General features: G+C 53.1%; 47 protein-coding genes and 1 pseudogene (1 of these 48 running past the window's edge). 33 read left to right on the forward strand and 15 right to left on the reverse strand.

Features of this window, described 5'->3' with window-relative positions; genetic code table 11:
• Positions 1-7: 7 nt before the first annotated feature.
• From OQ371_RS11640 to OQ371_RS11680, 9 genes are all read left to right on the forward strand, one after another.
• Positions 8-652, forward strand: a complete 645-nt coding sequence (locus OQ371_RS11640; protein WP_265993939.1) for a hypothetical protein — start codon at positions 8-10, stop codon at positions 650-652.
• Between the two features lie 18 nt (positions 653-670).
• A complete protein-coding gene (locus OQ371_RS11645; protein ID WP_265993940.1) occupies positions 671-1,798 on the forward strand; it encodes a sensor histidine kinase in 1,128 nt (375 codons plus the stop codon).
• Positions 1,795-2,061 (forward strand): hypothetical protein, encoded by a 267-nt coding sequence (locus tag OQ371_RS11650; protein ID WP_265993941.1) that lies wholly within the window; start codon positions 1,795-1,797, stop codon positions 2,059-2,061. Before OQ371_RS11645 ends, OQ371_RS11650 begins: the two co-directional genes overlap by 4 nt.
• A gap of 3 nt (positions 2,062-2,064) precedes the next feature.
• Positions 2,065-2,832 (forward strand): LytR/AlgR family response regulator transcription factor, encoded by a 768-nt coding sequence (locus OQ371_RS11655; RefSeq protein ID WP_265993942.1) that lies wholly within the window; start codon positions 2,065-2,067, stop codon positions 2,830-2,832.
• Positions 2,833-3,055: 223 nt separating this feature from the next.
• On the forward strand, positions 3,056-3,796 hold the full coding sequence (gene uppS, locus OQ371_RS11660) for an undecaprenyl pyrophosphate synthase (RefSeq protein WP_265993943.1): 741 nt from the start codon (positions 3,056-3,058) through the stop codon (positions 3,794-3,796).
• 3 nt (positions 3,797-3,799) lie between these two features.
• Complete coding sequence (gene bamA, locus OQ371_RS11665; protein ID WP_265993944.1) at positions 3,800-6,439, forward strand: outer membrane protein assembly factor BamA; 2,640 nt, start codon at positions 3,800-3,802, stop codon at positions 6,437-6,439.
• 116 nt (positions 6,440-6,555) lie between these two features.
• Positions 6,556-7,206: an OmpH/Skp family outer membrane protein gene (locus OQ371_RS11670; RefSeq protein ID WP_265993945.1), complete on the forward strand. Its 651-nt coding sequence runs from the start codon at positions 6,556-6,558 to the stop codon at positions 7,204-7,206.
• A gap of 10 nt (positions 7,207-7,216) precedes the next feature.
• Positions 7,217-7,864, forward strand: coding sequence for an OmpH/Skp family outer membrane protein (locus tag OQ371_RS11675; protein ID WP_265993946.1), 648 nt, complete (start codon positions 7,217-7,219; stop codon positions 7,862-7,864).
• Positions 7,865-8,092: 228 nt separating this feature from the next.
• On the forward strand, positions 8,093-9,727 hold the full coding sequence (locus tag OQ371_RS11680) for a hypothetical protein (RefSeq protein ID WP_265993947.1): 1,635 nt from the start codon (positions 8,093-8,095) through the stop codon (positions 9,725-9,727).
• 107 nt (positions 9,728-9,834) lie between these two features.
• On the opposite strand, the gene OQ371_RS11685 is transcribed toward OQ371_RS11680, so the two are convergent.
• Together OQ371_RS11685 and OQ371_RS11690 are read right to left on the reverse strand one after the other, a co-directional pair.
• Complete coding sequence (locus tag OQ371_RS11685; RefSeq protein ID WP_265993948.1) at positions 9,835-10,596, reverse strand: lipoprotein signal peptidase; 762 nt, start codon at positions 10,594-10,596, stop codon at positions 9,835-9,837.
• Positions 10,597-10,686: 90 nt separating this feature from the next.
• A complete protein-coding gene (locus tag OQ371_RS11690) occupies positions 10,687-11,898 on the reverse strand; it encodes a proline dehydrogenase family protein (protein WP_265993949.1) in 1,212 nt (403 codons plus the stop codon).
• Between the two features lie 245 nt (positions 11,899-12,143).
• Here OQ371_RS11690 and OQ371_RS11695 point away from each other — a divergent pair, with 245 nt between their 5' ends.
• The gene (locus tag OQ371_RS11695; RefSeq protein ID WP_265993950.1) at positions 12,144-13,247 is read left to right on the forward strand and encodes a chorismate mutase; all 1,104 of its coding nucleotides are present in this window, start codon (positions 12,144-12,146) and stop codon (positions 13,245-13,247) included.
• 66 nt (positions 13,248-13,313) lie between these two features.
• Here OQ371_RS11695 and OQ371_RS11700 read toward each other — a convergent pair whose 3' ends face one another.
• From OQ371_RS11700 to OQ371_RS11730, 7 genes and pseudogenes are all read right to left on the reverse strand, one after another.
• The gene (locus OQ371_RS11700; protein WP_265993951.1) at positions 13,314-14,291 is read right to left on the reverse strand and encodes a DUF4249 domain-containing protein; all 978 of its coding nucleotides are present in this window, start codon (positions 14,289-14,291) and stop codon (positions 13,314-13,316) included.
• A 5-nt stretch (positions 14,292-14,296) separates the two neighbouring features.
• Positions 14,297-16,723, reverse strand: a complete 2,427-nt coding sequence (locus OQ371_RS11705; protein WP_265993952.1) for a TonB-dependent receptor — start codon at positions 16,721-16,723, stop codon at positions 14,297-14,299.
• A gap of 101 nt (positions 16,724-16,824) precedes the next feature.
• On the reverse strand, positions 16,825-17,730 hold the full coding sequence (locus OQ371_RS11710) for a DUF4249 domain-containing protein (RefSeq protein ID WP_265993953.1): 906 nt from the start codon (positions 17,728-17,730) through the stop codon (positions 16,825-16,827).
• 10 nt (positions 17,731-17,740) lie between these two features.
• Positions 17,741-20,236: a TonB-dependent receptor gene (locus OQ371_RS11715; protein WP_265993954.1), complete on the reverse strand. Its 2,496-nt coding sequence runs from the start codon at positions 20,234-20,236 to the stop codon at positions 17,741-17,743.
• A 146-nt stretch (positions 20,237-20,382) separates the two neighbouring features.
• Positions 20,383-21,189, reverse strand: a pseudogene (locus OQ371_RS11720) (aminoglycoside phosphotransferase family protein).
• 15 nt (positions 21,190-21,204) lie between these two features.
• Positions 21,205-22,170 carry a DUF4249 domain-containing protein gene (locus tag OQ371_RS11725; RefSeq protein ID WP_265993955.1) on the reverse strand — a complete coding sequence of 322 codons (966 nt, stop codon included), beginning with the start codon at positions 22,168-22,170 and terminating at the stop codon, positions 21,205-21,207.
• Between the two features lie 6 nt (positions 22,171-22,176).
• The gene (locus tag OQ371_RS11730) at positions 22,177-24,624 is read right to left on the reverse strand and encodes a TonB-dependent receptor (RefSeq protein ID WP_265993956.1); all 2,448 of its coding nucleotides are present in this window, start codon (positions 24,622-24,624) and stop codon (positions 22,177-22,179) included.
• Positions 24,625-24,753: 129 nt separating this feature from the next.
• Here OQ371_RS11730 and OQ371_RS11735 point away from each other — a divergent pair, with 129 nt between their 5' ends.
• From OQ371_RS11735 to OQ371_RS11790, 12 genes are all read left to right on the forward strand, one after another.
• Complete coding sequence (locus OQ371_RS11735; RefSeq protein WP_265993957.1) at positions 24,754-26,100, forward strand: NAD(P)/FAD-dependent oxidoreductase; 1,347 nt, start codon at positions 24,754-24,756, stop codon at positions 26,098-26,100.
• A 143-nt stretch (positions 26,101-26,243) separates the two neighbouring features.
• Positions 26,244-28,406, forward strand: a complete 2,163-nt coding sequence (locus OQ371_RS11740) for a S46 family peptidase (RefSeq protein ID WP_265993958.1) — start codon at positions 26,244-26,246, stop codon at positions 28,404-28,406.
• Positions 28,403-29,089, forward strand: a complete 687-nt coding sequence (locus OQ371_RS11745) for a cytochrome b/b6 domain-containing protein (RefSeq protein ID WP_265993959.1) — start codon at positions 28,403-28,405, stop codon at positions 29,087-29,089. The genes OQ371_RS11740 and OQ371_RS11745 overlap by 4 nt, the downstream gene beginning before the upstream one ends.
• Before the next feature lie 83 nt (positions 29,090-29,172).
• Positions 29,173-29,979, forward strand: coding sequence for a molybdopterin-dependent oxidoreductase (locus OQ371_RS11750; protein WP_265993960.1), 807 nt, complete (start codon positions 29,173-29,175; stop codon positions 29,977-29,979).
• Between the two features lie 73 nt (positions 29,980-30,052).
• Entirely contained in the window at positions 30,053-32,308 is a 2,256-nt protein-coding gene (locus OQ371_RS11755) for a S9 family peptidase (protein WP_265993961.1), read from the forward strand.
• Between the two features lie 482 nt (positions 32,309-32,790).
• Entirely contained in the window at positions 32,791-33,009 is a 219-nt protein-coding gene (locus tag OQ371_RS11760) for a hypothetical protein (protein WP_265993962.1), read from the forward strand.
• A 13-nt stretch (positions 33,010-33,022) separates the two neighbouring features.
• Positions 33,023-36,196: a SusC/RagA family TonB-linked outer membrane protein gene (locus OQ371_RS11765; protein WP_265993963.1), complete on the forward strand. Its 3,174-nt coding sequence runs from the start codon at positions 33,023-33,025 to the stop codon at positions 36,194-36,196.
• A 21-nt stretch (positions 36,197-36,217) separates the two neighbouring features.
• A complete protein-coding gene (locus OQ371_RS11770) occupies positions 36,218-37,684 on the forward strand; it encodes a SusD/RagB family nutrient-binding outer membrane lipoprotein (protein WP_265993964.1) in 1,467 nt (488 codons plus the stop codon).
• A gap of 24 nt (positions 37,685-37,708) precedes the next feature.
• A complete protein-coding gene (locus tag OQ371_RS11775) occupies positions 37,709-38,188 on the forward strand; it encodes a hypothetical protein (protein ID WP_265993965.1) in 480 nt (159 codons plus the stop codon).
• Between the two features lie 140 nt (positions 38,189-38,328).
• Complete coding sequence (locus OQ371_RS11780) at positions 38,329-39,477, forward strand: pyridoxal phosphate-dependent aminotransferase (protein WP_265993966.1); 1,149 nt, start codon at positions 38,329-38,331, stop codon at positions 39,475-39,477.
• A gap of 149 nt (positions 39,478-39,626) precedes the next feature.
• On the forward strand, positions 39,627-40,652 hold the full coding sequence (gene aroB / locus OQ371_RS11785; RefSeq protein ID WP_265993967.1) for a 3-dehydroquinate synthase: 1,026 nt from the start codon (positions 39,627-39,629) through the stop codon (positions 40,650-40,652).
• Between the two features lie 127 nt (positions 40,653-40,779).
• Positions 40,780-41,316 (forward strand): DUF4136 domain-containing protein, encoded by a 537-nt coding sequence (locus OQ371_RS11790; RefSeq protein WP_265993968.1) that lies wholly within the window; start codon positions 40,780-40,782, stop codon positions 41,314-41,316.
• 48 nt (positions 41,317-41,364) lie between these two features.
• Here OQ371_RS11790 and gldA read toward each other — a convergent pair whose 3' ends face one another.
• Complete coding sequence (gene gldA, locus OQ371_RS11795) at positions 41,365-42,309, reverse strand: gliding motility-associated ABC transporter ATP-binding subunit GldA (RefSeq protein WP_265993969.1); 945 nt, start codon at positions 42,307-42,309, stop codon at positions 41,365-41,367.
• 272 nt (positions 42,310-42,581) lie between these two features.
• Here gldA and OQ371_RS11800 point away from each other — a divergent pair, with 272 nt between their 5' ends.
• Together OQ371_RS11800 and OQ371_RS11805 are read left to right on the forward strand one after the other, a co-directional pair.
• Entirely contained in the window at positions 42,582-43,016 is a 435-nt protein-coding gene (locus OQ371_RS11800) for a lysozyme inhibitor LprI family protein (protein WP_265993970.1), read from the forward strand.
• An 11-nt stretch (positions 43,017-43,027) separates the two neighbouring features.
• Positions 43,028-44,695: an amino acid permease gene (locus OQ371_RS11805; protein ID WP_265993971.1), complete on the forward strand. Its 1,668-nt coding sequence runs from the start codon at positions 43,028-43,030 to the stop codon at positions 44,693-44,695.
• A gap of 267 nt (positions 44,696-44,962) precedes the next feature.
• Here OQ371_RS11805 and OQ371_RS11810 read toward each other — a convergent pair whose 3' ends face one another.
• The 5 genes from OQ371_RS11810 to panC form a co-directional block, all read right to left on the reverse strand.
• Positions 44,963-45,649, reverse strand: coding sequence for a zinc metallopeptidase (locus tag OQ371_RS11810; RefSeq protein ID WP_265993972.1), 687 nt, complete (start codon positions 45,647-45,649; stop codon positions 44,963-44,965).
• A gap of 148 nt (positions 45,650-45,797) precedes the next feature.
• Positions 45,798-46,283: a D-glycero-beta-D-manno-heptose 1-phosphate adenylyltransferase gene (rfaE2, locus tag OQ371_RS11815; protein WP_265993973.1), complete on the reverse strand. Its 486-nt coding sequence runs from the start codon at positions 46,281-46,283 to the stop codon at positions 45,798-45,800.
• 76 nt (positions 46,284-46,359) lie between these two features.
• Positions 46,360-47,403 carry a lysylphosphatidylglycerol synthase transmembrane domain-containing protein gene (locus OQ371_RS11820; protein WP_265993974.1) on the reverse strand — a complete coding sequence of 348 codons (1,044 nt, stop codon included), beginning with the start codon at positions 47,401-47,403 and terminating at the stop codon, positions 46,360-46,362.
• Positions 47,404-47,572: 169 nt separating this feature from the next.
• Positions 47,573-47,920, reverse strand: coding sequence for an aspartate 1-decarboxylase (gene panD / locus OQ371_RS11825; protein WP_265993975.1), 348 nt, complete (start codon positions 47,918-47,920; stop codon positions 47,573-47,575).
• A 114-nt stretch (positions 47,921-48,034) separates the two neighbouring features.
• A complete protein-coding gene (gene panC / locus OQ371_RS11830) occupies positions 48,035-48,877 on the reverse strand; it encodes a pantoate--beta-alanine ligase (protein WP_265993976.1) in 843 nt (280 codons plus the stop codon).
• 200 nt (positions 48,878-49,077) lie between these two features.
• Between panC and OQ371_RS11835 the strand changes: the two genes are divergently transcribed.
• The 9 genes from OQ371_RS11835 to gldD form a co-directional block, all read left to right on the forward strand.
• Positions 49,078-49,887, forward strand: coding sequence for a glycogen/starch synthase (locus OQ371_RS11835; protein ID WP_265993977.1), 810 nt, complete (start codon positions 49,078-49,080; stop codon positions 49,885-49,887).
• Positions 49,844-51,277: a DUF4270 family protein gene (locus OQ371_RS11840; protein ID WP_265993978.1), complete on the forward strand. Its 1,434-nt coding sequence runs from the start codon at positions 49,844-49,846 to the stop codon at positions 51,275-51,277. The genes OQ371_RS11835 and OQ371_RS11840 overlap by 44 nt, the downstream gene beginning before the upstream one ends.
• A 209-nt stretch (positions 51,278-51,486) precedes the next feature.
• Positions 51,487-53,337: a glutamine--fructose-6-phosphate transaminase (isomerizing) gene (glmS, locus tag OQ371_RS11845; protein WP_265993979.1), complete on the forward strand. Its 1,851-nt coding sequence runs from the start codon at positions 51,487-51,489 to the stop codon at positions 53,335-53,337.
• Positions 53,338-53,460: 123 nt separating this feature from the next.
• Positions 53,461-53,832, forward strand: a complete 372-nt coding sequence (locus OQ371_RS11850) for a RidA family protein (RefSeq protein WP_265993980.1) — start codon at positions 53,461-53,463, stop codon at positions 53,830-53,832.
• Positions 53,833-53,925: 93 nt separating this feature from the next.
• Positions 53,926-55,461: a glutamate--tRNA ligase gene (gene gltX / locus OQ371_RS11855; protein ID WP_265993981.1), complete on the forward strand. Its 1,536-nt coding sequence runs from the start codon at positions 53,926-53,928 to the stop codon at positions 55,459-55,461.
• An 86-nt stretch (positions 55,462-55,547) separates the two neighbouring features.
• Positions 55,548-55,811: a hypothetical protein gene (locus tag OQ371_RS11860; RefSeq protein ID WP_265993982.1), complete on the forward strand. Its 264-nt coding sequence runs from the start codon at positions 55,548-55,550 to the stop codon at positions 55,809-55,811.
• Between the two features lie 28 nt (positions 55,812-55,839).
• Positions 55,840-56,619, forward strand: coding sequence for a TIGR00266 family protein (locus OQ371_RS11865; protein WP_265993983.1), 780 nt, complete (start codon positions 55,840-55,842; stop codon positions 56,617-56,619).
• 96 nt (positions 56,620-56,715) lie between these two features.
• The gene (locus tag OQ371_RS11870; RefSeq protein WP_265993984.1) at positions 56,716-57,006 is read left to right on the forward strand and encodes a hypothetical protein; all 291 of its coding nucleotides are present in this window, start codon (positions 56,716-56,718) and stop codon (positions 57,004-57,006) included.
• 101 nt (positions 57,007-57,107) lie between these two features.
• Positions 57,108-57,671, forward strand: partial view of a gliding motility lipoprotein GldD gene (gene gldD, locus OQ371_RS11875; RefSeq protein ID WP_265993985.1) — the 5' portion only. It continues 18 nt past the right edge of the window; 564 of the gene's 582 nt are visible here — the first part of the coding sequence; it begins with the start codon at positions 57,108-57,110; its stop codon lies beyond the right edge, outside the window.

A 57,671-nucleotide genomic window follows, 5' to 3' on the forward strand; every position in this document is an offset into this window, starting at 1 on the left:
CAAAACCATGAAAAAGCTACTCGTTTCGCTGGTCTTGCTGCTGGCGGTTGTGTCCACTACCTCCGCGCAAAACGATAAATATACCAAGGCGATGGAAAGCGCCATTGCGCGGGTGAAATACACGGCGCCCACGCCGGAGTTACAGCAGGCAGCCGGGCAGTTTGAGCAGATCGCCAGCGCCGAAACCGCCGAATGGTTGTCCACCTATTGGGCTTCGTATACGTATATTTTGCTGGCCTTTAAAGAATCGGACGTTGCCCGGAAAGATGCGATGCTCGACAAAGCCGTCGATTTTTACAAGAAAGTGGCCCAGCAACAGCCCGATAACGACGAGACAATGGTGTTGGCCGCTCAACTGGCCGCGGCCCGGCTGTCGATTGATCCCGAAAACCGTTGGCAGCAGTATGTGCCAGAATTTGAAGAGGCCATCGCAAAAGCCAAGCAGAAAAATCCCGAAAATCCGCGGGTCTACGCGCTGCAGGGTCAGTCGCTGTTTTACACGCCCGAGCAATACGGGGGCGGGAAAGCCGTGGCCTGTCCGGTGCTGAAACAAGCCGCAGAAAAATTTGCTACCTTCAAACCCGCATCGACCATTCACCCCAGTTGGGGCCAGGATACCAATCAATACCTGCTCAACCAGTGCGGGCAGTAAAACCGGTTTTTCCAACGTATGAACATCATTCGTCAGATATCGCAACGAAGCTCCGTTGGTATTCTGCTCTCTGTGCTGGTCTGTATTATGGGTGTTTACGGCGGCAGTGCCATTATTTACTTTACCAATGAATTGCTGCTGGGAGGGGTAAATGTTGCTGCGCCGGCGTTGTTTGTGGTCGTCAATAACCTGTTTAATGCGCTGGTAGCCGTGTTGGTGAGTCAGCTGTTTCTCCGGGTTGGCGAACGGATTCCGCCGGTCTGGTTGCGGCACGTCCTGCTGACGGTCTCCATCATGGTGCTAGGTATGACAGAGAGTATCTTTTTATTTCGGGTGGTTGGCGGTCCGTCGGTGAGTCCTACGGAATTACCCAAGTGGGTTAATGTTTTTTACATTATTCCAGCTCCGCTGATCGGAAATCTGCTCTATTATTTTCAGCGCCAGGCCCGCAACGTAACGCGCAAAATTACCGAGCAGGAATACCAGTTGCTGCACCTGGAGCAGTTGAAGGCCCGGGCTGAGCTGGAAGCCCTACAGGCCAAGATCAACCCGCACTTCCTGTACAACGCCCTGAATTCCATTGCCAGTCTGGTGCACGATGACCCCGACCGGGCCGAACGCATGGTGTTGCTGTTATCGAAACTGTTTCGCTATACGACGGGTATGAAGAACCGGTATTTCAATACCGTTGCGGATGAGCTGGAGATGGTGCGCACCTACCTGGACGTGGAGCAGGTTCGCTTCGGCGACCGGCTGAGCTACCGCATCGATCTGGCCGACTCCGCTTTGAATGAGGTTCAGATTCCGCAGTTTCTCCTGCAGCCGCTGGTGGAGAACGCCATCAAACACGGTATTTCGAAAGTGGCCGGGCCGGGAGGCATTGTTCTCCGGATTGCGGAAGAAAACGGCTGGCTGACCGGGCGGATTCACGACAACGGGCCGGCTTTTCCGGAAGAACTGGTGGCCGGATACGGCCTGCAAAGCATTCAGGATAAGTTGAAACTGTTGTACGGCAACGACGCGCGTCTGCTGGTTGAAAATAAGCCGCTGAAAGAAGTGGTTGTTCAGATCAAGATAGACCGATTGAATGCCGCACCGGACGTTATGAGGACGGTTTCAGGCCAAACCAAACCCATTGCGCAATGAAAGCTGCAACCGAACGCCTGCTGATCCGTTGGTTTCACATCCTGGCCAGCGTTCCTATTCTGGGGTATATTTACGGACCGGTGGCCCAAATTCCCGCAGCCGCTGCGATGGTTAAAACCGTTATTCTGCCGCTGGTTGTCTTGTCGGGCTTCTGGCTCTGGAAAGGGCACGTGGTCAAAAAACGGATTGCTGCCCGCCCGCAGAAAAGCACCCCGGTGGGGCCGCGCAAACCCGGCCCTGGGCCGTTAAAACTGAAAGCCTGAACCATGCCTAGTCAATTGCCGCTTCGAACCTTGCTGGTGGACGATGAGCCGCTAGCCCTTAACCGGCTTCGCCGATTGCTGAAACCGTATGAAGCCACTTTCGAGATTGTGGGCGAAGCCGCCAACGGACTGGAGGGGCTCAAAGCCGTTGAATCGCTGGAACCCGATCTGGTTTTTCTGGACATCGAGATGCCGGGTCTGAACGGGTTTGAGATGCTGGCGAAACTGCCGTACCTGCCCATCGTGGTTTTTGCCACGGCCTACGATGCCTACGCCGTGCGGGCATTCGAGGAAAACTCTATTGACTACCTGCTCAAACCGATTGAACCCGAGCGGCTGGAGAAAACCGTTGAGCGCATCCGGAAGTCGCAGGCGGCACCGGCGGGGGCCAATCCGGATTTGCGGCACGTCCTGGAGTTGCTGAAGCCCAAAAAAGAACTGCATTCCATCTCCGTTAAAACCGGCGACCGAATCCTGCTGATTCCGCTGAGTAACATCGCTTACTTTGAAGCGGAAGACAAGTATGTTTTTCTGCATACGCTGGACGGACAGCAGTTTCTGACCAATCATACGATTACGACGCTGGAAGACAAACTGCCCGACACCTTCACCCGGATCAGCCGCTCGACGCTCCTCAATACCCGTCACATTCGGGAAATTCAGCGGCACTTCAACGGGAAATTTGTGGTGGTGATGCAGGATAAAAAGGCGACGCAGCTCTTGACCGGCAGCAGTTTTACGGATAATCTGAAAAATTTGATGGAGATCTAAGGGGAAACAGGGCGCTTGAACGGGATTTCTCCCTTTCTGGGTTTTCGTCTTTCTTCTCGTTTCCAATTCGTTCTTTCCCGATTTTCTTTTCCCGTTCTTCTTTTTATACCATTTTTTATTCTTTCAAAAAACCGTCCCTTTTAGTAACTTGCAACCTAATTTTCATCGGCCCACTTCGTCGGGCCGTCTTTATGTTAAAGTTTGTTAAAACGGATCTGGCTGAATGAAAGAACTCATTGACCTGAGCAATCTGCCGCGACATGTGGCCGTTATTATGGACGGAAACGGACGTTGGGCCAAAAAGCAGGGAGCTGCACGGGTGTTCGGCCATCGGAATGCAATCAAAGCCGTCAGGGAGGTGACCGAGGGATGTGCGGAGCTGGGCGTAAAATACCTGACGCTTTACACGTTCTCAACGGAAAACTGGAACCGTCCAAAACTGGAGATCGATGCACTGATGCATCTGCTGGTGCACACCATCCGGGCGGAGGTGCCAACACTGATGGAAAACAACGTTCGGCTGACGACCATCGGCAGCGTTGATACGTTGCCCGGTGACTGCCGTTCGGAGCTGACGGAAGCCATGCGCCTGACCGAAAACAATACCGGCCTGAACCTGATTCTGGCCCTGAGTTACAGCGGTAAATGGGATATTCTGGAGGCCACGAAAAAATTGGCCCGACAAGTGCAGGAAGGAACGCTGGCGCCCGACCAAATCGATAACGAGGTGTTTACCCGTGCACTGGCTACGGAGGGAATTGATGAGGTTGATTTAATGATTCGGACGGGTGGCGATCACCGCATCAGCAACTTTATGCTTTGGCAACTGGCTTATGCAGAACTTTATATTATGAATGACGTGTTGTGGCCCGATTTTCGTAAACCGCATTTGTGGGAAGCAATTCTAACCTATCAGAATCGCGAACGGCGTTTTGGCAAAATCAGTGAACAGCTTGTCAAATAATCTATGAAATCAACTCCTACCACGTTGGTATCTCTTAAACATAAAATTTTACTGGCGGCCGTCGGTTCGCTTATGCTGCTGGCTGGGTTGCCCGCGCAGGCACAAATTCGGCCCGGTTTTGGGGGCGGACGGATAACGACGAGCCCATCGACGGAAACGGCATCACCCATCAACCTGAACTATGCCGATCCAAAAGAGTATGAGATCGCCGGCTTGACCGTAACGGGTAATAAGTATCTGGATCCGAACTCGCTGCTGTCGTTGACGGGACTGAAAGTAGGGGATAAAATCCGGGTTCCGGGTGAAAGCATCAACAGCGCCATCAAACGGCTGATGGGGCAGGGCCTGCTGGAAGATGTTGAGATTCTGGCAACGAAAGTAGAAGGGGACCAGATTTCCCTTAACGTTTCCATTAAAGAGCAGCCCCGTCTTTACAAAGTAACGTTTGTTGGTATCAAGAAGTCGGAGCAGGACGCGCTGAAGGATAAAGTGAAGCTAAACCTGGGTCGTCTGATTTCCAACACGCTGATCAAAAACACGCAACTGAGCGTTAAAAAGTATTTCGTTGAGAAAGGCTTTCTGAACACGAAAGTTAAAATCATCTCGGTGCCGACCGACAGTACCCGCAACCAGGCCACCATGCGGGTGTCCATCGACAAGGGCAGCAAGGTGAAAATTAATAATATCGAGATTCGCGGGCGGGAGCTGGTGGAAGAGTCGAAGATTCGCCTGAAGATGAAAGGCACCAAGCAGATGCGCTTTGGCCGTTTGTTTACGCCTTCCAAGTTTGTGCCCAAGAAGTTCGAAGAAGATAAGCAAAAGGTAGTCGAGTATTATAATAAGGAAGGATACCGCGATGCCACCATCACGTTTGACTCGGTGTATGCCCACGATGGACGGACGGTAAACATCGTGATGAACATCGACGAAGGTCAGAAATATTACGTTCGTAACGTCAGCTGGGAGGGAAATTACCTGTATACGGACGAACAGTTGACGCAGGTCCTTGGCCTGAAAAAAGGTGATCTCTACAGTAAGGAAGACATCGAGAAAAGGAAGAACGGTATTCCGGGCAGTGACCTGAGCTCGGCGTACATGGACCGTGGTTACCTGTATTTCAATGCCGAAGACGTTATCAAAAGTGTCGAAGGTGATTCCCTCGACCTCGAATTCCGGATTTTTGAAGGCAAGCAGGCGACCATTAACCGGATCATTCTAAACGGAAATACCAAAACCAGCGACCACGTGGTGTTGCGGGAAATCCGGACCCTGCCTGGCCAGAAGTTCAGCAAAACCGACATCATCCGGACGCAGCGCGAGTTGGCCACGCTGGGTTACTTCGACCCCGAAAAAATCGGGATCAATCCCGTCCCCCAACCAGATGGAACCGTAGATATTGAGTATACCGTAGAAGAAAAACCGAGCGACCAGATCGAATTGTCGGGCGGTTGGGGTGGTTACGTCGGGTTTGTTGGTACGCTAGGTCTGGTTTTTAACAACTTCTCGGCGCGCAACATCACCAACATGAAAGCCTGGCGTCCCTTGCCCGCGGGCGACGGTCAGAAAGTGGCGCTGCGCTTTCAGGCCAACGGGCGGCAGTTCCAGACGTACTCGCTGACTTTTACCGAGCCGTGGTTAGGTGGGCGCAAGCCGAATGCGTTATCTGTTAGCTTATCGCGGACAATCTACCGGCTTTCAGATTACAGTCTGCTTTATTCAAATCCGACTGCTTACGGCAAGAACTTCTACGGTTCTTACGGAAACACCATGATTTCATTAGGATTGGGCAAGCGGTTGCGGTTCCCGGATGACTTCTTCCAATTGAGCAACTCGCTGACCTATCAGCGATATGAGCTGAATAACTACGATATTTTCCAGATTGGTCTGCGGGACGGAACGTCAAACAGTATTACGTTTAATACAACGCTGGCTCGGAACAGCATCGATAACCCGCAGTTCCCACGCTCGGGTTCGTCAATCTCGTTGCTGGCCACGCTGACTCCGCCTTATTCAGCGTTCTCTAACAAGACGACAAATACAAACGTTGATGTGAGAGATCGGTACAAGTGGGTTGAATACCATAAATGGATGTTCGATGCGAGCTGGTTTGCAACGGTTACGGGCAAGCTGGTCCTCAACGCGCGGGCGCACATGGGCTTCCTGGGCCGGTACAATTCCCGGACGGAGTTTAGCCCTTTTGAACGGTTTGTATTGGGTGGTTCGGGTCTGGCGGGAACGGGTCAGTTTGCGCTTGCCCAGGACATCATCGGTTTGCGGGGTTACAACGACCGGGATGTTTACACGGGCATCAACGGTATTTCGCCGACGCAGCAGGAACGAGCTCGGGGTGGTTTAGCGTTTAGTAAGTATATCATGGAGCTGCGTTATCCGGTATCTCTGAACCCGTCGGCGACGATTTTCGTGCTGGGCTTCCTGGAAGCCGGTAACAACTGGGGGAACTTCAAGAACTACAATCCGTTTGATCTGAAACGGTCGGCGGGATTTGGGGCGCGGATCTTTATGCCCGCCTTTGGTTTGATCGGGATTGACTACGGATACGGTTTTGACCGGATGCCGGGTTCCCCGACTCGTCCAGGACCGGGGGGGCAGTTCCACTTTACAATTGGTCAGCAGATCAGATAACAAACCGTTGGTCGCGACGTTATGAATAGATACAAAACAAGCAACAATTTGGCGGTAATTGCTTCATGCAGAATAAAATAATGTCGGAGCGTTTCGGTTTTGTCTCAAAAAATGTCATGATAAAAAGACTAATTTTTGTAACTTTGCTCTCCTTTTCGGCCTTCGGGTCGGTGCAGGCGCAGAAATTGGGGTATGTTGACTCGGAATTTATCACCAGCAAGATGCCCGCTTACCAGAAGGCGCTGACGGAGATTGACAGGTTCGCCGAAAAGTGGTCGAAGGATATTCAGGATAAGTATTCAGAGATCGACAAATTGCAAAAGACCTACCAGGCTGAGGAAATCCTGCTGACGGAAGACATGAAGCGGGAGCGGTTGCGAATCATCAGTGAGAAGGAGCGCGAGGCCCGGGAGTACAACAACAAGGTGTTTGGCTACGAAGGGTTGCTGTTTGAAAAGAAGAAAGAGTTGATGAAACCCGTAACCGAAACGGTGATGCGGGCCATTGACAAAGTGGCGGCTCAAAAACGGCTGGACATGGTGTTGGATAAGGCCAGCGAAGGCGTCGTGATGCTGTATACGAATCCAAAACATGATTATACGGATTATGTCATGGAAGAACTGGGGTTGACGGCTGACCCGAAAGCGAAAAATGCAACCGCTGCGGCCGAAACTCCCAGTACTACGAATTCTCCGGAGGAGAAATTAAACCCTGCGGGTAATTCCAAATCTAATGCAACAAGTAAACCATCAAAACAACCAAAATAATACGATTAGAATGAAAAACAAACTCATTGCACTGGCAGTAGCCCTGCTGTTAGGAGGAAGCCAGGTGTGGGCGCAGGCGCAACAACCGGCCACGACAGCGGCTCCGGTGGCATCTGTGAAGATCGGTTATACGAACATGGAATATATCCTGCAGAACATGCCGGAATTCAAGGATATTCAAAACCAGCTTACCATCCAACGGACGCAACTGGAGAAGAACTATGGTGATATGACCAAGGAGTTTCAAGACAAGCTGGGGGCTTACGAAAAAGGCCAGGCGCAGATGTCTGATGTAATCAAAGCAGATAAAGAGAAAGAACTGCAGGGGTTACAACAACGGATTCAAGAATTTCAGTCTAATTCATCAGCCCAGTTGCAGAACAAATACAACCAGCTGGTGAATCCGGTAATGCAGAAAATCCAGACGAACATCGACGCCGTAGCGAAAGAAAGCGGTTTCAACTTCGTTTTTAACCTGGATGCCGGTTCGGGTACCATTCCGGTCCTGTTGTACGCTCCGGAAGAAAATGACGTTACCAACTTGGTATTCAAGAAAATGGGTGTAGCGATTCCGGCAAAGCAACCGGCGGCTCAAACTACACAACAGCCCACAAACACGAATGCTGCCAAGCCAGCTACGACTCCGAAGAAAAATTAAGAAACGGATAGACGAACAGAGAGCCGCTCATGCTTGAGCGGCTTTTTGTCTTTTTACGGGTTATGACCTCATTTGTACCTTTCATAAGTCGTAAACTTTTTCTGATTTAAATACAATTTTAGATCATATTATAACAAGTTAGATTAATAAAATGACCTCTTTAGGGCTTACATAAAATCTATCTAGTATTTTTGCGTTACACTTAGAAACCATCAGTAACGATTCCTCATGTTGTACAAAATAGGGAGTATAGTTGCTATATTTATACTATTTGCCAGACTGAGTAGCTTTGCGCAAGACAGCAAGCCTCTTCAAATAATCCTACCAAACCAGGCTGATCGACAGAATACCACCTGGAATTCGGTGGCGGAAGGCCAGACGGTCGAGTTTACGCTAAAGGCGACAGGCGGCAAATCCGATACGCTGACGTATGCCATCAAACAAGGGCAAATGGAAGGCATGACGTTGGATTCATTGGGCCATTTCCGGTGGACCCCCGGCTTTGATATTGCCGATCGAATCAACACTACCAAATCCATTCCGGTTATTTTTGAGATTCGCAATAGCCACGGAGAAACAGCAACCCAATCGGTAGATTTTAAAGTACAGCACGTCAATCGGGCGCCCATCGTGGGTGATTTACGACCTTTCTACGTTCGGAATAAAACACAGAACGTCTACAAAATCGACGCGTCGGCTATTCGCGATGAAGACAATGATCCGCTGGTGTTTATTCCCCTGCCGGACCAGATGCCGGAAGGCGCCAAGATGACCGCGCAGGGAGAGATAACCTGGCATCCTTCTCTGAATCAGTTCAATCAGCTCAAGCACAATAAGGGGCACTATATAGAATTTTATGTGGAAGATCAGCCCGCTAAATCTCGTACGAAAGGCCGGTTAAAGCTGGAAGTTACGCAGATGGATATACCCCCCGAGATTACGATGGTTCCCGACGAATCGCGGATTCGAATCAAGGAAAACGCAACGGTAAACCTGAAGTTTTACCTAGCTGATCCTAACGGCGACGACGACATCAAGACGTTTGATTTTCTATCAAGTAGCCAGGATGTACCCAAAGGAGCATTGCGGAAAAATACGGAAACCAATTATGAGTTTATCTGGACTCCGGGCTACAACTTTGTAAAGGACCCCTACGATTCACTGTCGTTCCAGATTGTGTTCTTCGTACTTGATCAGGGACAGAACCGGGCCGAGCGTAAAATCAATTTCACGGTATACAACGCCGAAAATGAGGATGAAAAAGACCGTTACTTTTACGCGCAATACCGCCAGTCGCTGGTAACGGCCTGGAACCTGCTGACGCAATTGGGCGAGAAGGAAGAAGAATTAAAGAAAAGTTACCGGAAAGCGAAAACCGGAAAGCGAAACCGATCGGTAGCCAACGCCGGATTGGGGGCAGTGACCGGCGTCACTCCGGCCATTGTAGCCAATAACCAGAACACCAAAGTGCAAACCAACATGCGGTACGTATCGGCGGTGGGAGGAACGGCCGTTCTGACGATGGGAACGCTCGAAGCCACCGAAGTTATTGGAAAATCGATGAAAGATCTGCTCGACCGTTTCAATTACGTTATGAGCAAGAAAAGCGAGTTGCAAAACAAAGGTGATGTGTTTGCGCGTGAGTTTGCTTTGAAGGCTACCCGGCGAAATCCGGATTTTGTCAAGAAGCTTGACGACTTCCGGGCGGCAATGAGTCTTTCAGGTCTGGTAGCTTTGGAACTGGACGCTGCCTGGCAGAGCAAGACGGAGGCAACGGATAAAGCCCTCAAGCGTATGTTCAAGGATTTTTCACCTATGGAAGAGGAGCAAACCAGCAACCGTTTACCAATAAACCGTCAATAACCGAAACTGATAGGTCTCGGTAGAATCTGACTAGTTTTCAAAACCATAAGAAAGCCCTGCCAGCGATTTGCTGGCAGGGCTTTTTGTTAAGTTGTATGACGTGAAAATCAGTGAATACGTTCATCGTCTGCCGCGTGGCGTTGCGGATTGGTTGGCGGATCGTCAGTTGGTACGGGATCGGAGTCTTTCTCGGAATTCACTGCGGTTGTACCCTCAAACTCATCGGCGGGCAGAACAGAAGCGTTCTCCGGCGACGGATCATCGGGTAGTAAGCCTTCCTCTTCCTGCTGATCGTGGAAAAACCGACGCTGGAAAAACAGAATGATACAAACGCCAACAAAGATGCAGGAGTCGGCAATGTTGAAGATTGGTGTGGAATAATACTGACCACCCCAAACCGGTACCCAGTCAGGCAAAAAACCTTCCCAGATATCAACAAAAATCATATCGATAACCTGACCATGAAACCAGGGCGTTGTGGAGCCGTAAGGAGCATTATCCAGAAAAACGCCGTAAAAAGTGCTGTCAATGACGTTGCCGACTGCTCCGGCCAGAATCATGGCCATAGCCCAGAGCAAGCCGTTGGGAGCACCCCGATGAGCCAGATGAACCAGATACCAGCCAATACCGCCCATGGCAACCAGACGAAATAAACTGAGCAGTAATTTGCCGTATTCGTGGCCTAACTGCATACCGAAAGCCATGCCCGGATTCAACACGTAGTGTAACTTAAACCAGTCGCCGACCAACCGGATCTGACCAGCAAATCCGGGTTCCATATTGAAATGCACCAGCAATTTAACCGCCTGATCCAGCGCGATCAAGAACAGACTCAACACAAAGAACTTCAGCGGACTTTTCTTTACCATGATTTATAACGTAAATCACCCGGTTGGTCAGACTTGATAGCAGCCAGCCGGGTGAAGGTTTTCGGAGTAAAACTCCTAAGATCGGCGAATCTACTTATTTTGGCAGTTTTTCCGGCGTTTCAACTCCTTTTTCACCAGGAGGAACTCGCGGCTGCTCTGGCCAGCAATCGATTTGTTTTCGGCGGCCCGGCGGAACAGGTAAGGCATAACGGCTTCCACCGGCCCATACGGAACATACTTAGCTACGTTATAACCGGCATTGGCCAGGTTATAGGAGATGTTATCGCTCATACCCAGCAACTGGGCAAACCAGATGTGCGGATCATTGGGCGCAATCCGTAATTCCTGCATGTGGCTGATGCAATACTGACAACTGTATTCGTTGTGCGTACCCAGGCAAATCGATACAATATCCCGGTTGGTCATGCAGAAATCAACGGCTTCGTTAAAGTCGCGGTCAGTTTCTTCCTTGGTATGATGAATCGGATCCAGGTACTCACCTTCGTGGGCCCGGATGCGTTCTTTCTCGATGTAAGCTCCCCGAACTAGTTTGGCACCCAGCAAATAGCTTTTGCTGCGGGCCGTCTGAATGCTTTTCTTGAGGTTGTCTAGACTATCGGACCGGTACAACTGGTAGGTATTGTAAACAATACACTGCTGGTGGTTGTAGCGATCCATCATGTCGTAAGCGAGCTTGTCGATGGTGTCCTGAATCCAGCTTTCTTCCGCATCAATAAAGATTCGGATGTTGCGTTCGCTGGCCCGGCGACAAAGCGTATCAACCCGCTGCTGAACCCGGTCGTAAGCGTCCTGTTCTTCAAGGGTCAGGGAGTCGCCCGACTGTACTTTTTCCAATAGTTCGGTCGAAGCAACGCCGGTAACTTTGAAAACGCAGAACGGAATATCATTGGACTCGCTAGCCCGTTCGATGGTCCGCAGAATTTCCAGCACGGTTTCGTTGTAGGATGTTTCATTGCCTTCTCCTTCAACGGAATAATCCAAAATGGTGCCAACGTGACCGCTGTGCAGTTTTTGGATTGTTTTTTCGCAATCACGGATGGTCTCTCCCCCACAAAACTGCTCGAAAATGGTACTCTTTATGAGTTTTTTTACGGGAAGTTTGAGGTTCAATGCCAGTTTGATAAAAAAAGTGCCTAAATTTACCAGCCAACCCCGGTTCATCAACGCAAATAACCAATACGTTTTGAGGAGTTTCGCGTTGGACTGGGAAGAAAAGGCAATCGACGTGTCTTCAAACGATACGGACTTGGATGTAGTAGCCCGTTGAATGACCGTTGGCATAGAAGATGGACTTCGGTTTGACATAATCACTGTCTGATGCACCAACTTGAGGTCCGAAAGTTAAAATTTGTTTTCGGTAATCCTAACACTGATTTGTAAACTTGTTTTAACCTCGTTTTGTTGTCAGCGCAAAAGGGATGTAAAGTTAACGGAAAAACGGTTGTATCTACAGTTAGTATACTAAAAAAATTTAATAAAAGTTTCCGATAGAGTAATAGAAGTAATCACAAGCATAGAGTACCAGTATGAAGCCAAGTTTAGAAGTCCTGCCGCTCAATAGCTGGGTAGAGACGAACGGAAAACCGCTCATCATTTCAGGCCCATGCAGCGCCGAAACCGAAGAGCAATTAGTGGAAACGGCCCGCCAATTGAGCCAGTTGGGCGCCGTTCATGTCATCCGGGCTGGCGTATGGAAACCCCGTACGCGCCCAGGCAGCTTTGAAGGCATGGGAAAAGCGGCTCTGCCGTGGATTCAGCGCGCCAAAGCCGAAACGGGGCTGCCGTTTGCGGTGGAAGTAGCGACTCCCGAGCACATCGAACTGGCATTGAAATACGGAGTTGACATTCTGTGGGTAGGAGCCCGCACGACGGTAAACCCGTTTAATGTACAGGAGATTGCCGACGCACTGCGCGGAGTTGACGTACCGGTTCTGGTGAAAAACCCGGTTAATCCGGATCTGGCCCTTTGGATCGGCGCGTTCGAGCGGATCGCGGGTGCTGGCATCACGAAGCTGGGAGCCATCCACCGCGGTTTTTCAACGGGCGAGGCTTCTAAATACCGTAACGTACCGCTGTGGCAAATGGCCATCGAACTGAAATCGACGTTCCCGAACCTGCCCATCATTGGCGACCCGAGCCACATGGCCGGCAAGCGGGCATATTTGCAGGAACTGGCGCAGATGCAGATGGACCTCAACTACGACGGTCTGATCGTGGAATCACACATCGATCCGGACAACGCCTGGAGTGATGCGGCTCAGCAACTGACTCCGGCGGCTTTCGGCGAAATGCTGGAACACCTGCACATCCGGAAGGCCGATTCGCAAAACCTGGAATTCCAGAACGCCCTAGAGCAGATTCGTAATAAAATTGACAACGTTGACCGGCAACTGGTAGAAACACTGGCCGCCCGGATGGCGTTGGTCGAGAAACTGGCCGAATACAAGCGGGATAACAACGTGACCGTCTTCCAACCCGAACGTTGGAAGGAAGTGCACGAAACCCGGGCTAAACAAGGCAAGAAAATGGGCCTCTATCCGGAATTGGTGGAAGAAATCTTTAAAATCATCCACATGGAATCCATCCGGAAGCAAACGGAAGTAATGAACAGCAACGAGCAAAGCGCGTAATTGCTGAAATCCACTGTGTGAAAAGAGGAAAGATGTCGTCAGGATGTCTTTCCTCTTTTTTTGTCCTTACTTCAGCGTAGCCGTCAGGGCTGAACGGTTGTAGGCGCCAAAACAACCCAGCCCGCCCTGGATGTTGGTTGAAATCAGGACCGGCTCGGCAAAGGGATTTTCATCAACATCCCCCTGCTGCTGGAGCGTGCGGTGGTAGTCATAATAATTTTTGTCGACGTGCAGCAGCATGAGGTTGATCGTAACCGGACGTTGGGAAATGGGAGCATTTCCGCCGTAATTTGCTTTGGTTACGCTATCCAGATAGGAATAGTTCAGATAGTCCGGTATTGTGCCTTTGGGTGACGTAATGGACTGACCCTCCTGATTGAGATCTGAAACGTACTGGGTTCGGTTATCAAAGTAGACGACCGATTGCATAGGCACGTACCTTCGAATGGTATCGCTGGTGGTTTGGCCGGGCCTATACAACGGAAGTGTAATCCATTGCATGGATGAAACTTCGCCCGCTACCCGGTAATAATTGGCTTGATTGGCTGGATCTGGCCAGCTCATCCGGGAGGTATATACCCAGCGTAACGGACCTCCCGACCAGGATCGCTCCTGCGTTGAATCCAAGTGAACGGAAGAAACCGGCACCGGTTCCGGGACCGTACAGGAAGCCGACACCGACTCGTTACCCAACTCGACACGCAGCTGATAGGTCTTACCGGCTTCAATCGGAAACGCGCGCGCGGGAGCGGTGTAAGCCAACATTTTCTGATCGAACCGGAGTTCAATCGACCGGCTTCCTTCCGACAGAATTACCTTCACGTTCCCAATCACAACGGGGTTGGTAGGGCTAGCGCCCAAAACCGTCCGGGACCGGCCAACCGTGGCCAGCAGCAGCGTATCCTGCGGAGAAAGGTAACATTGTACCACTATTTTGCCATCCACTTTGGGCAAACGATTCGGATCGACGTCGTTAATCAGGCTATCGCAAGCGGTCATTAATCCCAGCAGACCGGCAAAAAGTACCCATAAAGAAAACCGCATAAGACTTAAAACTTAAAGTTGTAGCTAAACGACGGAACAATCGGAAAAACGGAGTATCGTTTCAGCACCACCTGGCCCTGGTCGTTGTTCTGCAAAGAGTAAAAGAACGGATTCCGGCGGTTGTACAGATTATACACGCTGAATTCCCAGGTGCGTTCGTGGTGGCGTTTTTTCTTGTGAAACTGAATGCCAAAATCCATCCGGTGATACGCTTCGGCCCGGAAGCTGTTTTTCTCGCCGTAATCATTGGCAGGCCGGGAAAAGGGGTAAAAGCCCCCCGGATAATAACTGTTGAACAGATTGTTGACCGGCTGGTGCGGTCGGGATGGGTAATCGGCCAGTGGCACCGTCAGGGCATTTCCGGTGCCGTACACCCACGTACCGGACAAGGTAATGCGCGGGCTGAGCTCGTAAATGCCCACCAGCGAAATGTCGTGCCGCCGGTCGTAGCGCGGGAAAAATTTCTTGCCAAAATTCAGCTCCGGGAACTGCCACTGCGTCCAGGAAAGCGTATAGCCTATCCAACCCGAAAACCGCCCGGCTTTTTTCTGCAACAGAAACTCTCCGCCGTACGACCAGCCCCGGCCCGCCGTCACGTTGTCTTCCCACCGTACTTCATTAGCCGATTCGGGGTTGTCGAGCAGCAGAAAACTGGCGCCTTCCCGGTAGTTGATGATGTTTTTCATGGTTTTGTAGTACCCTTCCACCGTGAGCGTCAGGCCCTCGAACAAACTGCCCGCTTTCGTAAAGTCTTTCGCGAAACCGGCCGCTACCTGCTGCGATTGCTGCGGTTTGATCCGGTCGGTAGTCGGTACCCAAAGGTCGGTCGGCAGGCCGATACCGGTGTTCGACAGCAGGTGCACGTACTGATTCATGAGCGCGTAGGAGGCCTTGACCGAGAAGTCCGGCTTAAGAACAAAAGCCGTCGACAGCCGCGGCTCGGGCCGAATGTAATTGACGGCTTTATGCTGGAAATGACTCAGGCGCAACCCCCCGTGGACCCGCCAGCGGTGGGTTGGCTTCCAGGTATCTTCGGCGTAAACGCCCGACTCAACCACCCGAATCGCATCCACTTCGTCGCGGAACTGTTCAGCCTCCGTATCTTTCAGGACAACGGCGCTGGGGGTGAATTTGTGGTAGGTACTTTGCACCCCAAACCGGATCGCGTGTTTCGGATTGGGGTAGTAATCCAGATCATATTTGACCGCAAAATCCCGAATCCCGGAATTGTACCGCAGTTGGTACAGCTGGTTTTCTAGTTGCGTCCCGTTGCGCCGGGACGATTCTTCATCCGCAAAAATCTGAAAGGTGTAATTGCTGAAAATCAGGGAAGCATTCGAAAACAGTTTTTCGGAAAACAGGTGATTCCACCGCAGGGTACCCGTTCCGTTGCCCCAGAATAATCCGGCATTGGTTTTGGTCGATTGTTCGGCCTGGGGCGTTTCGCGGGCGAAAAACCGGTCGCGACCGAAATAACCGCTCAGATACACTTTATCTTTGCGGCCAAAATCATAATTAACTTTGGCGTTCAGGTCGTAAAAGTAATAACCGGCCATAGCTTCTCCGTTGCTTTCGGCCCGGATGATGGGCCGGGCCAGCACATCCAGATAGGTTCGGCGGCCCGAAATTAGGAACGACGATTTGCCTTTCTGAATGGGTCCTTCCAGAGTGAGCCGGGACGCGATGAGGCCAATGCCGCCCTCGCCGTGCAGCTTCTCCTTGTTGCCTTCCTTCATGTTCATCTCAATGACCGAGGAAAGCCGCCCGCCGTACCGCGCTGGAAAACCGCCCTTGATCAGCTCCACGCTCTTGAGAGCATCGCCGTTGAAGACCGAGAAAAAGCCAAACAGGTGGTTGGCGTTGTAAACCACCGCATCGTCCAGAATCACCAGGTTCTGGTCGGGTCCGCCCCCGCGCACATAAATACCGGTGCTGCCCTCAGAGCCTTTCTGCACCCCCGGCATGAGTTGTAGCACCTTCAGCACGTCTTTCTCCCCCAGAAAAGCCGGTATCTTCTTAATCTGATCGATGGGAATTTCGACGCTGCTCATCTGGGCGCTTTCACTGACTTTCTCCTGGCTACGGTTGCCCGTTACAGTTACTTCGGACAAAAGCCGTCCGGGGGTCAGCAGGATGTTGAGTTCGGTGTTACGGCGCAACGAGACGGTTTGCTGAACGGATTCGTAGCCGACAAAAGAAAAGGCCAGCGCGAGGCTATCTTGGGCGGGTAAGGTCAGCGAGTAGAAACCATAGGTGTTGGTGGTGGTACCGGTGGAGGTGCCCGGCAGGTAGATGTTGACGCCGATGAGGGCTTCCTGGCTGCCTTTTTCACGGACGTAACCACTGATCGTGTAGCGGTTACCTGAGTTTTGTGCCCAAATGGTTGCGGAGGAGAGCCAGAGGAAAAATAGAGACAGTAATGTTTGTTTCATCGAAGGTGTAGAGGAAGGAGTTCGAAGTCTACACGATGAAAGAGTAGAAAAAGTATAAAACGGTTGGAATTTAACAGTATTTAAGAAGCAGTCGCTCGGCTTTATTTCAACCTCACGGTTACCGTCGAACGGTTATACGCTCCAAAACAGCCCAGACCTCCCTGGATGTTGCTTGGAATGGGCACCGGCTCGGCAAACGGGTTGCTTTCGATTTCGAGTTGTTGGGCCAGGGCCTGGTGATAGCGGAAATAATCGTCGTTTACATGGAGCAAACTGGCCGTCAGCACAAACGGTCTGCTGAAAAATACGGGGAAAAAGTGCTTATTCGAGGGAATGGAAGCGCCCATGTATCCTTTGTCGGAAGTCATGGGTTCGTTCGGGTTGTCCTCATCGGTGTAGAGCGCCTGGGTGCCTTCGCCGGTCATAAACTGTACTGGTTGACGGATGGTTTCAATGGGCGTACACGTCAGGCAGGGGTAGGTGATCACTCCATCGGTTTGGTAATAATTGCTCTGATTGGGAAGGTCGGTCCAGTAATATCGGGTAAAAAAACGTTTTTTCACTTCGTTGTTTTCAACCACCCGTTCCGAATCCAGTTTAGCCCGTTGCAACTTAGCCGCGTCCGGTACCGTCGTCTGGGCCTGTAACAATTGGCCGTCCCGGGTTTTAATTTTTAGCTGATAGGTCTCACCAGCCCGAATCGGAAAGACTTCCGGATCGGCCCGGTAGTATTGGAGGCCGGAATGAAACTTCAGGACAATGGAGCGCGAGCCAGTCTGTAACGTTACGGTAGCGCTGGTAATGTTGAGTCCACTCACCGGATCATCGTCCAGAATCGGGCGCGAACGGGAAATTTTGGCGGCTAAAACCGTATCTTGGGGTGAAATAAAGCAAGCCACGATCAGCTTAACCGGTTCGTCGGCCAGTTGCTGAGGCTCCACTTCCTGCCGAAGGCTCTGGCAGGAGAAAAACAGAAGGGCACCAAACAGAAAGCTGAATCGTTTCATAGAACCGGAATTAAAAAGCTATCGTGTAACTAACCGACGGAACCACCGGGAACAGTGAATATTTGTATAACACGCTTTTTGATTGTTTACCCGGTCCCTGATCTTTCCCTTCCAGGGAGTAATAAAACGGATTGCGCCGGTTATACAGGTTATAAACGCCAACCTCCCAGGTGCGGGCGTAGTGCTTTCGCTGTTTAAAAAAGCGGCAGCCTACATCCAGCCGGTGGTACGATTCAGCCCGGAAGCCGTTGCGACCACTGTATTCCTTGACGTTGGGCCCGAGGCCGAACAATTGCTGATGCGGTTTTCCCGCGCCGACGTAGTAGGTCGGGCGGTTTTCGTAGCCCGAAAACCGGGAAATGGGCAGCGTCAGGGCCTGGCCGGTGCCGTAGACCCAGGTCCACGACAGCGTAATTCCGGGCTTAATTTCGTATATACCCACCACGGAGGCATCGTGTCGCCGGTCGTAGCGGGGGGTAAATTTCGCGCCCCCATTCAGGCTCGGAAATTGCCACCAGGTCCAAGAAAGGGTGTAGCCAATCCAGCCCGTCAGGCGTCCGGTTTTCTTTTGCAGAAAAACTTCACTGCCGTACGACCAGCCCCGGCCCGTCGTGATATTGTTCTCCCACGGAGTCGGACTGGCCGACTTTGACGTTTCTGTGTTCAAGAAGCTGGTGCCTTCCGCGTAGCTGATGGTGTTCTGGAGAAGTTTGTAATAACCTTCCAGCGTAAAAGTCAGGTTTCGGCTGGGATTGGTGGGATGGATGAAATCTTTAGCCAGGCCAACGGCAAACTGCTGAGCCTGCTGGGGTTTGATGCGCGCGGTAGTGGGGATCCACAAATCGGCGGGCAACCCCATGCCGTTGTTCGACAGCAGGTGGGCATACTGGTTCATCAGCGCATACGAAGCTTTAATGGCCGTGGAACTGTCGATCTGGAAAGCCGCCGACAACCGCGGTTCCGCCCTGAAATACTGAACGGGGCGGCTGGTTCTGGGGGCTAAGCCGATGAGCAGACCGATGATTGGAATGGGGAAGTTGGTCTGGTCCATTGCCTTGCCGTCGGTGGCCAGCTTCCCCGTTTGAAGCATCAGAAAGTGGCTGAGCCGGAAACCGGCGTTCAACCGCCAGCGGGATGCCGGATGCCAGGTGTCTTCGCCGTACAGACCGGATTCCAGGGCGTCAATAAACACACCGGGCGAGGTAGGCTCGCGGTCTCCTGCCGTCACCACGGCGCCGGGGGTAAAGCGGTGTTGCGTGGTCTGGAGGCCAAACCGAATCTGGTGGTTGGTCGGGTAAAATTCAACGGCGTATTTCAGGGAGAGGTCCCGAATGCCGGACCGATACCGGAGCGAATACCGCAGTCCGGTCGTGTCAAGTTCAGCCAAGCCTTCGTTGGCAACATTGAGCTGGTATTGATTGTAGATTAGCGAAACGTTAAACAAGACCTGGTCCGAAAGGATGCGGTTCCAGCGGAGCGTGGCGGTGGAATTTCGCCAGTTCAGACTGCCCTGTAACGGACTGCCACTCGTCGCCTGGTTGTTGATGAAGGCGTCGCGGCCCCAGTAGCCGCTTAGAAAAAGTTTATCTTTCCGGCCGAGCGTGTAGTTCAGCCGGGCGTTCAGGTCGTAAAAAAAGGTATTGCTCTGAACCGCCTGCGGTTGAGTAGAAGGCATAAGCAGGTTACTGAGCAAGTCGATGTAGGTTCGGCGCCCCGCGATCAGGAACGTTGCAGGCGATTTATCCGCCTTCTTTTTGCCAAGCGGCCCTTCCAGCAACAGCCGTGACGAAACCAGACCCGCACTGGCTTCGCCAGCCAGTTTTTCCGAATTTCCTTCCCGGGTATTTACTTCGATAACGGAGGAAAGCCGTCCGCCAAAGCGGGCAGGAAAACCGCCCTTTGTGAGTTCGATGCTGCGAACGGTACTGCCGTTAAACGCTGAAAAAAAGCCCAGCAAATGCCCGGAATTGTAAATAACGGCGTCGTCGAGCAGGATTAAATTCTGGTCGGGGCCCCCGCCCCGGACGTAAATGCCGGTATTGCCCTCGGAGCCTTTCTGGACACCCGGGAGCAATTGCAGGACCCGCAAAACGTCTTTTTCTCCCAACAGGGCCGGAATCTTGGCGATCTCTTCCGCCGAAACGCCAATCTGACTCATCTGCGCGTTTTCGGCGACCCGCTCCGTTGTGGCACGAACCTTTAATTCCTCCAGAAGCTGTCCAACCGGCAACGCAATCTCCAGTTCCTGGTCGCTTTGAAACGCAATCGTTTTCTGGACCGTCTGATAACCCACGTGCGAGAAGACCAACGTCAGACTGTCCTGAGCGGGCAGCGTTAAGGCAAACGCCCCCCGGACGTTGGTCGTAGTGCCGAGCATGTTTTCGGGGACATACACGTGCACACCGGCCAGCACGGTGCCGCGTCCCTCTTCAGAAACCTTTCCACGGATCGTATACTGTGGCTGACTCCAGCCACAGTAACCGGAAAGGAGAAGGCATAGCATCATAACCAGATGTTTCATAGGACAGCATGTCGTGGATGGGCGGGAACTAAAGTAACTAATTGTCAGGCATAAATTGTGATTTTTATATTAAATGGCGCAAGAAAGATTGTTATTATACGGTCTTCTGATTTGGATACAGATATTTCTTTCTATTCTCCAAGCTTCGTCAGCTCGGCGGCCGCGATCTCCGCAATGGATAAATCAGTGTAGGGATTAATACCGTCATCCAGACACCAGACGGCCGAAAGACCCGCATACGCCAGAATCCACTGCAATTGCCGCTTGCGGTCAATCCCCGCGGTTTGCACCACAACGTCCAGTTAGTTTTGTAATCGATTGGTAGCCAGCGCTGTTTCGCGTCCAGGGTTGCAAAAAAGATTGGCATAGTCAAACCCCCGTTCGCCAATCAGTCGTTTGGGATCAATTGCTAGCCAACCGCGCGGCCCAAAATCGAGGACGTTACCGTGGTGCACGTCTCCGTGCAGAACCGTTACTTGCTGCGGCTCGGCCAGTAAGTAACGGGCGACGGCGGCCGATTGCACCAGAACACCGCCGTATTTTTCGGCGCCGGGCGCCAGGTCGCGAAACCAGTGGGTGAGCGGAACTAAGTCCGGTAATACCTGGGGCCGGGGCGCATGGAGCTGGGCGATCACGTTGCATAGTATACGGCTGGCTTCATCGTCCTCACCGTTCCGGGCCATGGCCGCCAGCGACCGCGTCCCTTCCGCCCGTTCCAGCAGCAGAACCCCGTGGTCGTGGGCCAGCACGCGGGCCGCTCCCTGTCCGTTCCACCACGCCATCAGCAGCCCGCCAAACTTTTCTTCGGCTTCATCGGCAATTTTGAGCATGGCCGGTTCGCCGTTCCGCCGGACGGGCAGAAGACGGCTGCTGTGGGTCGTTAGAAGGTCTCCATCCGGAACGAGATTCCAGCGGACAAGGTAATCTTGGAGGTTCATCGGAGCTGGTAGAGATTACAGACGAAGTTCGGTAGTCGAACGGTTGTAAGCCGCAAAACAACCCAGCCCGCCCTGAATGTTCGACGGCATCAGAATGGGTTCGGCAAACGGGTTGTTCTGCGATTGGCGCTGCTGCTGACGTGCCCGGTGATAGCGGTAGTAATTCTCGTCGGTCTGTAACACGGAAACCCGGATTGTCAGCGGTCTGGAAAATGGATGCTCGCCGGAATAATTCTTCTGCTCAGCACTATCGTAAAAAGAGAAGTCAAAAAACTGGGGCAACTCGCCACGGGCTGAGGTAAGCAATTGGCCGTCCTGATTCTGATCCGCGACAAACTGCTCCTGTCGTCCGAAGGCGATTATGCCCCGCATTACGATTTTTGCTTCGCTGGTATCTATGTGAGCGGAAGGAAAGCGGGGCGGCCAGTTCAGGCATTCGCCGTAGCCAGCAACCCGGTAATAATTGGGTTCGCCCGCCGGGTCCTGCCACATGGCCCGAAACTGATACGTCCAGATCGGATCAGACCCGGGACTGGAATAAGTCCGGGTGGAGTCAATCTTAACATCACTGATCGGAACGGCTTTCGGAACCGTACAGGAACTGGTTACGGATGCAAAACCCGGCGCGCCGACCCGGAGCGTGTATATTTTTCCGGTTTGGATGGGAAACTGCCGGGCGTCAGCCGTATAAACCCGTTGCTGCGGATCAAAGGTTAGCGTAACGGTTTTCCCCTCACTGCTGAGCTGAACCGTGGCATCCCGAACCGCGTTGACCGAATCGCTGACTACCTCGCCCAAAACCGTCTGGGAACTGGATACCGATACGGCCAGAACTGTATCCTGGGGCGACAGATATCCGTTAACGACCAGTTTACGGTCCATTTGGGGCAGGTTCGACGGATCAACCTCGGTGACCAGATTCTGGCAGGCCGTTATTCCGAAGGCAGTCAGGACACACAAAAAGAGCGAACGAAGAAACATAAGAACCTAAAATTTAAAGCCGTACGTAACCGACGGAACAATGGGAAAAACCGAATACCGTTGAAAAACCGTCCGCGTCGGCTGGTTGGTTTGCTCTTTGGTCTGGGTCGTTAGTTGGTAAAAGAACGGGTTTCGGCGGTTGTAGAGGTTATACACGCTAACCTCCCAAGTGCGTTCATGACGGCGCTTCTTCTTGTGAAACTGAATGCCAAAATCCATCCGGTGATACGCTTCGGCCCGAAAGCTGTTCTTGGTGCTGTAGTCGTTGACCGCCCGTCCGTAGCTGAAAAACGAGTTGATAAAGGAGTTGTCATTGTTGATGATCGGGTTGGGCTGGTGGGTGGCGGCCTGATACTTCGCCAGCGGCACCGTCAGGGCGTTGCCCGTGCCGTACACCCACGTACCGGACAAGGTAATGCGCGGGCTGAGCTCGTAAATGCCTACCAGCGAAATATCGTGCCGCCGGTCGTAGCGCGGGAAAAACTTCCGGCCAAAATTCAGCTCCGGAAACTGCCACTGCGTCCAGGAAAGGGTGTAACCGGTCCAGCCGGTAAACCGCCCGGCTTTTTTCTGCAACAGAAACTCTCCGCCGTACGACCAGCCCCGGCCCGCCGTTACGTTGTCTTCCCACCGCACCTGGTTGGCGGAAGTCGGATCGTTGACCAGCAAAAAACTGGCCCCTTCGCGGTAATTGATGATGCTGTTCATGGTTTTATAATAGCCCTCAACGGTGAGCGTCAGACCGCGGCCGGTTTGCCGATCGTTGAAATCCTTCGCCAGACCGATGGCGACCTGCTGCGACTGCTGCGGTTTTACCTGATCGGTAGTCGGTACCCACAAATCCGTCGGCAACCCAATCCCGGTGTTCGACAGCAAGTGGACGTACTGGTTCATGAGCGCATACGACGCCTTCACCGACAGCGACGGTTTAAGGATGTAAGCCGCCGAAATCCGCGGTTCGGGCCGGAGGTAGTTGACTTGCTTCTGCACAAAATGGCTCAGCCGGATGCCCGCGTTGATGCGCCAGCGGGCGTTGGGTCGCCAGTTATCTTCGGCATACAAGCCCGATTCGAGCACATCGATGGCGTCGATTTCGGTCGTAAACTGGTTGATGAGGGTATTTTGCAGCACCACGGCACTGGGCGTAAAGCGGTGTGCGGTACTCTGAACCCCAAACCGCAACGAATGCTGCGGAGACGGGTAAAAGTCAACGTCGTACTTCAGCGAGAAATCCCGGATACCCGAACTGTAGCGCAGCGAAAACAGGTCTGCCGTTACTGCGTCCCGTTCGTCCGCCCGAATCTGAAATTTATAGTTGCTGAAAATCAGCGAGAGGTTGGAGAAAAGCCGTTGCGTAAACAGGTGGTTCCAGCGGAGTGTGGCTGTGGTGTTCCCCCAATCGAGGTTGATTTTGGTCAGCGATTCCTTGTCATCGGCGTAAAACCGGTCCTGGCCAAAATAACCGCTCAGGTACAGCTTGTTTTTGGGGCCGAAATCGTAATTCGCTTTGGCGTTCAGGTCGTAGAAGTAATAACCGGCGACGGTCTGCCCGTCGGTTTGCTGCTTGATAATGGGCCGGGCTAGAAAATCCAGGTAGGTCCGCCGGGCCGACACCAGAAACGAAGACGAACGTGTCCCGGACGAACGCGCGCCGGATTTCTTTTTCGTGATGGGTCCTTCGAGCGTCAGTCGGGACGCGATGAGGCCAATGCCGCCCTCGCCGTGCAGCTTCTCCTTGTTGCCCTCCTTCATGTTCATCTCAATAACGGAGGAAAGCCGTCCGCCAAAGCGGGCCGGGAAACCGCCCTTGATCAGTTCCACGCTCTTGAGGGCATCGCCGTTGAAGACCGAGAAAAAGCCAAACAGGTGGTTGGCGTTGTACACAATGGCGTCGTCGAGCATGATCAGGTTCTGGTCGGGTCCGCCCCCGCGCACGTAGATGCCGGTGCTGCCCTCAGAGCCTTTCTGCACCCCCGGCATGAGTTGCAGCACTTTCAGCACGTCTTTCTCCCCCAGAAAAGCCGGTATCTTTTTGATTTGAGCGACGGGGATGTCTACTTTGCTCATCTGAGGGCTTTCGCTCACTTTTTCCTGGTTGCGGCTGCCGCTCACGGTAACCTCCGAAAGAACTTGGCCGGGCGTCAGCAACACCGTAACGTCCTGGTTTTTCCGCAACGAGACGGTTTGCTGAACGGGTTCGTAGCCGACGAAGGAAAACGCCAGCGTGAGGCTGTCCCGGGCGGGTAGGGTCAGCGAGTAAAAGCCGTAGGTGTTGGTGGTGGTGCCGGTGGAGGTGCCCGGCAGGTACACATTCACGCCAATCAGCGCTTCCCGGCTGCCGGTTTCGTAAACGTAGCCACTGACCGTTACAAGGGGTCGGCCGGGCGATGGCTGGGCCAGAACTGGGGTTCCAATTCCAAAAAAAATCAGGCAAAACAGGAAGAAGTGCTTCATTCGGGCATTCATTGAACGTACTATTTGTTATTACGTCAGAGGGCGTTCAAAAAGTATAACAAGACAGAACTTAACAGTTTAGGCGAAGTAGAGTTATCATAGCAACGACCTGATTAACACACGACAGTTATGCTGAATTTTGATAAACTTTCACTCAATATTCCCGAAACGACCAAACCACGGGTGGTTATCATCGGTGGTGGATTTGGGGGGCTCAATCTGGTTAAAAAACTGAATGGCAAAGATTTCCAGATTGTGATGTTCGATAAGCAGAACTACCACGGTTTCTGGCCGCTGCTGTATCAGGTTGCTACTGCGGGGCTGGAACCCGACGCCATTGCCGAGCCGCTCCGCAAAATGTTCGACGAAGATTACGAGGATTTCCACTTCCGGCTGGTGCGGGTTCTGGGCGTTGATCCGGTGGCGAAAACCGTGAAGACGATGATCGGTGACCTGCGCTACGATTATCTGGTCATTGCAACCGGAACCAAGGCTAATTTCTTTGGCAATGAGCAGGTGCAGAAGTATTCATTTTCGCTCAAAACCATTCCCGAAGCGCTGGACCTGCGCAGCCAGTTGCTGCAATCGTTCGAACAGGCCAGCATCACGGTTGATTCGCAGCTTCGTGAAGGGCTGCTGAATTTTGTGGTTGTCGGGGCGGGGCCAACCGGGGTAGAAATGGCCGGTTCGCTGGCGGAAATGCGGAAGCACGTGCTGCCGGGTGATTATCCGGGCCTGGATTTCAGCAAAATGAATATTTACCTGGTGGAAGGGCTGGACCGGGTTCTGCCGCCGATGTCGCCCGAAGCCAGTGCCAAAACGCATAAATACCTGGAAGAACTGGGGGTGAACGTCAAACTGAAAACGCTGGTTGAATCCTACGACGGCGAGGTGGTTACCTTCAAAGGCGGGGAGCAAATCCGGGCACAGACGGTAGTCTGGGCGGCTGGCGTCACGGGCGCGCTCATCGACGGTCTGCCGAAAGAAATCATTGGCCGGGGCGGTCGGCTAATGGTCAACGAATTCAATCAGGTCGAGGGCTTCACCGATATTTTTGCCATCGGTGACATTGCCCTGATGAGAACCGAAAAATACCCGAATGGGCACCCGGGTGTAGCGCAACCCGCCATTCAGCAGGGAAGACACCTGGCGAAAAACTTACGCCGACTGCTTCGCCGGGAGCCGATGACTAAGTTTGATTATTTCGACAAAGGCTCGCTGGCCATCATCGGACGCGTACGGGCCGTAGCCGATTTGCCCGGTAACTTACACCTTGGCGGCTTCATTGCCTGGGTAGCCTGGCTGTTTGTTCATATTTATTATTTGATTGGGTTCCGCAGTAAGCTGGTGGTGCTGAGCAACTGGATTTACCGGTTGTTTACCTACGAGCGCGGAACGCGACTTATTATTCGGCCCTTCGTCCGAAAAGACGACAAGGAAGCCCAGGAGTTTGTTGTAAAGAATGAAATGTCCTGAACGGAGGTCATCTCAATCGATGGGTTGGCGGAAATTCAATCAACGGCGAATCTTCCTGCTTAACTCCGCTTCGGCGCGGGATACCCCGCGCCGACTGTTTTGATCCGTGTCATCCAAGTTCAGATGTTAATTCCAGTTCAGAAATGAGGATCCTGCTGACCGCTTTACTACTGGCTAAAACGTTCGCCGTTTCGGCCCAGCCCACATTGAATCCCGATACGGTGAAAGCCGGTCAGTTCGATATGGGGAAAATGTGGACGTTTGATACACCGCCCCAGGAGTATTTTCAGAAAACCTACGGTTTTACGCCCGATCAGAAATGGTTTGACGAGGTGCGGCTTGCGTCGCTGCGGTTTGCCGATTACTGCTCCGCTTCGTTTGTGTCGGCCAACGGCCTGGTGATGACCAACCACCACTGTGCCCGCGAGTCAGGTACGGGCGTGCAGCGCAAAGGCGAGGATTTGAACAGTACCGGTTTCTTTGCCAAAACCCCGGCCGAAGAACGCAAGGTGCCGAACCTGTTTGTCGATCAGTTGGTGAAAATTGAAGACATAACGACCCGGGTGCAGGCCACTATGGCCCTTGGCAAGTCGGAAGCCGAACAACTGCAACTCCGCGAGCGGGAATTTGCCACCATCAAACAGGAATACGGTAGCCAGGCCGACTGGAAAGGGCTGGAATTGCAAACAATCACCTTTTACAACGGCGGGCGGTATTCGCTGTACGGTTTCAAGCGGTACAACGACGTCCGGCTGGTGCTGATGCCCGAGTTACAGCTTGGCTTTTTCGGAGGGGATCCCGACAACTTTACCTACCCCCGCTACGCGCTGGATTTCTCGTTTTTCCGGGTTTATGACAACGGCAAGCCGTTGCGGACTACCCATTTCTTTAAATTCAATCCCAACGGCATCAAGGAAGGAGAGCCGGTATTTGTGACCGGCAATCCCGGCAGTACGGAGCGGCTCAAAACCGTGGCCGAACTGGAATTGGACCGCGACCTGAAAATTCAGTACGTGCTGCAACTGCTCCGCAACCGCGCCGATGCCCTGCAGGCCTACAACGCGAAGGCCAAAAACGACAGCATTCAGAATGAGATTTTTAGTCTGGAAAACAGCCTGAAAGCGTACGGCGGGCAGTTGGATGGGTTGCGCGATCCATACCTGATGGCCCGGAAAGCGGCTTTCGAGCAGCAGTTCAAAGCCGACGCCCAGCGCCTGGAAGCAGGACGCGGCCAGTCGAAAGTCAGTACCGGTTCGGGGCGCAATGGGGCAACTGGCAACGAATCGGCGGTCGGAAATACCGCTTCCCGCGTTGATATCAACCTCAAGCTGTGGGACGATCTGGCCAACAATGTGGCGGATCTGCGGAAATACTACAAGGACAATACCTACCTCGCACCGCTGGAACTGGCCCGGGGCGACTTGCTGGTTTTTGCCCATCTGCTGGCGATGTACGCCGAAGCCGCCCGTCAGTCACCGGGTCGGGCCGAGCAGATGAAGGAATTGTTGCAGACCCCCAGGCTGACCGATCGTTCGCTGGAAGAAGCTTATCTGGCCGCTCACCTGGGCGAAGTACAGGCGGCTTTGGGCAACGACGATCCGTACGTAAAAGCAGCCCTGAACGGGAAATCGCCCAAAGAAGCGGCTGCTTACCTGCTCAACAATACCAAAATGAACGATCAGGGCTACATCAACGACCTGATTACGAAAGGCCCGGCCGCGATCAGCGCCGACAACGACCCACTGCTGGCCCTGGCCCGGATTGCGGTGCCGCGTTACCAGAAAGCGGCTTTGGCTACGCAGGAAATCAACCGGCGGCAGGCGGTTCTGCGGAGTAATCTGGGGCGTTTGCTGTATGAAGTATACGGCACTGCCATTCCACCTGATGCTACTTTTTCGCTGCGGATCAACGATGGCGTGGTGAAAGGCGTACCTTATAACGGAACCGTTGCACCCTACCAAACCACCTTTGCGGGTCTGTATGACCGGTATTATTCATTCAACGGTAAATTTCCGTGGTCGTTGCCCAAGCGCTGGCTCAACCCGCCCGCCGAGTTGCTGCGGCAGCCGATGTGTTTTATTTCCACCAACGACATCATCGGCGGTAACTCGGGAAGTCCGCTGATCAACAAAAACCGGGAAGCCGTTGGGCTGGCTTTCGACGGTAATATGGAAAGTTTGCCGGGAAGCTTTATTTTCGTTCCTGATAAAAACCGGACGGTATCGGTCAATACCGGCGCAATCGTGGCATCCATGCGGTATATCTACAAAGCGACCCGGTTGGTGCAGGAACTGGTCGGCAAATGAAACGAATCATTCACAAGCATCCGCTGGCAATTCGCTGGTTTCACTGGATTAACGTACCGATCCTGTTTGTCATGATCTGGAGCGGTCTGCTCATTTACTGGGCCTGGGACCCGTACCAAATTCAGCTTGGCGACACGGTACTGATCCAGTTTTTCCCGGATTCCTTTTACCAGGCATTGAAGCTGCGTCGGCGGCTGGCCGAGGGCATGTCGTGGCATTTTGTGTTCATGTGGCTGTTCGCCATCAACGGGATGTTGTACGTTCTGTACACCCTGATTTCCGGCGAATGGCGGCTACTGGTGCCCAACCGGCAATCGTTCCGGGAAGCCGGGCAGGTGCTGCTTCATGATCTGGGCATTCGCAAAACCGCTCCCCTGCAGGCAAAATACAACGGTGCCCAGCGCATTGCCTATACCGCCATTATCCTGATGGGGCTGGGTTCGCTGCTGACGGGGTTGGCAATCTACAAACCCACGCAGTTCGCGGGTCTGACCAGCCTGCTGGGTGGTTACGAGGGTGCCCGGCTGTGGCATTTTATACTGACCATCGGCTACGTTTTGTTTTTTGTTATTCACGTCGCGCAGGTCATCCGGGCCGGTTGGAACACGTTCCGGTCGATGATTACCGGTTTTGAAGTGGAGAAGCGTATGCCGGAAAGGACTTCCTCCAACACGGCGGAGTAAACCAATGAATAATGGAAATTCGTTATTCATAAGCCCAAACCATAAATAGGTAATGCGAACGGCCTAAAACCGTTCCTGATTCCATGGCGACTAGAGACAATCTTGAGGAAAAGCGGCCTGACAAAAAGCCGGAGCGCGAGGAACTGACCACCGAACAGCAGATTCGTCGGCGGACGCTGAAAGCAATTGGCTTGTTCGGGCTGGCCAGCCTGGTGCCATACGGCGTCTGGAAGTGGATTCAGTCGCAGCCGAAAGAAGCCGGTCTGCCCGGGGTGTTTCGCAAGGTGCTAAAGACGAATGAGCAGCTTGCCAACGGGTATTTCAGCAACACGCACCTGGCCCCGACTTTCCCCAAAGAAATGGCGGCAAAGAACGTTCGGGTCAACGGCAAAGACGGTTTACGGAGCGCCCTGGACAAAGACGCCTGGCGCCTGCAGGTGGAACGGAACGGCAAAAAAACGCTGTCTATCTCGCTTGATGAGCTCAAGACGCTGCCAAAGCAGGAAATTATTTTTCAATTCAAGTGCATCGAAGGCTGGAGCCAGATTCAGCACTGGGGCGGAGTCAATTTTGCCGATTTCGTAAAGAAATACCAGCTCGGAAAGAAAAGCGGGTCGGACGAATGGTACTCGTACGTCGGGATGAAAACGCCCGATGGCGGTTATTACGTCGGCATTGACACCCCTAGCGCCCTGCACCCGCAGACCATTCTGGCCTACGAAATGAACGACGAGCCACTGACCGACGTACACGGTGCCCCGCTCCGGCTGATTATCCCGGTGAAATACGGTGTCAAGAACCTCAAACGCATCGGCAGCATCTGGTTCAGCGACGAACGCCCCCGCGACTTCTGGGCCGAACGCGGTTACGACTACCACGTTGGCCTGTAAGCCTGCTGCTCTCGGCTGACTGATAATTCCGGCTTTTTGTTATTTTCGGGTTTCATTCAGCAACAAACTTTCCATGAGAAAACTTCTGCTGGCGGTCGCGTTCGGGCTGGCCTTTCACGGCATCCGGGCGCAGACGGCTCAACAAAAAATTGTAGTTACCGACCTGACCCGCATTAAACAGATTGGCGGTATTAAGACTTCCCCCGACGGTAGACAGGCCGTTTACACCCTGACGACCACGGCACCGGACCCGGACAAAAAAGACGAATACGAATACAGAACGCACCTTTATCTGTCCGGTCTGAAACCCGGCAGCGCCAAAGCCCTGACCAACGGCAGTGAAAGCGCCCGCCAGCCGGACTGGTCGCCCGACGGTAAGTCCCTTGCGTTTGTGCGGACCGTGAAAGGAAAGTCGCAGGTTTTTGTGATGCCGCTCGATGGGGGAGAAGCCTGGCAATTGACCAACCTGAGCTACGGCGCTTCCAGCCCGCAGTGGTCGCCCGATGGCAAGTGCATTTTAGTCACCGCCAGCGTTTCGTTGTCGGAACTGCTGAAAGATTCCCTCCTGAATCCGGCGAAAACCGTTCCGGCCTGGTCGCTGGAAAAGCCGGGTTTTCCGGACAATAGTTTTATCAAACCGGACAAAACCGTAAAGCCCAATCCCGATGGTTCGCTGGCCGAAATCCGGGCTTACCTCAATAAGGACGTAGAGGATAAAAAAGCCAAAGTCATCAACCGGCTGAACTTTCAGGGCGAAGCCGCAACCGAGCCGGAACTGAGTTTTACGCACCTGTACAGCATTGAAGTAACCGACAACGCAACCCCGCAACCGTTGACGCGTGGTTTTTACTCCTTCCGCGCTCCGGTCTGGATGCCCGACGGCCGGGGCGTTCTGACCGTTACGGACCGCGATACGCTTCAGCACCCCGACCGGGAACAGGATGCCGCCCTGATCTGGCTGGCCGCCGACGGTTCCGGCCAGCAGGTCCGTGTCTTATCCGAACCGGGCAAAACCTATCTTTCTCCGGCGGTATCGCCCGATGGTCGGCAATTGGCGGTGCTGACCAGCTCGGCGCAGGGCGTCAACACCGGACAGATTGCCGTGGGCAGGCTGAACGGAACAGCCGTTTCTGATTGGCAGCCCATCGCCTTTGACCGGTCGGCGGGTAACCTGAAATGGGGGACGGCCTCGGGGGCGGAATCAAAAAAGAAAAAGGGGGCTACGGCCTACGCGGTATTTTTTACGGCTCCGTCGAACGGCGGGATGCCGCTTTACCGGCTGGACCCCACTACCCGGCAGGTAACACAATTGTCGGATTTTGATAGTGGCATCAACGCCTTCGATCTGGCGGGCGATCAGGTGGTTTTTGCCAAAACCGAAGTAGCCAACCCGTCGGAATTGTACGTAGCAAACTGGACCGGCGCTGCGGCCCAACGACCGATTACGACCGGCGCAGTCAAGTTGAGCAGCCACAACGATTGGGTTTCGGGCAAAGCCCTGAGTTTTCCGGAAAAACGCACCTATAAAAATTCCAAAGGACAAACCGTCGAGTACTGGATTATGAAGCCGACGGCCCTGGCGGACGGTAAGGCTACCGGTTCCGGTAAAAAATATCCGCTGCTGCTCAACATGCACGGAGGCCCGACAGCGATGTGGGGGCCGGGCGAATTTTCGATGTGGCACGAACACCAGTATTTCTGCGCTCAGGGGTACGGGGTGGTGTACGCCAATCCCCGGGGATCGGGCGGATACGGTATCGAGTTCCAGCGCGCCAACATCAGGGATTGGGGGACGGGTCCGACGGAGGACGTATTGGCCGCGGCAACCGATGCGGCCCGCGAAGCCTGGGTCGATACGAGCCGGCAGGTGATTACGGGTGGTTCGTACGCGGGCTACCTGACGGCCTGGATTGTGGCCCACGACAACCGGTTCAAGGCGGCCTTCTCGCAGCGCGGAGTCTACGAGCTTACGACGTTCATGGGAGAGGGTAACGCCTGGCGGCTGGTTCCGAATTATTTCGGCGGGTATCCGTGGCAAAAATCGGTGCAGGAAGTCCTGAACCAAAATTCGCCGTACACGTTTGTCGAAAACATCCGGACGCCCCTGCTGATCAAGCACGGGGAAAACGATTTGCGGACGGGCGTCATTCAGAGCGAAATGATGTACAAGAGCCTGAAAATTCTGGGTCGTCCGGTCGAGTACGTCCGGATGCCGGGCGGCACGCACGAACTGAGCCGAACGGGCAACGTGCGTCAGCGCATCGACCGGTTGCTGCGGATCTACGAATTTTTCGAACGGTATGTGGGCGACAAAAATAGCAGACAGTAACCGACGGGCGGGAGGCAACTTCCGCCCGTTTTGCTTGCCGCTGGACTGATGCGGGCCTTTCCCTCAGTGAGAAGAATAAAAACGGTTATTAACGGATAACGATCCCTTTTAGAAAGGGTGCATCCACCACAAATTGCCCGCCAATAGCCGTTCTTGTCCGTCCTGCCCTGAAAGTTGCACTTTAGGTAGAAATTGTTTTCTCTATTTGATGATAGTATTTGGTAAATGAAAACTTATTGAAAATTTTGTACGTAAATACTTAAAAAAACAGTTGATAAATTTGGTGTAAATAATGTTTTGCTTAATTTTGGTTTATCAACAAACCACAGTAATCTCATCTTTTCTACTGGGACTTTCCGCTGGCCGCACTACCGGATGGACCCAAGCCGAATGAAATGCTCTTGCATGGAGCAAGTTGGTTCGGAGAATCTGCCTGAACAACCAGTGCAGATCTTGTAATTCCGTTTATCCATAATCCTGACATGTCGCCGACGTTCTGGTCGGTCGGGCCGCGCTTTGTCGTTGCGCATCCCGATTTCCGAAACGGGCGAACAAAGAAACTGAACGCCAGCACTGTCTGGCAATCAGCCATTGCCATGCGCCCGGTTGCGAAAGGCGGTTCGGCGAAGCGGCCAGTGTCCGGCCGTCTGACGCACCGGGTTTGCATGACAACGGATCTTTTCAACTATTCATCTTTCTAACCTAACTGATTGTATGAGGAGAACGCTACTTCTGATAGTAGGGATGATATGGCTATCCATGGTCGTGGCCACGGCTCAGACCCGCACGCTTACCGGGACAATTATGGCGGCTGATGAAGGGCCTCTCCCGGGTGCCAACGTGGTGGTTAAAGGCAGTACGACCGGAACGACAACCGATAATGAAGGCAAATTCAGCCTGAAAATTCCCAGTGAAAACACCACCCTGATTATCAGTTCCATCGGCTTTTTGACCGAAGAAGTGACCGTTGGCAACCGCTCGACGCTTGACCTGACGATGAAATCGGATGTGAAATCGCTAGCGGAGGTCGTCGTGACGGCTTTTGGCGTAGAAAAAGAAGTAAAATCGCTGGGCTACGGCGTCCAGGAAATCAAAGGCCAGTCGCTCACCGAAGCCCGTTCGTCGAACGTCGTGAATGCGTTATCCGGTAAAGTGGCCGGGTTGCGGGTGAGTTCCAACGGCGGTCCGGGCAGCGGCTCCACGATTCAGATTCGGGGTGCTGCGTCGGTATCGGGCAACAACCAGCCGCTGATCGTTATTGATGGCGTACCCATTCAGCAGTCGTTTGACAAGACGTACGGTTCGGGTATTTCGGAAGTGAACCCGGACAACATTAAGGAAATGAGCGTGCTGAAAGGCCCGAACGCAGCAGCTCTTTATGGATCGCGGGCGGCCAACGGGGTGATTCTGATCACGACGAAAAACGGCGCCGGAACGAAGGGAATCGGGGTCGAAATCAACTCCAATGTGACCTTCGAACGTCCGTGGATCAAGCCGAAATTTCAGAATATCTACGGGGGCGGACACGGTTACCGCACCTGGTACAACGACGGCTGGTCGGGCGCCATTACCGATCCGCTGGAAATTGAGCAATACCGCGCTGCGTACGGCCCGAATGCTCCGCTGACCGGTACGGAAGGAACCGACGAAAGCTGGGGCGGTCCGATGGATGGACGGCTGGTTCGTCACTGGTGGACCGGCAAAGACGTGGCTCCGCTGACGCCAAACCCCAACGGCTGGGAAGATTTCTGGCAAACCGGTCAATCCATTACCAACAGCGTCGCGCTTTCGGGCGGCAATGACAAAGGCAGCTTCCGGTTATCCCTGGGCCGTCTGGATCAGAAAGGGCTGGTTTATTTCAATGACTTCTACCGGAACAACTTCAAACTGAACTCGGCGTACAATTTTACGTCGAACTTCAGCGCGACCATTTCGGCGGAATACATTAAATCGGGTGGTAACCGGAGCTACAGCAGCGGTCAGGAATTTATCTGGTCACACCGGCAGAACGACTGGGCCAAGCTCCGCAACTGGCGCGATTACACGGGCGTTCACATTCAGCGTGCCGTTGCTGGCAAACCCGCCGATACCGATCCGCCGAACTGGCAGCACACGTTTTTCACGAACCCGTTCTTCTCGTCGGAAATGTTACCCAACAACAACGAGAAAGACCGCCTAGTAGGCAACATCGCCCTGAATTACAAAATCCTGCCTTCGCTGAGCCTGATGGTCCGGAGCGGAACCGACGTGTGGACGGATACCCGAATCAGCGTCAACAATTTTGAGCGGGTCCGGAACGGCAACCGGACGCCCGGCGCCTTTACCGAAGAAGTCCTGCGTCGGCAGGAAACCAACCACGATGCAATCCTGACCTTCAACAAAGCCCTCAGCACGGATTTCACGACAAATATTCAGGTAGGGGGAATTTCACGGACCAACTACTACAAACGCAATTACCTCAGTGTGGGTGAACTGGTTGTTGACGGTTTATACAACGCTTCCAACGCCAACCCGAGCCGGAATACCGCCGAGAGCCGTATTGAAAAATCACAGGTTAATAGCGTGTTTGGATCGTTCGAATTGGGTTACAAAAACGCCCTTTTCCTGAACGCAACGGCCCGTAACGACTGGTCGAGTACGCTGCCGTCCAACAACCGTTCGTATTTCTACCCGTCGGTATCGGCCAGCGCCGTCATCACGGATTTGCTGAATGTGCAGAGCAATATGATTTCTTTCGGTAAAGTCCGGGCGAGTTGGGCGCAGGTGGGGAACGACGCCCTGCCGTATCAGTTGCTGCAAACCTTCCGGGCCGGAACGTCCTGGGCGGGCTCAACTCCGGAGTTTTACGAAAATACGCAGATTGCCAACTCAACGCTGAAACCGGAAATTACGACCGGTACCGAGTTGGGTCTGGATGTCCGTTTTCTGAGAGGACGCGTCGGCCTGGATCTGACATATTACAACCAGGTGTCGCGTGATCAGATTCTGGCCGTCGAAATCTCCAAGGCGAGCGGTTACAACTCCCGCTTTTTGAACGCCGGTAAAATCACCAACAAAGGTCTTGAAGTGGTCCTGACCGGGACACCCGTCAAAACCGGTAGCGGTTTCAACTGGGAAACGACGGTCAACTTCTCGCGGAACCGCAACAAGGTGCTGGAACTGGCGGAGGGTCTGACGACCTACACCCTGACCACGCGCCAGGGGTTGATTACGGAAGCCCGCGTAGGACAACCGTACGGCAGTTTCTATGGGGTTGGTTTCGAGCACGCACCCGATGGACAGATCATTTACGGAGCCAACGGCTATCCGGTGGTTTCGTCAACGCCCCGGATTCTGGGCAACATTCAGCCTAAATGGACCGGCGGCTGGTTGAATAGCCTGTCATTCCGGGGCTTCTCGGTGTCGGCGCTGGTTGACGTGAAATGGGGTGGCGACTTCTTCGATGAAGGAACCGGAACGGCCCGCTGGACCGGCCAGTACGAAGAAACGGCCCTCGGACGCGAAGAAGGGGTCATTGGAAAGGGAGTTTATAACGCCGGAACGGCCGAAAACCCGAACTATGTGCCCAACACGGTGATTGTCCCGGCCAAAAACCTCATCGGATACAACAACCCAAGGAGCTACCACGAAGCGTCGATCTACGACGGCAGCTACGTCAAACTCCGCGAAGCCACGATTGGCTACCAGATTCCGACGGCTTTCCTGAATCGGATTAAACTCCGCTCGGCCAAAATCTCGCTGGTGGGCCGGAACCTGCTCATGCTGTTCAAAAACACCACTCATGTTGATCCTGAAGTAGACCGTTTCGGCGGAAATCAACAGGGTTTTGCGTACGGTGAATTGCCCAGCTCGCGCAGCATCGGTGCCAACCTGAGTCTGTCATTCTAATTCCGGAAAAAGATTTTGTCTATGAAGATCATACAAGCAGCTTTTATCAGTCTCGGGGTTCTGACGCTGGCGGGTTCCTGCACGAAGGATTTCGACGAAATAAACATCAGCCCGAACGATCCAACTTCCATCTCTCCGCAGTACCTGCTGCCGTACGCCCTCGAATCGTCCATCGACCGGTACTGGGGCGTTCGCACCCGCTTCGAACGGTTGAATCTGGACGGGGCCATGTGCTGGATGCAGTACCTGACGCGCAACATCTACTCGAACGAGGGCGACAACTACGAAGTCTCGGTTGGCTTTTACAACAACAACTGGAAGGGCTTTTTCAACGACTCGCAGGTGAACTTCCAGCGGATCATCGCGCTGTCGGGGCCGGGGGGGCAGTTCGAAAATTCAAACTACGAAGGCGTTGCGCTGGTGATGCGTTCGTGGGTGTTTTCCCTGCTGACGGATACGTACGGCCCCATTCCCTATAACGACGCCCTGAAAGGAACGGCGGCTGAGCCAAACTACACGCCGACTTACGATCCCGTCGAGGCCGTTTACGCGGGCATTCTCGCGGATTTGAAAACGGCTAACGAAAAGCTGACGGTGGGAGGGGCGGCCATTTCGGGCGATATTCTCTACGGGGGTGATGTTTTGAAGTGGAAAAAGTTTGCCAACTCGCTCCGGCTGCGGTTAGCCAACCGTCAGGCGGCCAAAAAACCGGCCGAATCAAAAGCCATCATGGCCGAAATTCTGGGCGATGCCACCAAATACCCGATTTTTACGGGTAATGCTGACAACGCCAGACTGGCTAATTCGGCGGTATTGCCCAGTAACAACGAGTGGCATCAGGTGATGATTCAGGACGGCCGGACCGACTGGAACGTCAGCAAAACCATTGCCGACCGGCTAAACGAACTGGGCGACACCCGGATTACGGTCTACGCCCAGCCCAACAAAGAAGGCAAGTACGAAGGTCACGCCAACGGGTTGCCCGATGCCGTCGCTACGGCGTACCTGGGAACCAGTTCCGTATTGGGCAACTACTTCACGGCCGCCACCGCACCCAGCGTACTCATGACGTTTTCGGAGCTGAACCTGATTCTGGCCGAAGCAGCCGCCGACGGCGACATCTCAGGCAGTGCGCAGACGTACCTGGAGAAAGGCGTTACGGCTTCTTTTGAGCAATACGGTTTGACGGTTCCGGCCGGTTATCTGACTAAAATTGGCCCCGCAACCAAAAGCACCATTCTGGAGCAGAAGTGGATTGCGTTGTTCGGGCAAGCCATCGAAGCCTGGACCGAATACCGACGGACCGGCTTGCCGGTGCTGCCCGCGAAGGATGCCCGCGCCGTTTTCTCCAACGACGGTGTGATGCCAACCCGTCTTAAATACCCCACCTCGGAATATTCGCTGAACAAAGCCAGCCTGGACAAAGGAATCTCGCTTTTGGGGGGAGCCGACGATATGAAGACGAAACTGTGGTGGGTTGAGAACTAACGCCAATAAACCGTGAAGATGTTCATGAAAAGCTATAAAGTATTTATATTGAGTGGGTTGCTTGCAGCAGGTGGCCTGCTCGCCGGATGCGAGAAAAAAGAGGATCCGTTTGTTGACCGCGTGGTGGCCCCCGTCCTGGTGGTGGTTCAGGGCGCAGCCGATGGGGGCGGTCAAACCGCCGAACCCGTCGTCTCGCAAACCATCACGGCGCCGGTAACCATGAGCGTTAAGGTTTACGAGCTCGACAAAAGCGGTATTCTGGATTACAAAGTCGGTATCGACTCGATTCCGGTTGCCTCGCTGGCGCTCAAACTGACCAAACGCGACGGAACGGTGCTGGCCGATCTGAAGACCGACAATACCGGGTTGGCCACGTTGACCAAGACCTGGGCCGAACTCGGCATCGCAGCACCCGCCGTCGGCAGCAGCGTTTCGCTGACCTGGGTCGGTGAACACAAGGGACAAGCCTTTACCCGTCTGTCGCGGGTGCAGGGTGTGAAGTAGACCCGTTTCGTACCTACCATCTGTCAGTCGTTTGTCTTTCTGTTTTGAGTCGTCAGATTCTGACGGACAGTGGAAAGATGAACGGCTGATCACCGCTTATAAACTGATTTAACAAACCAACATCTAACCAATTCTCAACTATGTCTCTGAATCGTCGCGAATGGCTCCGGTCTGGCCTGCTGGCCGGTGTAGGCTTAGCCGCTGCCCCAGCCGCTTATTGTGAACCCTGGCTGGACAAACCCGAGTTGGCCGGTGCTTTGCCGCCGACCGCTCCGAAGGTCGCGCTGAAAGCCCGTTTGTCGGCTAATGAAAACCCGTATGGTCCGTCGCCAAAGGCGCTGAAAGCCATCGCCGAAGCCGCCCCGGAAGGTTTTCTGTATCCGTTTCAATACGGAATGCAATTGCAGAAAATGATTGCCGATGAGGAAGGCGTCGCACCGGAGCAAATTCTGCTTTCGGCGGGTTCGGGAGCCTTGTTGCATGCAACGGCTTTGCAGTATGCGTACACGAATCCCGGAGGAAGCGTTCTGTCGGCCGATCCGACGTACGAATCGCTGGTGCGGGCGGCTGTTCAGCATGGTATGACCTGGGACAAAGTACCCCTGACATCCGGAACCTACGACCATAACCTGGAGGAAATGGAGAAGCGGGTGAACGACAAAACGAGTCTTGTCTATGTCTGTAATCCCAACAACCCCACGGGCGTAACGATCAACCCGGAAAGTCTGCGGGCGTTTGTTGACCGCGTTTCGGCCAAAAAACCGGTGTTTGTTGATGAAGCGTACATCCACTACACGGGCGATCCGAAAAAATACACGGTAATCGAAAACATCAAAAAAGGCCAGAACGTGATGGTCGCCAAGACCTTTTCCAAAATCTACGGAATGGCCGGCCTGCGGATGGGCTACATGGTTGGCCAACCGGATACGCTGAAGGCCATTTCTAAATGGGGCGGGGGCGTCGGCAACCTGAGCATGACGACGCTTCGGGCAGCTCTGGCCTGCTACAAAGACGACGAGTTTATCAAGTATTCGCTGAGCAAAGGCCTCGAAGCCCGTGAGTTTTTGTACGCGACGCTGAAACAGAACGGATATACTTACCTGCCCTCGGGCACAAACTTCGTGCTGTTCCCGATCCGGATGAAGGGCGATGATTTCACCAAGAAAATGATGGACAACGGCGTAAGCGTTCGCCAGTGGAAATTCGACGGCCAGTTCTGGTGCCGCGTCAGTCTCGGCACGATGGACCAGATGAAAGCCTTTGCCGATGCGCTGAAAGTTGTTTCCTGACGCACCGACGGGCTGGAATCCGGGAGAGTTTCTGAAAAACAGACGGTTTGCTTCCTAAAACGAGTTCACGTACGAAAGTATCAGATAACCTGAGTTGAAATCGCTCCCGAAGTTTTACCTTTGGGAGCGATTTCTTTTTATACCTGCTTATGTCTGTTCAGATTTCCCCCCTGGCCGAAAGTTTGCCTGCCTTTTTAAAACAGCATGATTATTCGGCCATTGCTGTACTTGCCGATATGAATACCAAACGGCATTGTTATCCGGCCATCAAAAATTTTTTACCGAAACATAAAATTTTTACGGTTCGGGCGGGTGAGCATCACAAGAATTTAGCCACCTGCGAAACCGTCTGGCAGGGGTTGACGGACGCCCAGTTTGACCGGCACGCGCTGTTGATCAATCTCGGTGGGGGAGTAATTGGGGATTTGGGCGGTTTTTGCGCGGCAACCTACAAACGTGGCATTGATTTTATCCAGATTCCAACCACTTTACTGTCGCAGGTTGACGCCAGCGTGGGCGGAAAGCTGGGTATTGACTTTCACGGATTTAAGAACCATATTGGGGTCTTTAAACTGCCGGAAGCCGTTCTGATTGACACGGTATTTTTCCAGACCTTACCGGAGCTGGAACTCCGGTCGGGATTTGCCGAAATCGTCAAGCACTGCCTGATTGCCGATGCGGCCAAATGGAATGTCATCCGCCGTCGTGATCTGCAGCAGCAGGACTGGAATGACCTGGTGGCGCATTCGGTGGCGATCAAAAAAAATATTGTTGAGCAAGATCCAAACGAGCGGGGTATTCGTAAAATATTGAACTTCGGTCACACGCTGGGCCATGCACTCGAAACGCATTTTCTGGCCGATCCGAAACGTCGGTTGCTGCACGGAGAAGCCATTGCTGCCGGAATGATTGCCGAAGCGTTTATTGCTTACCGGAAAGGAATGATTCCGGCAGAGCTGCTGGAACAGATCGAAGAATACCTTTTTGCGGTCTATGGCCGCGTCACGATTGCAGATACGGACCTCGAGCCGGTATTGGCGCTAACGTTACAGGACAAGAAAAATCGGAACGGTCAGGTGCGGATGGCCCTGCTCGACGGACCGGGAAGTTGTGCCTTCGACGTGCCGGTTACCAAGGCCGAAATGAGCCGGGCATTGGAGTACTATAGAACCTAAACTGTAAGTGGGCCGTTTGCGCGGTTTTTCGAACCTTACAGACAGAATATCAATTAATTCAAGTGTGTTTTCTTAACCATTTTTGTCTATAAGTGTCAACTTTACAACCCCGTTAAACAGTCCGTTTATGAAACATTTTATTGGCGTCCTTGTGTTGCTGGCCGTGGTTTCGCTCGCCGGCTGCATGCCCGGAAAGTTATTTGTCGAACACGATTACAGCTACGAGGGGCATTTTAAAAATTACGAGTCTTTTAATTTTCTGGAATGTGAGTACATCGACTCAACGCTACTTTGCTCGGACATTCAGGAAGCCATTCGCCACCAGATGGAGGCTCGGGGCTATAAAGTAGCCAACCGGGCTCCGAATCTGCTTATCTCCTACAACATTTTTCGGAACGACCTGCGTTTCCGGGGGTATCAGCAACCCGTTATCAAAGACTGGGTTGTGAGTGAAGACGGGGACGCAACCTACAAACGGATTGATTACAACCTCGACGAAGGTACCCTGATGATTTCATTGATCGATGCAGAAACCTACCAGGTCATCTGGAAGGGCTATGCCTCCCGTGTTACCCGAAATCCCAACTTCAAGAATAATTACTTCAAGGGCATTGTCCGATCCATTTTTGATCAGTACCCTTTGATGGCTTCGGCCCGAAAATAGCGGGCCAACTCAGTCTTCAAACAGCGAACCGTAAGCGCAAAAGTTGACTTATGGTTCGCTGTTTGTTTTTGTAAGCTCCCTGAAAATACCTTCCAAGCTGCTTTCCTGCTGTTTCAGGCCAACCAGCGTCAGGTTTTTATCGGCGGCTAACCGGAAGATGGCCGCCCGCAGATCGCTATCCTTGTCAGCGGTCAGGCGGTAACGGCTTTCGCCCAGCGCATCAATCTGCCGGATGCCGGGCAGCTCGTTCAAAACCGTTGCGTCGGCCAGATCCCGCTCAAATTCGGCCACTACAACCACCGAGCCGTCGGAGGTTTCCCGCAGAGTGCTCAACTCTCCATCGGCCACAATCCGACCCCGGTTGATGATGATGACCCGGTCGCAGAGGGCTTCGACTTCCTGCATGATGTGGGTGGAAAACAGAACGGTTTTTTCGCGCCCAATGGTCCGGATCACCTGGCGGATTTCCGAAAGCTGGTTGGGGTCCAATCCGGTAGTGGGTTCGTCCAGAATCAGCACCGGCGGATTGTGAATCAGCGCCTGAGCCAGCCCGACGCGTTGCCGGTAACCCTTCGATAACTGACCGATCTTTTTGCGTTGCTCCAGGCCCAGCCCGACCAGTTCAATCATATCGGTTACCCGCTGGCGCAGTACCGCGCCCCGCAGGCCGTGCAGCGAACCCGCAACGTTTAGAAACTCCTTCACGTACATATCCAGGTAGAGCGGATTGTGCTCGGGCAGGTAACCCAGGCTGCGCCGGACATCGATGGAGTGGGTGCGAACATCGAACCCGTTGACCTTTACCGTACCCTCGGTGGGCGGCAGGTATGCCGTGGCAATTTTCATGGTTGTTGATTTTCCGGCCCCGTTTGGCCCCAGAAAGCCCACAATTTCGCCCGGCTGAACCGCAAAGGAAATGGCATCGACCGCCCGTTGGGCCGGAGCACCCGGGCGGGTATAGAGTTTAGTCAGGTTTTGTACCAGAATGGACATTGATCAGGACAAAAGGCGAAAAATCGAACGTGCAAGGTACGAAAGCAGCCGAACATTTGTTGCCACTGCGCACAAGCAGGGAGTCCGGTGTACGGAATGCAACCCCTTTCTTACGCGGGAAAACAAAAACGACTGCTTAAAAAATAATCCCGTTAGAATCAGCGAATAAACGGTATTCTATTAACGGTGTTTTGGCCAAACCGCTTTAAAAACCGAAAACAATTTTTATTTTTAGCCTTTCGTTCATCCTTAAACGGATTGAACAAACTGCAATGAGGACGAAACACATCGGTACGGTAGTGGGCTGCCTGATGACCATCAGTGCCTGGGCGCAGCAACCGGGAGTTCCAACGCCGACCCGAAGAAATGACGACCATCCGCCGGAAGTTTTTACCAACTGCGACAGCGCCCAGACACAGACCGAGCTGAACTTATGCGCCCAGATGCGGTTTCAGAAAGCCGATCAGGAATTGAATGCAATCTACAAGCAATTGCTCGAGTTGCTGCCTAAAGACGATAAGATGATGGTGGTGGAGGCCCAGCGTCAATGGCTGGCTTACCGCGATGCTCACTGCAAGATTTACGAGAAAATGTACGCGGGCGGTTCCATGCTGAGCATGGTGCTTGCCAATTGCAAAGAAGCCGCAACCCTGAACCGGATTAACGAACTAAAAGAACTAATAGCCGAACGTAAACTTAGACAATAGCTGCCTGACGTATGAGTGATTCAGTATTCCGGAAGAAATCAGTTGGTAAAGCCGTCGCCGATATCGACGAAGGGGATTCGTCCCACCTGAACAAAGTCCTGGGTGTTCGCGATTTGACTTCCTTCGGGATTGCCGCCATCATCGGAGCCGGAATATTCAGTACCATCGGGCGGGCCAGCGTCAACGGCGGTCCGGCGGTTTCCCTGCTGTTTGTATTTACGGCCATTGCCTGCGTTTTTACGGCGCTTAGCTACGCGCAGTTTGCCTCGACGGTGCCCGTTAGCGGAAGCGCTTACACGTACGCATACGTGTCATTCGGGGAGATTTTTGCCTGGATCATCGGATGGGCGCTTATCCTGGAGTACGCCGTCAGCAACATGGTGGTGGCTATTTCGTGGTCTGAATATTTTACGTCGATGCTCGGCGGGTTTAACATTCATTTTCCGGGATACTGGTCCTCCGACTACGGATCGGCCGCCCGGGCTTACGCGGAAGTGCAGGCCAGCGCGTCGCCCGGTAGCCTGCCCGCCAACACGCGGGAACTGGCCCAGGCTTTCCAGGACGCTCCGACCATCGGCGGTTTGAAACTCATTGCCGACTTGCCCGCCGGGGTGATTACCATTCTGATTACGGCCCTGGTGTACATCGGTATCAAAGAATCCCGAACCGCCAGCAACATTCTGGTGGTGCTGAAACTGGCCGTTATCGGCCTGGTAATTGCCGCCGGGGCTTTTTACGTCAAACCCGAAAACTGGTCGCCGTTCGCACCCAATGGCGTTAGCGGGGTTTTGAGCGGGGTTGCTTCGGTGTTTTTTGCGTTCATCGGTTTTGATTCCATCTCGACGACCGCCGAAGAATGCCGTAATCCGCAGCGCGACCTGCCCCGGGCCATGATTTACTGTCTGATCATCTGCACGGTTTTGTACGTCCTGATCACCCTGGTGCTGACCGGTATGGTCAACTACAAGGAACTGGGCGTGGATGATCCGCTGGCGTATGTGTTCCAGAAAGTGGATCTGAACTTTGTGGCCGGTATCATTTCGGTCAGCGCCGTTGTGGCCATCACGAGCGCCTTGCTGGTGTACCAGCTGGGCCAGCCGCGCATCTGGATGACCATGAGCCGCGATGGGTTGCTGTGGCCGCGTTTCTCGCAAATCCACCCGCGTTACCGGACTCCTTCCTTCGCAACCATCGTAACGGGTTTTCTGGTGGCGGTCCCCTCGCTTTTCCTGGACATGCAGTTCTTTATCGACTTGACGAGCGTGGGTACGTTCTTCGCTTTTATTCTGGTATGCGGGGGGATTCTGTACCTGGATGCAAAGGGGCTTTCCCGTCATTCGAAGTTTAAAGTTCCCTACGTCAACGGCAAGTACATCATCGGGATCGCCTTGCTGATTACCATGACGCTGGTGGTCCGGGCGGGCGGGCTTGTGAGCGGAATCGAAGAAAAACCGCTGCTGGCTTTTTTCTGGCTTACCTGGGCGGTTCTGGCCGTTCTGGCGTTCCGTCAAAACTTCTCGCTGTTGCCGGTGCTGGGTATCCTGACCAACCTGTATCTGATGACCGAACTGGGGGTTAGCAACTGGCTTATTTTTGTCATCTGGCTTATTATCGGCCTCGTTATCTACTTCCTGTACGGCTACCGGAAAAGCAAGCTGGCGATGGAAAACAATCAGTAAAACAGCCGTTTCATGGCTTAGCTACATCAGTTAATACAGTTTACCATAAGCTATATTTGTATGTACAATTTAGGTGTATATATTTGCTAACGATCTTTGATAGCAAGGCTGACTTCAACGCAACAAGTAAGGTCAATTTACATCTCGCAATAAGGTAGAAAGCCTATGGGGCATCCCTCTAGGCTTTTTTGTCGATTTATCTATCGTACCATAAAAATGCCCCAGCACATGCTGGGGCATTTTTTATAATAAACGGTCTATCAAGAATTAGTCGCTTCGGCGGCCACCCATAAGCAGGCTGGCGTAGTAGAGCAGTGTTGCCAGCGAACCAAGTGCGGCAACAACGTAGGTCATGGCTGCCCACCAGAGGGCATCTTTGGCATAACCATACTCCCGTTGGTTGACAATGTTGCGGTTTTGCACCCAAGCCAGCGCCCGACGGCTGGCGTCGAACTCAACGGGCAGGGTCACGAAACTAAACAGCGTCGTTACGGCAAATAGGGCCACCCCAATCGCCAGCGGAATAATGGTTGTGTTAATCAGCAAAATACCGATCAGAATAATCCATTGCAGGTAGCTGGACGAAATCGTCAGGAACGGTACCATCGCTGAACGAAACTTGAGCGGGCCGTACGCCGTTGCGTGTTGCACGGCATGGCCGCATTCGTGGGCCGCCACAGCCGCAGCCGCAACGCTTCGCCCGTAATAAACGTCGGCACTCAGGTTGACGGTTTTGTCCTGCGGGTTATAGTGGTCCGTCAGCATCCCCTCAACCGACAGGACGCGAACGTCGTAAATGTTGTTTTCGTGGAGCATCCGTTCGGCAATCTCCTTACCGCTCAGACCGTTACTCAGTCCGATTTGGGAGTACTCATTGAACTTGCTTCTCAACCGCCAGCTAACACCAGCACTGAGCAAAGCGAAAATGATGAAAATAATCCAGATTCCAGGCATAGTTGAATAGAGACCGGTTTACCGGTACAATTAGGGTTATGGTCAAACAATTGGGTGGATGACTTTACTTACTTAACAAATATCACTAAAAAAACAGTTCACTGCTCATCCATGTCCAAAACCGCTGATCACGTTTTTGGTAGGCTTGTCATTCGGCGTAAGCCTTGCGGATTTTTCCGATGATGGCCGTGGTAGAATAACCCGCCACGAGCGGAATGGTTTGCACCCGACCTCCATTTTGCTGCACGAAATCGGCGCCCACAATATCGGCAACTGCGTAGTCGTCGCCTTTCACCAGCACATCCGGTTGAACCGCCTGAATGAGTTCAAGGGGCGTCGGCTCGTCGAAAAGAACAACGGCGTCGACGAAGGCCAGCGACGCCATCAGCCGGGCGCGGGCGTATTCGTTGACAACAGGCCGCAGCGGGCCTTTGATCCGGCTCACGGAAGCATCGGTATTTAATCCAAGAATCAGCTTGTCTCCGGCCTGCCGCGCTTTTTCCAAGTAATCGACATGCCCCAAATGCAGAATGTCGAAACAACCGTTGGTAAACACGATCTGTTTGCCTTCGGCGTGCCAGGTTTTAGCCTGTTCAACGGCTTGTTCGCGGGTCAGGATTTTGGATTCAGTCATGCTATTTTTTTAGGACGAGTGGATTCAAACGGGTTGAAGGACTGGGCGGTTTTCCGTCATTCAGTCATCCGGCAGACTAGGGTTTGGCGTTGACGACTTGCTGAGAAACCGGGCTGGTTTGCGACTGTGGGTTTTTCCCTTTGATCATCACGACCAGAAAGCTCAGTGCCCCCAGCACCACAATGTAGAACCACTGCGTAAACAGCATCAGCGTTGCCAGCGTAGCGCCATCCTGGTTGCTCAGGCCGTACAGCGCCAGGGCCGCCCCAACCAGAATGTTGAAAGCTCCGGCTCCGCCCTGAACGGGGGCCGCCATCCCAATTGACCCCATGATCAGAATGGTCAGTCCGGCGCGCCAGTCCAGACCCGCAGTTTGGGGCATGGCAAAGATCAGGACAAACGACATGAAGTAGTACATGGTCCAGATCAGGGCCGTATGGAACACGAAAGCGCCGGGGTTCTTCAGTTTACGAACGCTCAGCAGACCGTCGAGCAAACCGGCCATAAATTTTTCAATCTTCTGATAGAACGGCTTCTGACGGAGAATTTCTTTGTAGCGGCTGTAGAAAAACCAGACCATAACCGCAAATCCGAGCAGGCAGCCCCCCAGCAGAACCAGCAGCCAGGAATTATCCCGCAAACCCGTTACATTAAGTTTGGTCGAGAAAAAGTCCATCAGAAACGTGCTCAACCGGCTGAATTCGATCAGGAAGGTAGCACCCAGCAGCAGCAAAAGAACCAGTACATCGACAATCCGCTCGGCAACGACTGTCCCGAAACTCACGTTGACGGGCACCCCTTCCAGGCGATTGAGCGTACCGCAGCGCGTTACTTCGCCCATGCGCGGCACCACCAGGTTAGCGAAATAGCCCGTCAGAACCGATACGGTGGTGTTGAACGGCGAAGGACGATGACCCACAACGGGTTCCATCAGCAACCCCCAACGGTAGGCCCGGCTCCAGTGGGCAACGACGGTGAGCAAACCGGATACGATAATCCAGCTGTAGTTGGCTTTGCTGAATGCCTCAAACATAGCCGCCCGGTCAATGTCCTTGAATACGTACCAGAGCAGCCCGGCCGCAATACTGAGCGAAATGCCGTACTTTAAAATGTTTTTCAAAATTCAGGCTGGTTTAAAATGGTTATTGGTGATTATAAAAGTGGAATGGCCGCGTGGTTAGAACAGGCAAAGACGGTACCAATCCGACCGTCCTGTCCGTAGAAACCAAGTACTCATTTTGTAACCATTCGACTATCTTCATTCATTACCATAAAAATCATTCCAGAATTTAGACGAGTCGGTTGTTGCCGTCCGGAAAGACCACTAGTGGCGTGTAGGCTCTGGCTTCTTCCGTAGTCATCATGCCGTAGGAGATGATGATAATGATGTCGCCAACCTGCGCGCGACGGGCAGCCGCCCCGTTCAGACAGATGATGCCCGAACCGCGCTCCCCCTTGATTACGTAGGTGATCAGGCGCTCGCCGTTGTTGTTGTTAACAATATGGACCTGCTCGTTTTCGATCAGACCAGCCGCATCCATCAGGTCCTCGTCGATGGTGATGCTGCCGACGTAATTCAGTTCGGCCTGCGTCACCCGGACCCGGTGGATCTTGGATTTCATTACAGTAATAAACATAGTTGTCTTGACTGCCCGGTTCAAACGGGCCATCAAAAATAGTGAAAAACAGGCCACCCGTTGCAGTTACCGCAAAAACAGACCACAAACCGACTTAGTTCAGCCAGACGCCTGTCAGAGAATGAGGTTATCGATCAGACGGGTTTTGCCCAGGTGCGCGGCAATGCACAGGGCCGTTGCGCCCGGGGCCTGAAGCTGGTCGACGGGTTGCAGGGTATCGGCATTGGCAATTTCAAAATATTCGACCCGGAAAGCGGGGTGGGCCTGAAAGTGCTCGTTTACGGCCGTTTTAGCGGCTTCGACGGAATTGCCGGTTTGCAAAATCTCCCGGGCCTTGCTCAGCGCCTGGTACAGTTCGAGCGCATCCCGGCGTTCGTCGGGCGTCAGATTACGGTTTCGCGACGACATCGCCAGGCCGTCTTCTTCCCGCACGATTGGCATCCGGATCAGTTCCAGGGGAAAGCTCAGGTCACGAACCAGCCGCTTTACCACCGCAACCTGCTGCAAATCCTTCTGTCCGAAATACGCCCGGTCGGGCTGGACGATGTGGAATAATTTGGCAACCACCAGACCGACGCCGTTGAAGTGGCCCGGCCGGAAAGCGCCTTCCATGACCGTCTCCAGTTCTCCGAAGTTCAATTTCAGCACGGGGCTGGTCGGATACATTTCTTCCACAGAGGGAGCAAAGACGAAGTCGCAGCCGGCAGCTTCCAGCAACGCACAGTCGGCTTCCAGCGTATGCGGGTAGCGGGCCAGATCGTCGGCGTTGTTGAATTGGGTCGGGTTGACGAAGATGCTGCAAACCGTCAGGTCATTCTGCGCTTTGGACGCATCGATCAGCGACAGGTGACCCGCGTGCAGAGCGCCCATTGTGGGTACGAGGCCCACCGATAGGTTATTTTTGCGCTGATTATCAATCGCTTGCCGAAGGTCGGCAATGGTTTCGTAAAGGTACATGCTCAATAGGGAAGAATTTTGGTCAGTTGCCCGGGGACCTTATTTCCGGAGGAAGGTTGCCGTCGAGCGTTTCATTAGGACAAAACAGGAGTTTTTCTGGCGAAATTCTATTGAAATACCAGAAAAAATTGTATAATTTTGCAGATTTTTAATTCGTTCCGCTACGGCGGTGTATTTCACTAAAGCCCCCCAATCGTGTTATGAGCAAACTTCGGATTCTCTACGTTGCCAGTGAAATCAACCCTTTCCTCCAGACCTCTGCTGTTGCCGATTTTGTTCGGAAACTCCCGCAGGCGATGCAGGAGCGGGGCATGGAAATTCGCATTCTGGTGCCACGTTTCGGGCTGATCAATGAGCGCAAAAACCGGCTGCACGAAGTAGTTCGGTTATCGGGAATCAACATTACGGTGGGCGACGAAGAAAAACCACTGATTATCAAGGTGGCATCAATCCCCAACGCCAAGCTTCAAGTGTATTTTATTGACAACGAAGACTATTTTCAACGGAAACACGTTTTTCTTGACAAGGACGACCGGTTCTACGAAGATAACGATGAGCGGGCGATTTTCTTCTGCAAAGGCGTACTGGAAACCGTAAAAAAACTGGGTTGGTCGCCCGATATCGTCCATTGTAACGACTGGATGACGGCGCTGATTCCGCTGTACCTGAAAACGACCTACAAAAACGACCCGATGTTTAAGGACACCAAGTCGGTATTCTCGGTCTACAACAATTCCTTTTCGTACCGCTTCGACGCCGGTCTGGTCGAAAAAGCCAAAGCGTTGGACGTGGATGAAGATATGTTACAATATCTGAAATCGGCTGATTACGACGGTTTTATCCGGATGGGATGCACCTATGCGGATGTTGTAGTGAAAGCCAACGAAGATTATAGCGAGAGTTTAAATAGCATCCTGAATGATTTGTCCGACAAGAAAGTTGACCTTACCGAAGAAGGCGAGGAAGTTGCTGACCAATATTACAACCTTTACACGGAACTGGCGGGCTAATCAGAATCCGGTTCGGCTGAGCATCCTGGCGGGTTTGGTTTCGCTGGTGGTTGGTCTGGTCGCCTGTGAAGAGCCCAAAGACATCGGTTTGCCGCCGGTTACGGCCATCGGCGTTTTGTACACGGATACGCTGACGGTTCAGACATCCACGGTTCAACTCGATTCGGTGGTGACCAGCCGGAACGAACGGCAGTTAGTTGGGCAATACAACGATCCGGTTTTTGGTAAAGTAACGGCTAAAACGTTCGGGCAATTACAGGTACAAGGCGGCACCTTCAAAACGGAGGGGGAAGTTATATATGACTCCCTGCGGGCAGGAGTTGGCTATGATCTTAGTTCGTACCTATACGGCGATACGACGAAAGTTCAGGAGCTGTTTTTCCACCGTCTGACGGAGGATATGGACTCAACCCGTCAGTACGTATCGTCAGAATCGATTGCGTATACGGCTCAGCCACTGGGCAAAATGGATGTTAAGCCAACAGCTGTCGGAACCGCCAGTGTCATTAAAACCGCCCGTTTGTCGGATGCACTGGGTCGTGAATTGCTGGAAAAGTCGAAAGGGGCGGGTTTTACGCAGGCTGATTTTCAACAGTTCTTTAAAGGAATCGCCCTAGTTCCCGGTGCGAACAATACAACAGTTTTTGGGTTCAGCCCTCAATACGTCCAGCTTCAATTATTCTACCATAAATCGGGTGATACGGTATCCACGGGAAAAGTGTTCTACACCACTACGGCCCGGCAGTTGTTCAGCCAGATTAAGGTGGATCGTTCGGCAACCAAGCTGGCGGGCCTGAGCGTTACCAAGCCGCTGCCGAGTTCAGCAACAGACGGAGAGGTTTTCTTTCAGAGTGCAACGGGACTGACGACGAAGGTGCAGTTCCCGACCCTCGAAAATTTGAAGAAAGAAACGGGCCGAGTAGCCATTAACCGGGCTGAGCTGCAATTCTTCGTGAAAGGCAGTAGCCCCGGCGGGCCGGTACCTTCGCTCCTGACGCTGGCGCAAACCGATAACAATAACCGGATTTTGCGTACGAACGAAGCCAGTACTGGAAGTCAGTTGTTTCACCTGTTACAAGTACGGGAAAGGACTTTTCAAACGGTTGCTCGATGGTACTATCCACAGGTTAAAGCTTACAACAGCCGCCTGAAGAACTATGCGTTCGATGTTACGACGCATTTGCAGGCTTCTCTGGTCGGTTTCCAGCCTAACAACGCGCTGGTACTAATGCCGACCTCAGCGGGTGAAGGTCAATTGGTAGCTCAGTCTAATACAACAGGGGCGCTTGTTTATCAGGTTCAGCCTTTTATTTACAATCAGCTAAACGGCGCGATTCTGGGTGGGCCGCTTACGGCCAAGTTGGTCGTGTTCTACACGTATACACCGTGACCGAAGCATAGCAAAATTTCAGGCCAGCCTCTTGCGGGGCTGGCCTTTTTGTTACTGTACGTTTTAATCAAAATTCCGATTGTTTTATAAGGATTTTTGTATCTTTCCTAGAAAATAAGCCTGTTTTAGCGAGATTTTAGAATTGAATTGGGGTTTTCTTAAATAATTTAAAATAGACAGCTGCAACACCATTTTAACTGATAAATCCAATGTGCGGAATTGTCGCTTACGTCGGTCATCGTGAGGCCGCTCCTCTGGTGCTGAAAGGATTAAAACGGCTGGAATACCGGGGCTACGACAGCGCGGGTATCGCCTTGCTGGATGCCGAGCCCAGCCCGTCCGGGTTGAGAGTCTACAAAAAGAAGGGAAAAGTCGCCGACCTGGAAAACGAACTGGCGGGCAAAGAGCTGGCGGCCAAGATCGGTATCGGTCATACCCGCTGGGCTACCCACGGCGCGCCGAACGATGTCAACGCCCACCCACACGAGTCGCAGGATCGCAAACTGGCCATCATCCACAACGGGATCATTGAAAATTACGCGGCCATCAAACAGAATCTGATTCGGAAAGGCCACGTTTTTCGCTCCGAAACCGATTCGGAAGTGCTGATTCAGTTTATCGAAGACATTCGGAAAGAAACCGGCTCCTCGCTCGAAGAAGCCGTTCGGCTGGCTTTGCAGGAAGTGGTGGGGGCCTACGCCGTCGTCATTCTTTCGGAGGAGGACCCCACGCAACTGATTGCCGCCCGCAAAGGCAGCCCGCTGGTAATTGGGGTGGGCGGGAATGAATTCTTCTTCGCGTCGGATGCCACCCCGATTATCGAATACACGAAAGACGTAATTTACCTGAACGACCAGGAAATCGCCGTTGTGCGGGCGGGTGAGCTGAAAATAATTACCCTCGATAACGCGCCGACAACGCCGTACATTCAGAAAGTCGAGTTGGAGCTCGAAGCCATTGAAAAAGGTGGTTTTGAGCATTTCATGCTGAAGGAAATTTTCGAGCAGCCCCGTTCCATCGCCGACAGCATGCGGGGCCGTGTGCGGGCTGAAGAAGAGCATTTGCAACTGGGCGGTTTGCGCGATTACCTCGGGCAGTTGGCGGCTTCCGAACGGGTGGTCATTGTCGGCTGCGGAACGTCGTGGCACGCGGGGCTGGTGGCCGAATACATTTTTGAGGAACTGGCCCGGATTCCCGTCGAAGTAGAATATGCCTCGGAGTTCCGCTACCGCAACCCCATCATCAAGGAGCGCGATGTTGTGATTGCCATTTCGCAGTCGGGCGAGACGGCGGATACGCTGGCGGCTATTGAACTGGCGAAGTCGAAAGGGGCTACGATTTTTGGCGTTTGTAACGTGGTGGGTTCGTCCATCGCGCGAACCGCACACGCCGGAGCCTATACCCACGCCGGTCCGGAAATCGGGGTTGCCAGCACCAAGGCCTTTACGGCGCAGGTCACGGTTTTGACCCTCATGGCCCTTTCAGCGGCTCAGCAGAAAGGAACGATTTCGAATACGGTGTTCCGGCAGTTGCTGGCCGAGCTGGAGCGCATTCCTGCGCTGGTGGAAAAGGTGCTGCGGGATGCCCAGAAGGTGAAAGAGATTGCCTACATTTTTACGTACGCCCGAAACTTCATCTACTTGGGCCGGGGTTTGAACTTTCCCGTAGCCCTGGAGGGCGCCCTGAAGCTGAAGGAAATCTCGTACATCCACGCCGAGGGTTACCCGGCTGCCGAGATGAAACACGGCCCCATTGCGCTCATCGACGAAGATATGCCCGTGGTGGTTATTGCGACAAAAGACAGTTCGTACGAAAAAGTAGTGTCCAACATTCAGGAGATAAAAGCCCGCAAAGGCCGCGTGATTGCCGTCGTGACCGAGGGCGATTCGCACATCCGGGAAATGGTTGATTTTGTGATCGAGATCCCGAACGTACACGAAATGCTGATGCCGTTGATCTCGGTGATTCCGCTGCAACTATTGTCGTATTACATCGCCGTGATGCGGGGCCGCAACGTCGATCAGCCGCGAAATCTGGCCAAGTCGGTAACGGTAGAATAAAGCCGGATGGTTTTAAATAGTCGGACCTGCCGGAATTTGATGCTCCGGCGGGTCTTTTTAGTTACCATCCGATAGAATTGATTGCTAACTTGCGGCACGATTTGCAGAAACTCAGAATCCCGTATGCCAACGAAAAAAATCATATTTACCCCCGACGCTCCGGCGCCCATCGGTCCCTACAACCAAGCTGTTTTGGTGAATGGAACGTTGTACGTGTCCGGCCAGATTGCGCTCGACGTAGCTTCATCCGGCGACATCCAGGCCGAAACGCGCAAAGTGATGGAAAACCTCAGCGCCATTCTCAAAGCCGCCGAACTTTCCTTCGAGAATGTGGTAAAAGCAACCATTTTTGTGAAGGACCTGAATAATTTTGGCGCGATCAACGAAGTATACGGCAGCTTTTTTACGACCGACCCACCCGCCCGCGAAACCGTCGAAGTGGCGCGCTTGCCAAAAGATGTGAATGTGGAAATATCCGTCATTGCCGTCGTTTAACCAGTAAATTTGAGAAAAGGGCAAGGGGAGGAGCGGTGCCGGTCATCAACCTCCTTTTGTCTTTTCTACTCCTTCGTTCTTTCTTCCTTTTTTATGTCCGAAATACGCGTTCGTTTTGCTCCGAGTCCAACCGGCCCCCTACACATTGGCGGGGTTCGTACGGCTCTTTATAATTACCTGTTTGCCCGCAAGCACGGCGGAAAAATGCTGCTTCGCATCGAAGATACCGACCAAAACCGGTTTGTGCCGGGTGCGGAAGATTACATCGTTGAATCGCTGAAATGGGTCGGAATTGAAATTGATGAGGGGCTGACGGCGGGTGGCCCGCACGCGCCCTACCGGCAGTCGGAGCGCAAGGAAATTTACCGAGGACACGCCGAACGGCTGGTTGCCGAAGGCAAAGCCTATTATGCCTTCGATACGGCGGAAGAACTCGACGCCATGCGGAAGCGGATGGAAGAAGCCAACGCCCCGTCGGCGCAGTACAATTCCATTACCCGGCTGCAAATGAAGAACTCGCTGACGCTGAAGCCCGAAGAGGTAACGGCCCTGATCGAGTCGGGGGCGCCGTACGTGATTCGGTTGAAAGTACCGCGCAAAGAAGATATTCGGCTGAACGACCTGATTCGGGGGTGGGTTGTGGTCCATTCCTCGCAGATTGACGACAAAGTGTTGCTCAAGTCGGACGGGATGCCCACTTACCACCTGGCAAACATCGTGGACGACCATCTGATGGGCATTACGCACGTTATTCGCGGGGAAGAATGGCTCCCATCGGCCCCCCTGCACGTTTTGCTGTACCGGTTTCTGGGGTGGGAAAGCACCATGCCACAGTTTGCGCACCTACCGTTGCTGCTGAAGCCCGATGGCAACGGCAAGCTCAGTAAACGCGACGCCGATCTGGGCGGTTTCCCGGTTTTCCCGCTGCAATGGACCGATCCGTTCACCGGCACGGTAGCCCGTGGGTTCCGCGAAGACGGTTATTTACCCGAAGCGCTGGTCAACTTTCTGGCCTTTCTGGGCTGGAACCCCGGCACGGAACAGGAAATGTTCACGATGGATGAGCTGATTCAGGCTTTTAGTCTGGAGCAGATTCACAAAGCTGGTGCCCGGTTCGATATCCAGAAGGCAAAATGGTTCAACCACGAATACCTGCGCCAGCAACCCAACGAGCAACTGGCCGAAACCATTGCGGCCCAGGCCACTGCCGACGGTTTTGAATGCTCGCTGGAAAAAGCCGCTAAAATTGCCGGTCTGCTGAAAGAGCGCGTCAACTTTGCGGGCGAGATTTACGCCGAGTCAGCCATCTTTTTTCGGGAGCCGCAAAGCTATGATCCGGCCGTTGCCTCATCCAAGTGGAACGAGGACGCCGTGCGGGCTTTGACCGCATTCAAAGATGCGTTAACTTCGGTAGCGGAACCGTTGACGGCCGAAGCCGCGAAAACAACGCTGGCGGAAGCTCTGGCTGCCATTGGCATCAAACAGGGCAAAATCATGCAAGCGCTCCGGCTGGCCATTACCGGCGTTGGGGCGGGTCCGGACCTGATGATAACGCTGGAAATCATCGGCAGACAGGCCACGATCGACCGGCTGCAAAAAGCTTTAACAGAGTTAAGAATTATGAGTTAAGAATTATGAGTTGCGCTGCCACTTTTGTTGCTAATCGAGCGGAGCAACTCATCACTCTTAATTCTTGACTCATAACCGAAAAAGATATGGCAAAGAAAGGCGCAAAACCGGAAGAACAGTCGAGCGATAAACCGCGGGTTCATAAGGAACTGGAGGGTTTTGATATCAAAATCAACACGTTCGGCGAGATAACGACCAGTTATGACATTGACAAGATCAATGCGTTTTTAAACAAAACCGTGGACGATAAAAAGCTTCGGAATCGGAAGGATCTGAAAGAGGGTGAGCAGTATGAGGACGATGAGTACACCGATGACGAAGAGGATGCGGATAAAGACTTTGATCGCTAAGTTTTAGGCCTTAACACAATTAATTCTCATGCGTTCTCACGAGATCGATTACAAAATTATTGGCGAAGATATTCAGGTCGTTGAAATTGAGCTGGACCCGAACGAAACCGTAATTGCCGAAGCCGGTGCCATGTTGTTTATGGAAGACGGCATTCAGTTTGAAACCAAGATGGGCGACGGTTCGCAGGCAACCCAGGGATTAATGGGAAAACTTTTTCAGGCCGGTACGCGCTTGCTGACCGGTGAGTCGTTGTTTATGACCCACTTCACCAACCGGGGGTACGGCAAAAAGAAGGTAGCTTTTGCCGCTCCGTATCCGGGTACGGTTATGCCGATCGATCTGGCTAAAATTTACGGTAATCAGTTGATTGTTCAGAAGGACTCTTTCCTGTGCGCGGCCCTGGGCACGCAAATGGCCATTCACTTCAACCAGCGGATTGGCAGCGGTTTGTTCGGGGGCGAGGGTTTCATCCTCCAGAAAATTCAGGGAGACGGGATGGCGTTCATCCATGCCGGGGGCGTGGTGATGGAACGGCAACTGAATAACGAAACGCTGCGGGTGGATACGGGTTGCGTGGTGGGTTTTGAACCGTCCATCAGCTTCGATATCCAGCGCTCGGGCGGGTTAAAATCCATGATTTTCGGCGGAGAAGGCTTATTTCTGGCTACGCTGCGCGGAACGGGCAAAGTCTGGATTCAGTCGATGCCAATTTCCAAACTGGTCGACCGGCTGTCGCCGGGCGGTGGACAAGCCCGTAAGGAAGGCGGCTCGGTGTTGGGTGGACTTGGGAATTTATTTGAAGATTAAATCGTTTTGAACGGAGATTGTGCGGATTAAAAAGTAGAGCGGATCTTTGCTCTGCTGGCTTCTAATCCGTGTCCTTCCTGTTCAGATACTACTACTATGGAAATCATTTGCGTAAACGACAATTTTCCGGCGCCGGTACTGGCTTTTTATGCCGAATTTGGCGTTAAAACGCCCAAGGCCGACCAGATGTATACCGTTCGGATGGTGAAACGCCACACCAACGGCGAAACGGGCGTGCTGCTGGCCGAAATCCAGAATCCCGATGTGCCGGTAAAGCATCCGGTGTTGGGCGAAGTCTGGTTTGAGCCAACGTTCAACATCAACCGCTTCCGGACGCTGCTGGGTCTGCCTGTCCGGCAGGAAGAGCTGGAAATGATCAATTCGTAAAGCTGATCGACCGGTACGGCTTTAAAACCTGCTACTCGTTAAAAGCCCGGCACGAAACCGCCGGGCTTTTTCGTTATCGCTGATGTAACTCATTCTCTTCTGTGGCAAAATCACTTTTCATTGTACTGGCGGTATGGTTGGCCGCCTGTGGGGGGCGTAACGCCGACAACTATGTTCCCAAGCCCAAGGGCTTCAACCGCATCGACCTGCCTCCGCATCGTTACCAGCCGTTGACCGAAGCGCATCCGTATGCATTTGAATATTCCAGACAGGCCCGAATTTTACCGGATACCTTCCGCGGTGCGCAGCCGCACTGGATTTTTATTAATTATCCGGCCTTTAAAGCGAGCGTTCAGCTGACCTATCACCCCGTGCAAAACAGCGAAAAGCGGCTGGCAGGCATGATTGCCGATTCGTACAAACTGGCGGCCATGCACAATGAAAAAGCCTACGCTTTCAAAGAGGAAGTCATCCAGTTGCCCAGTGGTTTGAAAGCCGACGTCCTGTCGATTACCGGCGAAGTGCCCAGCCAGTTACAGTTTTTTACGACCGATACCACCACCCACTTTTTGCGCGGAGCGTTGTATTTCAATACGGCAACCCGCAACGATTCGCTGGCCCCGGTGATCGATTATGTCCGCAAAGACGTGCTGCATTTGCTTAAA

It is taken from the genome of Larkinella insperata, from assembly GCF_026248825.1.
Classification (GTDB): domain Bacteria; phylum Bacteroidota; class Bacteroidia; order Cytophagales; family Spirosomataceae; genus Larkinella; species Larkinella insperata.

Coding starts and splice junctions, on each gene's coding strand:
- OQ371_RS11640 (WP_265993939.1), top strand. CDS start 8: ATGAAAAAGCTACTCGTTTCGCTGGTCTTGCTGCTGGCGGTTGTGTCC.
- OQ371_RS11645 (WP_265993940.1), top strand. CDS start 671: ATGAACATCATTCGTCAGATATCGCAACGAAGCTCCGTTGGTATTCTG.
- OQ371_RS11650 (WP_265993941.1), top strand. CDS start 1,795: ATGAAAGCTGCAACCGAACGCCTGCTGATCCGTTGGTTTCACATCCTG.
- OQ371_RS11655 (WP_265993942.1), top strand. CDS start 2,065: ATGCCTAGTCAATTGCCGCTTCGAACCTTGCTGGTGGACGATGAGCCG.
- uppS (WP_265993943.1), top strand. CDS start 3,056: ATGAAAGAACTCATTGACCTGAGCAATCTGCCGCGACATGTGGCCGTT.
- bamA (WP_265993944.1), top strand. CDS start 3,800: ATGAAATCAACTCCTACCACGTTGGTATCTCTTAAACATAAAATTTTA.
- OQ371_RS11670 (WP_265993945.1), top strand. CDS start 6,556: ATGATAAAAAGACTAATTTTTGTAACTTTGCTCTCCTTTTCGGCCTTC.
- OQ371_RS11675 (WP_265993946.1), top strand. CDS start 7,217: ATGAAAAACAAACTCATTGCACTGGCAGTAGCCCTGCTGTTAGGAGGA.
- OQ371_RS11680 (WP_265993947.1), top strand. CDS start 8,093: ATGTTGTACAAAATAGGGAGTATAGTTGCTATATTTATACTATTTGCC.
- OQ371_RS11685 (WP_265993948.1), bottom strand. CDS start 10,596: ATGGTAAAGAAAAGTCCGCTGAAGTTCTTTGTGTTGAGTCTGTTCTTG.
- OQ371_RS11690 (WP_265993949.1), bottom strand. CDS start 11,898: ATGCCAACGGTCATTCAACGGGCTACTACATCCAAGTCCGTATCGTTT.
- OQ371_RS11695 (WP_265993950.1), top strand. CDS start 12,144: ATGAAGCCAAGTTTAGAAGTCCTGCCGCTCAATAGCTGGGTAGAGACG.
- OQ371_RS11700 (WP_265993951.1), bottom strand. CDS start 14,291: ATGCGGTTTTCTTTATGGGTACTTTTTGCCGGTCTGCTGGGATTAATG.
- OQ371_RS11705 (WP_265993952.1), bottom strand. CDS start 16,723: ATGAAACAAACATTACTGTCTCTATTTTTCCTCTGGCTCTCCTCCGCA.
- OQ371_RS11710 (WP_265993953.1), bottom strand. CDS start 17,730: ATGAAACGATTCAGCTTTCTGTTTGGTGCCCTTCTGTTTTTCTCCTGC.
- OQ371_RS11715 (WP_265993954.1), bottom strand. CDS start 20,236: ATGATGCTATGCCTTCTCCTTTCCGGTTACTGTGGCTGGAGTCAGCCA.
- OQ371_RS11725 (WP_265993955.1), bottom strand. CDS start 22,170: ATGTTTCTTCGTTCGCTCTTTTTGTGTGTCCTGACTGCCTTCGGAATA.
- OQ371_RS11730 (WP_265993956.1), bottom strand. CDS start 24,624: ATGAAGCACTTCTTCCTGTTTTGCCTGATTTTTTTTGGAATTGGAACC.
- OQ371_RS11735 (WP_265993957.1), top strand. CDS start 24,754: ATGCTGAATTTTGATAAACTTTCACTCAATATTCCCGAAACGACCAAA.
- OQ371_RS11740 (WP_265993958.1), top strand. CDS start 26,244: ATGAGGATCCTGCTGACCGCTTTACTACTGGCTAAAACGTTCGCCGTT.
- OQ371_RS11745 (WP_265993959.1), top strand. CDS start 28,403: ATGAAACGAATCATTCACAAGCATCCGCTGGCAATTCGCTGGTTTCAC.
- OQ371_RS11750 (WP_265993960.1), top strand. CDS start 29,173: ATGGCGACTAGAGACAATCTTGAGGAAAAGCGGCCTGACAAAAAGCCG.
- OQ371_RS11755 (WP_265993961.1), top strand. CDS start 30,053: ATGAGAAAACTTCTGCTGGCGGTCGCGTTCGGGCTGGCCTTTCACGGC.
- OQ371_RS11760 (WP_265993962.1), top strand. CDS start 32,791: ATGTCGCCGACGTTCTGGTCGGTCGGGCCGCGCTTTGTCGTTGCGCAT.
- OQ371_RS11765 (WP_265993963.1), top strand. CDS start 33,023: ATGAGGAGAACGCTACTTCTGATAGTAGGGATGATATGGCTATCCATG.
- OQ371_RS11770 (WP_265993964.1), top strand. CDS start 36,218: ATGAAGATCATACAAGCAGCTTTTATCAGTCTCGGGGTTCTGACGCTG.
- OQ371_RS11775 (WP_265993965.1), top strand. CDS start 37,709: ATGAAAAGCTATAAAGTATTTATATTGAGTGGGTTGCTTGCAGCAGGT.
- OQ371_RS11780 (WP_265993966.1), top strand. CDS start 38,329: ATGTCTCTGAATCGTCGCGAATGGCTCCGGTCTGGCCTGCTGGCCGGT.
- aroB (WP_265993967.1), top strand. CDS start 39,627: ATGTCTGTTCAGATTTCCCCCCTGGCCGAAAGTTTGCCTGCCTTTTTA.
- OQ371_RS11790 (WP_265993968.1), top strand. CDS start 40,780: ATGAAACATTTTATTGGCGTCCTTGTGTTGCTGGCCGTGGTTTCGCTC.
- gldA (WP_265993969.1), bottom strand. CDS start 42,309: ATGTCCATTCTGGTACAAAACCTGACTAAACTCTATACCCGCCCGGGT.
- OQ371_RS11800 (WP_265993970.1), top strand. CDS start 42,582: ATGAGGACGAAACACATCGGTACGGTAGTGGGCTGCCTGATGACCATC.
- OQ371_RS11805 (WP_265993971.1), top strand. CDS start 43,028: ATGAGTGATTCAGTATTCCGGAAGAAATCAGTTGGTAAAGCCGTCGCC.
- OQ371_RS11810 (WP_265993972.1), bottom strand. CDS start 45,649: ATGCCTGGAATCTGGATTATTTTCATCATTTTCGCTTTGCTCAGTGCT.
- rfaE2 (WP_265993973.1), bottom strand. CDS start 46,283: ATGACTGAATCCAAAATCCTGACCCGCGAACAAGCCGTTGAACAGGCT.
- panD (WP_265993975.1), bottom strand. CDS start 47,920: ATGTTTATTACTGTAATGAAATCCAAGATCCACCGGGTCCGGGTGACG.
- panC (WP_265993976.1), bottom strand. CDS start 48,877: ATGTACCTTTACGAAACCATTGCCGACCTTCGGCAAGCGATTGATAAT.
- OQ371_RS11835 (WP_265993977.1), top strand. CDS start 49,078: ATGAGCAAACTTCGGATTCTCTACGTTGCCAGTGAAATCAACCCTTTC.
- glmS (WP_265993979.1), top strand. CDS start 51,487: ATGTGCGGAATTGTCGCTTACGTCGGTCATCGTGAGGCCGCTCCTCTG.
- OQ371_RS11850 (WP_265993980.1), top strand. CDS start 53,461: ATGCCAACGAAAAAAATCATATTTACCCCCGACGCTCCGGCGCCCATC.
- gltX (WP_265993981.1), top strand. CDS start 53,926: ATGTCCGAAATACGCGTTCGTTTTGCTCCGAGTCCAACCGGCCCCCTA.
- OQ371_RS11860 (WP_265993982.1), top strand. CDS start 55,548: ATGGCAAAGAAAGGCGCAAAACCGGAAGAACAGTCGAGCGATAAACCG.
- OQ371_RS11865 (WP_265993983.1), top strand. CDS start 55,840: ATGCGTTCTCACGAGATCGATTACAAAATTATTGGCGAAGATATTCAG.
- OQ371_RS11870 (WP_265993984.1), top strand. CDS start 56,716: ATGGAAATCATTTGCGTAAACGACAATTTTCCGGCGCCGGTACTGGCT.